The organism is Thioclava sp. DLFJ5-1, assembly GCF_002020115.1.
Lineage (GTDB): Bacteria > Pseudomonadota > Alphaproteobacteria > Rhodobacterales > Rhodobacteraceae > Thioclava > Thioclava sediminum.
Genome location: NZ_MPZU01000004.1, coordinates 393,689 through 439,625, shown reverse-complemented (window position 1 = coordinate 439,625; position 45,937 = coordinate 393,689). Strand labels below are relative to the sequence as shown.

37 protein-coding genes and 1 tRNA gene (1 of these 38 only partly in view) are annotated in these 45,937 nt (G+C 65.2%); 19 read left to right on the top strand and 19 right to left on the bottom strand.

The genetic code is table 11. The features are described from left to right. Positions 1-36 precede the first annotated feature (36 nt). The 4 genes from BMI86_RS14865 to BMI86_RS14850 form a co-directional block, all read right to left on the bottom strand. Complete coding sequence (locus BMI86_RS14865) at positions 37-1,701, bottom strand: monovalent cation:proton antiporter-2 (CPA2) family protein (protein WP_078542085.1); 1,665 nt, start codon at positions 1,699-1,701, stop codon at positions 37-39. Between the two features lie 120 nt (positions 1,702-1,821). Further along, positions 1,822-5,106 (bottom strand): hypothetical protein, encoded by a 3,285-nt coding sequence (locus BMI86_RS21285; RefSeq protein ID WP_078542084.1) that lies wholly within the window; start codon positions 5,104-5,106, stop codon positions 1,822-1,824. Between the two features lie 220 nt (positions 5,107-5,326). Further along, complete coding sequence (locus BMI86_RS14855) at positions 5,327-6,610, bottom strand: O-acetylhomoserine aminocarboxypropyltransferase/cysteine synthase family protein (RefSeq protein ID WP_078542083.1); 1,284 nt, start codon at positions 6,608-6,610, stop codon at positions 5,327-5,329. 88 nt (positions 6,611-6,698) lie between these two features. Further along, entirely contained in the window at positions 6,699-7,703 is a 1,005-nt protein-coding gene (locus tag BMI86_RS14850) for a hypothetical protein (RefSeq protein WP_078542082.1), read from the bottom strand. Positions 7,704-7,870: 167 nt separating this feature from the next. Here BMI86_RS14850 and BMI86_RS14845 point away from each other — a divergent pair, with 167 nt between their 5' ends. After that, positions 7,871-8,176: a hypothetical protein gene (locus tag BMI86_RS14845; protein WP_246831722.1), complete on the top strand. Its 306-nt coding sequence runs from the start codon at positions 7,871-7,873 to the stop codon at positions 8,174-8,176. Positions 8,177-8,255: 79 nt separating this feature from the next. Here the strand turns inward: BMI86_RS14845 and BMI86_RS14840 are convergent. After that, positions 8,256-8,339, bottom strand: a tRNA-Tyr gene (locus BMI86_RS14840). A 128-nt stretch (positions 8,340-8,467) separates the two neighbouring features. Here BMI86_RS14840 and rlmB point away from each other — a divergent pair. Then, positions 8,468-9,241, top strand: coding sequence for a 23S rRNA (guanosine(2251)-2'-O)-methyltransferase RlmB (gene rlmB / locus BMI86_RS14835; RefSeq protein WP_078542080.1), 774 nt, complete (start codon positions 8,468-8,470; stop codon positions 9,239-9,241). A 193-nt stretch (positions 9,242-9,434) separates the two neighbouring features. After that, entirely contained in the window at positions 9,435-9,854 is a 420-nt protein-coding gene (locus BMI86_RS14830) for a CoA-binding protein (RefSeq protein WP_078542079.1), read from the top strand. A gap of 76 nt (positions 9,855-9,930) precedes the next feature. Here BMI86_RS14830 and BMI86_RS14825 read toward each other — a convergent pair whose 3' ends face one another. The 5 genes from BMI86_RS14825 to trpS all read right to left on the bottom strand — a co-directional run bounded on the left by BMI86_RS14825 (position 9,931) and on the right by trpS (position 15,880). Then, positions 9,931-11,115 (bottom strand): aminotransferase class I/II-fold pyridoxal phosphate-dependent enzyme, encoded by a 1,185-nt coding sequence (locus BMI86_RS14825; protein ID WP_078542078.1) that lies wholly within the window; start codon positions 11,113-11,115, stop codon positions 9,931-9,933. Positions 11,116-11,217: 102 nt separating this feature from the next. Continuing rightward, a complete protein-coding gene (locus BMI86_RS14820) occupies positions 11,218-12,519 on the bottom strand; it encodes an FAD-binding oxidoreductase (protein ID WP_078542077.1) in 1,302 nt (433 codons plus the stop codon). A gap of 4 nt (positions 12,520-12,523) precedes the next feature. Next, entirely contained in the window at positions 12,524-13,879 is a 1,356-nt protein-coding gene (locus BMI86_RS14815) for a glutamine synthetase family protein (RefSeq protein ID WP_078542107.1), read from the bottom strand. Between the two features lie 12 nt (positions 13,880-13,891). Next, positions 13,892-14,590 (bottom strand): type 1 glutamine amidotransferase, encoded by a 699-nt coding sequence (locus tag BMI86_RS14810; RefSeq protein WP_078542076.1) that lies wholly within the window; start codon positions 14,588-14,590, stop codon positions 13,892-13,894. Between the two features lie 249 nt (positions 14,591-14,839). Further along, positions 14,840-15,880, bottom strand: a complete 1,041-nt coding sequence (gene trpS / locus BMI86_RS14805) for a tryptophan--tRNA ligase (RefSeq protein ID WP_078542075.1) — start codon at positions 15,878-15,880, stop codon at positions 14,840-14,842. A gap of 127 nt (positions 15,881-16,007) precedes the next feature. Between trpS and BMI86_RS14800 the strand changes: the two genes are divergently transcribed. Continuing rightward, entirely contained in the window at positions 16,008-16,694 is a 687-nt protein-coding gene (locus tag BMI86_RS14800; RefSeq protein WP_078520509.1) for a rhomboid family intramembrane serine protease, read from the top strand. 163 nt (positions 16,695-16,857) lie between these two features. Here the strand turns inward: BMI86_RS14800 and murJ are convergent, their stop codons facing one another. The 3 genes from murJ to BMI86_RS14785 are packed head-to-tail and all read right to left on the bottom strand — an operon-like array spanning position 16,858 to position 22,409. Then, positions 16,858-18,411, bottom strand: coding sequence for a murein biosynthesis integral membrane protein MurJ (gene murJ / locus BMI86_RS14795; protein ID WP_078542074.1), 1,554 nt, complete (start codon positions 18,409-18,411; stop codon positions 16,858-16,860). Between the two features lies 1 nt (position 18,412). Then, positions 18,413-21,175, bottom strand: a complete 2,763-nt coding sequence (locus BMI86_RS14790) for a [protein-PII] uridylyltransferase (RefSeq protein ID WP_078542073.1) — start codon at positions 21,173-21,175, stop codon at positions 18,413-18,415. A 58-nt stretch (positions 21,176-21,233) separates the two neighbouring features. Next, complete coding sequence (locus BMI86_RS14785) at positions 21,234-22,409, bottom strand: penicillin-binding protein activator (protein WP_078542072.1); 1,176 nt, start codon at positions 22,407-22,409, stop codon at positions 21,234-21,236. Between the two features lie 221 nt (positions 22,410-22,630). Between BMI86_RS14785 and rsmI the strand changes: the two genes are divergently transcribed. From rsmI to BMI86_RS14765, 4 genes are all read left to right on the top strand, one after another. Continuing rightward, entirely contained in the window at positions 22,631-23,449 is an 819-nt protein-coding gene (gene rsmI / locus BMI86_RS14780) for a 16S rRNA (cytidine(1402)-2'-O)-methyltransferase (RefSeq protein WP_246831726.1), read from the top strand. Then, positions 23,446-23,811, top strand: coding sequence for a YraN family protein (locus tag BMI86_RS14775; RefSeq protein WP_078542070.1), 366 nt, complete (start codon positions 23,446-23,448; stop codon positions 23,809-23,811). Before rsmI ends, BMI86_RS14775 begins: the two co-directional genes overlap by 4 nt. Positions 23,812-23,884: 73 nt before the next feature. Next, positions 23,885-24,826 carry a glutathione synthase gene (gene gshB, locus BMI86_RS14770; RefSeq protein WP_078542069.1) on the top strand — a complete coding sequence of 314 codons (942 nt, stop codon included), beginning with the start codon at positions 23,885-23,887 and terminating at the stop codon, positions 24,824-24,826. A 1-nt stretch (position 24,827) separates the two neighbouring features. Continuing rightward, the gene (locus BMI86_RS14765; protein ID WP_078542068.1) at positions 24,828-25,736 is read left to right on the top strand and encodes an alpha/beta hydrolase; all 909 of its coding nucleotides are present in this window, start codon (positions 24,828-24,830) and stop codon (positions 25,734-25,736) included. Here BMI86_RS14765 and BMI86_RS14760 read toward each other — a convergent pair. After that, positions 25,717-27,228 carry a YifB family Mg chelatase-like AAA ATPase gene (locus tag BMI86_RS14760; RefSeq protein WP_078542067.1) on the bottom strand — a complete coding sequence of 504 codons (1,512 nt, stop codon included), beginning with the start codon at positions 27,226-27,228 and terminating at the stop codon, positions 25,717-25,719. The genes BMI86_RS14765 and BMI86_RS14760 overlap by 20 nt on opposite strands. A 468-nt stretch (positions 27,229-27,696) precedes the next feature. Here BMI86_RS14760 and BMI86_RS14755 point away from each other — a divergent pair, with 468 nt between their 5' ends. The 6 genes from BMI86_RS14755 to BMI86_RS14730 all read left to right on the top strand — a co-directional run bounded on the left by BMI86_RS14755 (position 27,697) and on the right by BMI86_RS14730 (position 34,377). Beyond that, entirely contained in the window at positions 27,697-28,575 is an 879-nt protein-coding gene (locus BMI86_RS14755; protein ID WP_078520502.1) for an RNA polymerase factor sigma-32, read from the top strand. Further along, positions 28,572-29,384 (top strand): ChaN family lipoprotein, encoded by an 813-nt coding sequence (locus BMI86_RS14750; protein WP_078542066.1) that lies wholly within the window; start codon positions 28,572-28,574, stop codon positions 29,382-29,384. The genes BMI86_RS14755 and BMI86_RS14750 overlap by 4 nt, the downstream gene beginning before the upstream one ends. Positions 29,385-29,443: 59 nt before the next feature. Beyond that, positions 29,444-30,652 (top strand): bifunctional phosphopantothenoylcysteine decarboxylase/phosphopantothenate--cysteine ligase CoaBC, encoded by a 1,209-nt coding sequence (coaBC, locus tag BMI86_RS14745; protein ID WP_078542065.1) that lies wholly within the window; start codon positions 29,444-29,446, stop codon positions 30,650-30,652. Between the two features lie 127 nt (positions 30,653-30,779). Further along, on the top strand, positions 30,780-31,250 hold the full coding sequence (gene dut / locus BMI86_RS14740; protein ID WP_246831721.1) for a dUTP diphosphatase: 471 nt from the start codon (positions 30,780-30,782) through the stop codon (positions 31,248-31,250). 3 nt (positions 31,251-31,253) lie between these two features. Next, positions 31,254-32,318, top strand: a complete 1,065-nt coding sequence (locus BMI86_RS14735; RefSeq protein WP_078542063.1) for a HesA/MoeB/ThiF family protein — start codon at positions 31,254-31,256, stop codon at positions 32,316-32,318. A gap of 37 nt (positions 32,319-32,355) precedes the next feature. Further along, positions 32,356-34,377: a M3 family metallopeptidase gene (locus tag BMI86_RS14730; protein ID WP_078542062.1), complete on the top strand. Its 2,022-nt coding sequence runs from the start codon at positions 32,356-32,358 to the stop codon at positions 34,375-34,377. A 128-nt stretch (positions 34,378-34,505) separates the two neighbouring features. On the opposite strand, the gene BMI86_RS14725 is transcribed toward BMI86_RS14730, so the two are convergent. After that, on the bottom strand, positions 34,506-35,390 hold the full coding sequence (locus tag BMI86_RS14725; protein ID WP_078520496.1) for a cation diffusion facilitator family transporter: 885 nt from the start codon (positions 35,388-35,390) through the stop codon (positions 34,506-34,508). Positions 35,391-35,438: 48 nt separating this feature from the next. Further along, a complete protein-coding gene (locus BMI86_RS14720; RefSeq protein ID WP_246831720.1) occupies positions 35,439-36,074 on the bottom strand; it encodes an SH3 domain-containing protein in 636 nt (211 codons plus the stop codon). 184 nt (positions 36,075-36,258) lie between these two features. Between BMI86_RS14720 and BMI86_RS14715 the strand changes: the two genes are divergently transcribed. Then, positions 36,259-37,245 carry a D-glycerate dehydrogenase gene (locus BMI86_RS14715; protein ID WP_078542061.1) on the top strand — a complete coding sequence of 329 codons (987 nt, stop codon included), beginning with the start codon at positions 36,259-36,261 and terminating at the stop codon, positions 37,243-37,245. Between the two features lie 159 nt (positions 37,246-37,404). Here the strand turns inward: BMI86_RS14715 and BMI86_RS14710 are convergent, their stop codons facing one another. After that, a complete protein-coding gene (locus BMI86_RS14710) occupies positions 37,405-38,652 on the bottom strand; it encodes a PRC-barrel domain-containing protein (protein ID WP_078542060.1) in 1,248 nt (415 codons plus the stop codon). 369 nt (positions 38,653-39,021) lie between these two features. Between BMI86_RS14710 and BMI86_RS14705 the strand changes: the two genes are divergently transcribed. The 4 genes from BMI86_RS14705 (at position 39,022) to BMI86_RS14690 (ending at position 43,696) form a co-directional block, all read left to right on the top strand. Then, a complete protein-coding gene (locus BMI86_RS14705) occupies positions 39,022-41,523 on the top strand; it encodes an FAD-dependent oxidoreductase (RefSeq protein WP_078542059.1) in 2,502 nt (833 codons plus the stop codon). A gap of 279 nt (positions 41,524-41,802) precedes the next feature. Further along, on the top strand, positions 41,803-42,147 hold the full coding sequence (locus BMI86_RS14700) for a carboxymuconolactone decarboxylase family protein (protein ID WP_078520492.1): 345 nt from the start codon (positions 41,803-41,805) through the stop codon (positions 42,145-42,147). A 93-nt stretch (positions 42,148-42,240) separates the two neighbouring features. After that, a complete protein-coding gene (locus BMI86_RS14695) occupies positions 42,241-42,756 on the top strand; it encodes an EF-hand domain-containing protein (RefSeq protein WP_168173865.1) in 516 nt (171 codons plus the stop codon). Between the two features lie 199 nt (positions 42,757-42,955). After that, on the top strand, positions 42,956-43,696 hold the full coding sequence (locus BMI86_RS14690; RefSeq protein WP_143594822.1) for a GH25 family lysozyme: 741 nt from the start codon (positions 42,956-42,958) through the stop codon (positions 43,694-43,696). Positions 43,697-43,750: 54 nt separating this feature from the next. On the opposite strand, the gene BMI86_RS14685 is transcribed toward BMI86_RS14690, so the two are convergent. Both BMI86_RS14685 and carB read right to left on the bottom strand, forming a co-directional pair. Then, positions 43,751-44,446, bottom strand: a complete 696-nt coding sequence (locus tag BMI86_RS14685; RefSeq protein ID WP_078542056.1) for a porin — start codon at positions 44,444-44,446, stop codon at positions 43,751-43,753. A gap of 140 nt (positions 44,447-44,586) precedes the next feature. After that, positions 44,587-45,937, bottom strand: partial view of a carbamoyl-phosphate synthase large subunit gene (gene carB / locus BMI86_RS14680; protein ID WP_078542055.1) — the end only. The gene runs 1,979 nt beyond the window's last position; 1,351 of the gene's 3,330 nt are visible here — the last part of the coding sequence; the start codon falls outside the window, past its right edge; its stop codon occupies positions 44,587-44,589.

The following is a 45,937-nucleotide window of genomic DNA, read 5'->3' as shown; positions in this document are numbered from 1 at the left end:
CCGCCGCCGGTTGGGTGGGTTCAAGTCACCCGGAGATTACGCCGCCAAACAATTTCCACCACCCGCGCGACACGACCAGCGCCCGGCGCGCAGCGAGCTGTCGAACATCTCGCGCACGATGTCATTCGCGCCCGCCCGATACAGGTCGAACACATGCGTCCGGTCGCGGGCGCGCGCGACGATATGCAGATCGGGCCGGATCCGGCGCGCATAGGCGACTAGTTTCGTGGTGTTCTCGCGCCCGTCCAGCGCGACCACCAGCACCCGCGCCTGATTGATCCCGGCAGCGGCAAGCAGATCGGGTCGCGTCGGGTCCCCGAAATAGCCTTTGAAGCCGAAGGTCCGCATCAGCTGGATCGTCTTGAGGTCGGAGTCGAGAACCGTCGTGCGCATCCCCGACATCGTCACCAGGCGGTTCACCACCTGACCGAAGCGGCCCACGCCCGCGATGATGATCGGCTGCTGCTCGTCGATCGCGTCCGGGTCCGGGCCGGGAGGCTTGCGCAGCCGCAACCCGATCTGCTCGTGCAGGATGAACAGCAAGGGCGTGATCAGCATCGACAGCGCAATCACCACCAGCAACTTCTCGGCCAAAGCGTTGGGCAGGATGCGTTGCCCCACCGCGAAGGAGACCAGCACGAAGCCGAATTCCCCCGCCTGTGCGAGGCTCAGCGTGAACAGCGAGCGATCCGGCCCGCGGATCTTGAACAGCACCGACAGGCCGTAGAGCACCGCCGATTTCAGCGCGACCAGCAGGAAAACCAGCGCGAAAATATTGGCGGGCTGCGCGATGATGACGTCGAAATTGATGCCCGCGCCCACGGTGATGAAGAACAGCCCCATCAGCAGCCCTTTGAAGGGCTCGATGTCGGATTCCATCTCGTGCTTGAACTCGCTATCGGCGAGAACCACGCCTGCAAGGAAAGTGCCAAGCGCGGGCGAGAGGCCCACGAGGTTCATCAGGCTCGCAATGCCCACCACGATCAGCAGGGCCATCGCGGTGTTCACCTCGCGCAGCCGCGCCCCTTGCACGAAGCGGAACAGCGGGCGCACGAGATAGTGGCCGATCAGGACGGTGAAGGCGACGGCGGCCAGCGTGATCACCGTGACACCCCAGGCGGGCAGCGAGTCGATCAGCCGGGCCACGACATGATCGCCATGCCCCGCCTTGGCCACCGCGCGCGCGCCGGGCAGCGCCAGAAGCGGCATCAGCGCCAGCATCGGGATCACCGCGATATCCTGCGTCAGCAGCACCGCAAACGATGACCGCCCGCCCGCTGTCTGCATCAACCGCTTTTCATTCAGCGTCTGCAGCACGATCGCGGTCGAGGACAGCGACAGCGTCATCCCGATCGCCAGCGAGACGCGGAAATCCTCGCCCATCGCCATGACGATCGCCGTCACCAGCACCATGGTGACCAGCACCTGCAATCCGCCAAGGCCGATCAGCTTGTCGCGCATCGCCCAAAGCGCGCGCGGCTCCAGTTCCAGCCCGATCAGGAACAGCATCATCACCACGCCGAACTCCGCGAAATGCTGGAGGTCGGTCATTTCCGCGCCCGAGAGGCCCGTGGCGGGGCCGATCAGGATGCCCGCGATCAGGTAGCCCAGCACCGAGCCGAGGCCCGCACGCGTGGCGAGCGGCACCGCGATGACCATCGCGAGCAGGTAGAACGTGGCTTGGAAGAGAAAGCTTTCCATCGGCGGCTTACATCCTTGAGCGATGCGCGGGGAAGGCGCGCGACGCGGCTATTCCCCAGCGTAGTCCGGCGCGGGCGGTGCGCAAGGGCGCAGGGGAAAGAATGGTTGCGCCGGGCGCGGTTAGCCTCCTTGCAGCAGCTTCAGCGTCAGGTTGCGCGACCCTTTCTTGTAGGTCAGCGCGTTGGAGCCGATCTGCGTCACGCGCCCGCCATCCAGCCGGTCACCCACCCCCACTTTCACGAAGCGCCCATTCGAGAGCCGCACCAGAGCGCGCCGGTTCGACGACGAGCCATAAAGCCCGATCAGGTTAATCTTGCGCAGGTTGATCACGTTCTCCTCGGTCGCCTGCCGGGCGACGGAGGCCGAGGTCGGCAGGCGCGGCGGTGCCGCGGTGGGCTCGGGCTCGTCGAGATCGGCGGGCCTCGGGTCGGGCACAGGTGTCGCGACCGGGGCGCGCGCGGCGGCCGCGGCGACCGACGGGGCGGGTTCGGCAGCAATCGCGGCGGCCAGCGCCTTCTCGACCGAGCGCGAGAAATTGCGCGGTTTGGTCGGCGGGGTGGCCGAGCGCGCCACGGCCAGAGCGGTCGCGCCCGCGAAGGGATCGGTGTTCTCGGCGACGGCGTCGTCTTGCGCCTGCACCGCTGCGGCGACCGCGTCCTGGATCGAGGTCGGGCGACGCTCGGGGCGCAGCGCGGCGAGGTCGGGGTTCGCGACGGCGGCGGATTCCGAAGCGGGGGCCTGCGTCGCGGCGAGCTCGGTCACGGCGTCGGGCCGGGCCGTCGGGCGCGTGGTCTGGAGCTCGGGATTGGGCTGCAGCGCGGGGTCGAGCGCGCCCTGATCGTTCGGATCGGCCTGAGCGGCGGGATCGGTCTGCTCCGGCGCGGGCGCGGCACCGGTGAGGTCCTCGGGGCGGCTGGCTGGGCGGAAGCCCGAGAGCGAAGGGATCGCGCCCAGCGTGCCTTCCGGCGTGATCGGCTGCGTCTGCGCATAGGCCTGCGCGACCGCTTCGGGGCGAGCGCCCGGCGTAACGTCGGGTTCGCCCGCGAAAAGCGTGAAGCCGCCCGGCATCTCGACCCCGTCCTCCGTCGGTGTAACGGGCGGGGTGTCCGGCGTCAGCGTCTCGGCGCTTGGCGGATCGAGCGGCGTCGCGGTGAAGGCCGGCAGGTCGGACGGCTGCGTCTCGGTCGTCGCGGTTTGCGCGTCGGTCGCCGAGGGCTCGGTCGCGTCGCTCTGCGGGGCGTCGCTGGTTGCCGTTTCGCTGATAGCGGCGTCCGCTTGGGTGTCCACGGTGCTGTCCGCCGCCTCTGCCTGCGTATTCGGTGCGGTGTCAGCGGCCGTGTCTGCTGCGGTGTCGGGAGTGTCCGGCTGCGTACCTGCGGGTTGGTCTGCCATGCCCGTGTCGGCTGGCTGCGCATCGGTAGGCTGCTCATTGGCGGCAGTCTCAGTGTCCGTCTCGGCGGGCGTCGTCGCGGTGTCGTCGGTCGCGGACGTGGAGCCTTCGTCGCTTTGTGCCGCCGGAGCGGGCTGCTCATCGGCAGGGGCGAGGGCTGCGACCTGATCGCTCTCGGGGGCAGGCTCTTCTGCCCCAGCGTCGGCTGGCCCCTGCGAGTCCGGCTCCGCGGCTTCGGGAGCTGCGGTCGTGTCGGGCGCGGCCGGTGCGAGTGCGGTCTGCTCGGGTGCGTCATTCGCATCCGGGGCAGGCGCTTCGGCGATGGCGCCCGCCGGTGCATCGACGGGAGCGGGGTCATCGAGCAGGGTGGTCCAGAGCGCGATGATCGCCAGAACCAGCACCAGCGCACCGGTGAGCATCAGCCCGAGATGGCGCGGCTTGCCGCCGGTCGTGGGGCGCTTGGTGCCGCCGAAAACCGTCTTGTCCTGCGAGGTCTCGACGATGGGTGCCGGGGTCGCGGTGCTCGGATCCGGCCCGTCCTTTGCCTCCTTGCGCAACAGCGAGGTCGAAGGTTTCGCGCCAAGCGCGCCCGCGCCGCCGGTGCCCTTGCGTGCGGCGGTGCCCACAGCTTTGGTCCCTTTCGCTCCGGTTTTCGGAGCCGTTTTCGGCTCAAAACGCGGATCGGGCTCGTCGAAATCGAGGGTCGGTGCCGTGATCTTGGCGCTGCCCGAGGCGATCTCGCTGCGATCGGGCTGAGGGTGGAGCCGGGTGGCTCCGCCGAGCCGGGGGGGCGTCTCGTTCACGGTCACGGTGGTCGTGTGATCCCGGCGCGAGGCGAAAGCGGCGGCGATTACGCTCGCATCGGATTTCGGCAGATCGTCGTCGTCATCCTCGGCCGTATCGTGGCCTTCGTCCTCCGTGCTGGAGCTCGCTTCCTTGGGCGTTGCGTCGGGCTCTGCGGCGTCGGGCACGGCAGGGGTGGCGGCAAGGCCTGCGGCGGTCAGCGATGCGTCCGAGGGCTCAACGCCATCCTCGGCGTCATCAATGGCCGTATCATTCGGCTCGGTCGCGGCGAATTCGACCGCCTCCGTCGCTTCGGTTTCCTCGGGGGCGACTTCTCCAGCCGCGACCGCTTCGGCTGCCTTGGCGGCGGGGCTTTCCGCGCCGGGCGTGTCGTCACTCAGGGCCTCGGGCGCATCCGTATCTTGCGTATCCGTTTCAGCCTCAGAGGCTGCGAGCAGATCGGAGAATTCGCCCGGCTCTTCCGGCAGGGTGGGCTCGGGTTCCTCCGCCGAAGCCACCTCCGTCGGTTGGTCCAAGGCACTCAATTCAGCCAGTTCGGTTTCCGAGACCGCGCTATCGTCGGCAAGCTCGGTGATGTCGCTTTGAGCGTCGGCTGCGTCCGCCTCAGCAGGAGAGGTCTCCGGCATCACGGTTTCCGCCGACGCCTCGGTCGCCTCCTCGGACAGGTCGACGGCCACGATCAGCGCGGATTTGTCGGGCTCGACATGCGCGCCTTCGGGGATGTGCTGCGCGACCGAAGAGGTCAGGCCAAAATGCGGCTCCCCGGGAAAATCGCCGGGCTCGGGGGCGGCCACGAAGCTGACCGGGTTGAAACCGTTCTCCTGCGCGAAGCTTTCGGCTTCCTTCAGCGTCTCGCGCGCGATCACGGCGACCTGCACAGTCTGGCCGGGGCCTGCGAAATCATAGACCAGCTCGCTGACCGGGTAGGGCGTCATGCCCTCCAGCGCCGCCTCGATCTGGGTCTTGCGCTGCGCGGGGCTCGGTCCGGGCGCATAGATCGCGGTGTAGAGGATCTGCGAATCCGGCAGCACGAGCTTCGAGGTGAAGCCGCGCGGCGCCTGCGCCCGTGCCTTGTCGCGGAGGGCCGCGACCTCGGCCATCGGATCATCGCCTTCGAGCGCGGCCTCGCCCAGAAGCGTCCAGCCCTCTTTCGCGCGGTGCACCAGAGCGATGCCATCATGCGAGAGGATCAATGCAAAATCGGGTTTCATGGGTGCTGCGCGCGCCTCGGGGCGGTTCGGTCCAACTCTTCACATCTTCGTAAAGGAGATTCGATCTTCTGAAAAGCGTCGCGACCGGGGCGGAGCGGGCAATTGCCGGTTTTCCACTGTTTCGACGGCGCAGCCGCAGCGAGCGCCGGAAGAAATGTTCGAAATGCAATGAGAAGTGGTTTGAATGGCGCGCCGGTATCGCGGCGCGCCATGTTTGTTATCAGCTGGTTGCGGCGCTCAGCGCCTGATCGAGATCGGCGATCAGGTCGTCGACATTCTCGATGCCGATCGACAGGCGCACCACGTTCGGCGCGGCCCCTGCGGCGATTTGCTGCGCTTCGGTCAGCTGGCGGTGCGTGGTCGAGGCCGAGTGGATGATCAGCGAGCGCGCATCGCCCAGGTTCGCGACATGGCTGAACAGCTTGAGATTGTTCACCAGCTTCACGCAGGCGTCGTAGCCGCCCTTCACCGCGACGGTGAACAGCCCGCCTGCACCTTTCGGCGAGATGGTCTTCATCCGCTCGTGCCAGGGCGAGCTTTCCAGCCCGGCATAGGTCACATAGTCGATGCGCGGGTCCTTCTCGAGCCATTCGGCCACGGCCTTGGCATTGGCGTTATGCTTGTCCATCCGCAGGCTCAGCGTCTCGATCCCCATCAGCGTGTAATGCGCGCCTTGCGGGTTCATCGTCATGCCGAGATCGCGCAGGCCGACCGCGATCGAGTGGAAGGTGAAGGCCATCGGGCCGAGCGCCTCGTGGAATTTCAGCCCGTGATAGGCGGGTTCGGGTTCGCTCAGCGAGGGGAACTTGCCCGACGCCGACCAGTCGAACTTGCCGCTATCGACGACGCAGCCGCCGGTGACGGTGCCGTTGCCGGTCATGTATTTCGTCAGCGAGTGGACGACGAGCGTCGCGCCATGTTCGATCGGACGGCACAGGTACGGGGTGGCCAGCGTGTTGTCGACGATCAGCGGCAGGCCGACCTTGTCGGCGACTTTCGCCACAGCCGGAAGGTCGGTGATGTAGCCGCCCGGGTTCGAGATCGACTCGCAGAAGATCGCGCGGGTGTTCTCGTCCACCGCCGCTTCCAGCGCTTCGAGATCGTCGAAATCGACGAAGGTGCAGGACCAGCCGAAGCGTTTGATCGTGTGGCTGAACTGGGTGATCGAGCCGCCATAGAGCCGCGTCGAGGCCACGATATTCAGCCCCGGCCCCATCAGCGGGAAGAGCGCCATGATCTGCGCCGCGTGCCCCGAGGAACAGGTGACCCCGCCCGCAGCACCTTCCAGCGCCGCGACACGTTCGGCCAGTTTCATCACTGTGGGGTTGGTCAGGCGCGAATAGATGAAGCCCACTTCTTCGAGGTTGAACAGCCGCGCCGCGTGGTCGGCGTCTTTGAAGGCATAAGATGTGGTCTGGTAAATCGGCACCTGCACCGCGCCGGTCGCGGGATCGGGCTCGGCCGCGGCGTGGATTTGCAGGGTGTCGAAAGCGTATTCGGACATGGTCTGGGGCTCCTCTTTTCTTGCCGAGACGTTAGCTGCGCGAAAGAGAGCCGACAAACACATTCGTTTTCGGTAATGAGAGCGCGGCTCAGCGCATCCAGAGCTTCGCGCGCTTGATCCGGTTGCGCAGCGCCTTCTCGTGGCGGGGCATTCCTTCTTCGGCGATGATCGCGCGCAGTTTGCGGCCTTTGCCCTGATAGATCAGCTTCTTCGCAGGCTCGTAGGCCTTCAGGACTTTCTTGACCTTGTTCGGGGCGGTCAGCTCTTCGACCGTGTCGATCACGGCCTCGCTTTCGCGCGCATACATCAGCGGCAGGGCGCGGTAATGGCAGGTGATCTCGCCGTCGAGCCCGTCGAGCACAGGCCCCGGACGCCCGCCGCCGAAGGAATGGATCACCAGCGGCAGGGCCACCTGATCGAGCCACGGGTCGAGCGACTGGCAGGCCAGTTCATCGGGGGCATCGTCGCGGATCGCGCTTGCATAGCGCAGGAAGCGCGCGCCGAATTCCGCCGGGTCGGCGCCGAAGAACCAGCCCGCGTTGAAATACATGTAGCGTTGCCAGTACTCGTCCGGCTGGCTCAGATCGAGCGTCTCCTCGAACCCGTCCAGCCCGAACTTGTCGTAGAGCGATTTCCAGATGCCCGCGTAGCCGGGACCGTAAAGCGGCGGCTCGGGCCATGTGCCGGTGCGCCGCATCGACGCCGAGGGGCGGTCGAAATCGAATCCCACCTGCGACAGCGGTCCGGTGAAGACCGTATCGGTGTCGAAAAAGACGAAGGGCACCCCTTCGGGCAAGGCGGCGAGCGCTTCGATCTTGTTGCCATAGGGATAGGACTGACCGAAGACCTTCGACTCGAAGGGCACGATCTCGGCGCCCGCGTCTTCCAGCAGCGCGCGCACCGGACCGGAAATCCGCGTCTCGTCGGACCAGCGCGGCCCGGGCTGCGGCTCGGCTATCAGAAGGCGCCCTTTGAACTCCGGATTGGCCGCGCGAAAGCTCAGCGCGAAAAGAATTGCCTCGAATTCCAGCCGTCCCGCCTGTGCAACACAGAAGATGTTATAGGGTTGTGAAGTCCGGGGGGTCGCCGCCATACTGCCGCCTGTCGGAGGGTTTGGTGCAGTATAGCGAGAAAGTTCAGGGGTAAAAGGTGATACGGATAAGCAAGTTAACTGCGTTGGCGCTGTGTGGCCTCGTGTTGAGCGGCCCGGCGAGCGCGCAGAATTTCACCACCGCCGCCGAAGTGCGCCCGATTCTCGGTATGACCCGCGATTCCTGGGTCGCGATCCGTGAATATGGCGGGAAGGATCTGGTCTATTTCACCCATCTTCTGGCGTGGCGCTGCGGGCTGAGCGAGATTCGCTATGGTTTCAACGGTGCTCCGCCGAGCAAGTCGTTCAAGATGGAGAAGTGCCACGAGGGCACGGCTCAGCCCAACGCAATCTCGGGCGATAATGTCTATGTCAGCCAGCCGCAGGGCTCGGTCTCCGAGGTGCGGGTGAAGCTGATCTATGACGACGGCAGCTCGGAAGAGGCGCGGTTCAACCGCAAGGCGGTGCTGCAGTAAACGGCGCAGCGAATGCGCGTTATTCAACGCAGCGGCCCCCGTAGGAGTCGCGAGTCACCAGTTCCTTAAGAGGGGGAAGTGGTGGGTGACCCTGGAATCGAACCAGGCGTGGGTCGCCCCGGCGGAGTTACAGTCCGCTGCCGCACCTTGCAGCACGTCACCCGACGCTGGGCGGGAGATACAAAAGGGGGCGGGAGGCGTCAAGAGAGAGTTTGCCGAAAAATTGCCCTCCGGATCAGAGCTTGCCAAACGAGGCCATTCCGCGCAGGTAGGGGCCAAAGGAGACCCGCGATGAAAAAGCCAGTCTGGGTGATCGAAAAGGAACGTGCCAAGCGCGCTGCGGCCGCCGAGACCGTGTGGCTCTTCGGCCTTCATGCGGTGCGCGACGCGCTGCAAAACCCGATGCGCGAGCGGCTGCGGCTGGTTTGCTCCAAGAACGCCGCCGACAAGCTGGCCGAGGCGATCGCGGTGTCCGGCATGGAGCCCGAGATCGTCGATGTGCGCAAGTTCGACAAATTCGTGCCGATCTCGACCGATTCCGTCCACCAGGGCGCGGCGCTCGAGGTGAAGCCGCTCGATTGGGGCGCGCTGAAGGATGTCTGCTACGATGCGCGCCGCGTGGTGCTGCTCGACCGGGTGACCGATCCCCATAACGTGGGCGCGATCCTGCGCTCGGCGGAGGTCTTCGGCGCGGCGGCCGTGATCGCGCCGCATCGCCATTCCGCGCCCGAGACCGGTGCGCTGGCGAAAACCGCCTCCGGTGCGCTGGAGCGTCAGCCCTATCTGCGGGTGAAGAACCTCTCCGACGCGATGGAGGAGCTGCGCGGTATGGGCTTCCGGCTGATCGGCCTTGCGGGTGAAGCCAAGATGTCGCTCGAAGACGGGCTGTCCGAGGCGGGAATGGAGCCGGTTGCGCTGGTTCTGGGTGCCGAAGGGCCGGGGCTGCGCGAGAAAACCCGTGAAACCTGCGACCGTCTGGTGCGAATCCCCTTCGCGGGCGAATTCGGGTCGCTCAACGTGTCGAACGCCGCCGCAGTGTCTCTTTACGCATCCGCAAGCCGCTGACGGTCACAAAATCGCGATTATGAGGGTATGGACCTTAAAAGCGGTGAGATGCGTTCCTATCTCACTGTCAGAGGCGCAGCTTCGGAACCGCCGCGCCTCTAGTTCACTGTCCCTCGTTCCGCCACTATTGCGCCCAGCCTTTAAGGCTTGGGCGCATTTTTCTTAGAGGGCTGCGACAAAATAGAGGTTTCAGATGCAAGACGAGATTCGCGACATTCTGGGCAATGCGAAGGTGATCGCCGTGGTCGGCATGTCCCACAAGCCGGAACGCCCCTCCTATGGGGTCGCGCAGTTCCTGCAGTCCAAAGGCTACCGCGTGATTCCGGTCAATCCCGGCCTCGCCGGGCAGGAACTGCTGGGCGAGACGGTCTATGCCGATCTCAGCGCGATTCCCGACGAGATTGCTGTGGACATGGTCGACGTGTTTCGCCGTTCTGAGGCGGTGCCGGAGGTCGTGGATGAGGCCTTGGCACATCTGCCGCATCTCAAGACCATCTGGATGCAGCTTGGCGTGTCTCATGACGCAGCGGCCGAGAAAGCCCGCGGGCAGGGCGTGAACGTCGTGATGAACCGCTGCCCGAAGATCGACTATCCGCGCGTGATGGCGGGCTGAGAAGGGGGCTCTGCCCCCTCGGCCCGATGGCCCACCCCCGGGATATTTTTCCAAGAGCGAAGAGAGGCTGTGCGCCTTAACCCTTCACCGCCATGACCCCTTCAAGGATCGCATCGGCGATGTAATCCAGATCGGGCTGCTTGAGGCGTGCGGGCAGGCGGGTATCGCAGGCGCGCATCAGCATGGCGCGGGTCTTCGGCAGCTCCGGTACGTCACCGAGGAACTGCCAGTTCCAGAAGGCGCGCGCGTTGTCTTGGCTGAGGCCAAAGACCTGCACGCTGACACCGCGGGCCTTGGCCTCCGATTGCAGCTTGCGAGCCTCGTCATCGGACCAATCGCCTGCGAGGTTGAATTGCAGCGAATCCGGGGCGCGGGTTTCGGGCCCGAGAGGCGGCGGCACGTCGAGCCAATCGCTCGTGTTCAGGCGCTCGGCGACATAGTCGTGGTTCGCGCGACCGTCGTTCACGCGGCGCTCCACTTCCGCGATCTGCGGGCGGATGACGGCAGCGGAGAGGTTTTGCATCCGGCAATTGTACAGCGGCAGCTTGTTTTGCCAGTGATGGAAGCTGTTCTGCAGGCCGGGATGCTTCTTCCAGTTATGCTCGTAGGCGCCCGACATGATCACCGCGCGCGCGGCGAGTTCCGGATCGTCGGTCAGCAGGATGCCACCTTCGCCCGCGTTGATCAGCTTGTAGGACTGGAAGGAGAGGCAGCCGATCTTGCCGATCGTACCGATCTTCTTGCCGTTCCAGAGCGTGCCGAGCGAATGCGCTGCGTCTTCGATCACCGGCACGCCCTTCTCGGCGGCCAGTTCCATGATCGCATCCATGTCGGAGGTGTGGCCGCGCATGTGGCTGATCATCACCGCGTCGATGCTGTCGTCGAATTTCGCGCGGAAATCGTCGAGGTCGATGCGGAAATTGGAGCCGACTTCGACCAACACCGGGACGCAATCGGCATGGACGATGGCGGAGGGGACGGCGGCGAAGGTGAAGGCCGGGACCAGCACGCGTGCCCCGCGCGGCAGGTCAAGCGCCTTCATCGACAGGAACAACGCCTGCGAGCAGGAGGACACGGCGACCGCGTATTTCACGCCCATGAATTCGGCGAATTCGGCTTCCAGCTTGGCGACCGGCGCGTCCGCGGAGGTGTAGCGGAACAGGTCCCCGCTGGTCAGGAGACGTTCGATCTCGGCGCGGGCGGCCTCGGGGATGGCCTCGGCGTCATAACAATTCGGGGCGGTCTGTCCGTCACGCGGCATGGCAAGAATTCCTGAAACTGACTTTCAGGTTTTCTTTACACGAATGCCGCTTTTCGCGCCAATGAAGAATTCATGACCAAATTTGAGGCGGCGGCGGCTTGCCTAGATCCCCAGCTTGTCGCGCATCGAGAACCACGTCATCGCGGCGACCAGAAGCGGGCTGCGCAGGAGTGAGCCGCCCGGGAAGCCCGGCACTTTCAGCCCGGCCATCAGGTCGAAGCGCTCGGCTTGGCCAGCCACCGCCTCGGCCATGATCTTGCCCGCCATCGTGCCCATCGCGACCCCATGGCCGGAAAACCCGCTGGCCGAAAGCGCGTTTTTCAAAGGCCTTGCGAAATAGGGCATCCGGGTGCGGGTGATGGCGAGCGTGCCGCCCCACGCGTAGTCGATCTTCACATCCGCAAGGGAAGGGTAGACCTCCAGCATCGGCTTGCGCACGGTCTGCACGATATCGGGGAACTTGTAGCCATAGCTTTCGCCGCCTCCGAAGAGCAGGCGATTGTCGTCAGAGAGCCGCCAGTAATTCACCACGAATTTCGTATCCGCCACGGCGACGTTCTCGCGCAGCACTTCGGCCACGCGCGGCCCCAGCGGCTCTGTCGCGACGATGAAATTGTTGATCGGCATCACATGCGAGGCCACGCGCGGCGCGAGGTTTCCCAGATAGCCATTGGCCGCGAGTATCAGGTGATCGGCGTCGATATGGCCATGCTCGGTCTGCACGCGCACCGGCTCGCCGGGGCGGATATGGTGGACGAGCGAGCCCTCATGGATCGTCACGCCCGCCTTCTCGCAGGCGAGCGCCAAGGCTTGCGCGAAGTTCAGCGGATGCAGGTGCCCCGCGCCCCGGTCGATATCACCGCCCAGATAGGCCTCAGAGGGCAGGATCGCGTGCAACGCGTCGCGCGAGAGCGGCTCCACCTGATCGTAGCCGTAATCGCGGGCCAGTTTCTCTGCCATGTGATGCGAATGCGCGACCTCGGATTGCGTCCGGCAGGCATGGGCGATGCCGGGATAGAAGGTGACCGGAATCTCGTGCCGCGCGATCAGGTCGCGGATCAGCGCCTTCGCGTCTTCGCCGATATCCCAAAGCCTGCGTGCCATTTCGGGGCCGTGGGCTTTTTCAAGATCGTCCTGCTCCAGCCGCTGGCCCGAGCCGACCTGTCCGCCATTGCGCCCTGAGGCGCCGAAGCCCACGCGATGGGCCTCCAGCAGCCGCACCGAGTAACCCTTCTCCGCCAGATGCAGCGCCGCCGAGAGGCCGGTGAAGCCGCCGCCCACGACGCAGACATCCGCCCGGTGGCGGCCCTTCAACTCGGGCCAGCGCCGGTCGGTCAGCGCGGTCGCTGCGTAATAGCTCGGAGCGTGCTCGCCCTTGCGGTCATTGGCGAAGAGCAGGTTCATCGCATCACACGTTCATCAGCAGATGCTCGCGCTCCCATGGCGAGATTACCTGCAGGAATTCCTTGTATTCGTTTCGCTTGACCGCCTCGTAGACCGCGCAGAATTCCGGCCCCAGCACGTCGCGGATCGGCGCGCTCTCCGAGAAGAGATCGAGCGCATCGCCCAAATTCACCGGCACGTCCTCGGCCGACATATAGGCGTCGCCGAGACATTCGGGCTTCGGCATCTGCTTTTCCTTGAGGCCCAGATAGGCACAAGCGAGCGAGGCGGCGAGCCCGAGATAGGGGTTGCAATCCATCCCCGCCAGACGGTTCTCGATCCGTCGCGCGGCGGGGCCGGAGATCGGCACCCGCAGGCCCGTCGTGCGGTTGTCGCGCCCCCATTCGAGATTTATGGGCGCTGCGAAATCCGGCACATAGCGGCGATAGCTGTTCACGTAAGGCGCCAGCAGCGCGATCACCGCGGGCAGGTGCGTCTGAAGCCCTGCGATGCAATGCAGGAAGGCCTCCGTCTCGCCGCCATTCTCGTCCGAGAAGATGTTCTGGCCGGTCTTGGTGTCGATCACCGACTGGTGGATATGCATGGCCGAGCCCGGCTCGCCCTCGATCGGTTTCGCCATGAAGGTGGCGAAGCAATCCTGACGCAGGGCGGCCTCGCGGATCAGCCGCTTGAAGTAGAAAATCTGGTCGGCCAGTTCGACCGGGTCGCCATGGGCGAGGTTGATCTCGATCTGACCGGCGCCGCCCTCTTGCAAGATGCCGTCGATCTCGAAGCCCTGAAGTTCGGCGAAATCGTAGATGTCGTCGATGACCTTGCCGTATTCATCGACCGCCGACATCGAATAGGCCTGCTTCGCCGCCGCCCGACGGCCCGAGCGCCCCATCGGCGGGATGATCGGCTGGTTCGGGTCCACGTTGCGCGCGACGAGGAAGAATTCCATCTCGGGGGCGACGACCGGCACCCAGCCCTCTGCCTCATAGAGCGCGAGCACGCGTTTGAGGACGTTGCGCGGTGCGATCGGCACCGGATTGCCCTGCTGATCCTCGACGTCATGGATGATCTGCAAGGTCCAGTCCGCCGTCCACGGCGCGGCCGTCGCGGTCGAGAAATCGGGCGTCAGGATCATGTCTGGCTCGGTGAAAGCGCCCGAGGGGTTGTCGGTCCACTCGCCGGTGATCGTCTGCAGGAAGATCGAGTTCGGCAGGAAGAAGCGATCCTGAAACTTGAATTTAGACGCGGGCATCGCCTTGCCGCGTGCGACCCCTGCGATATCGGCGACAATGCACTCCACCTCGTCGAGACGCCGGCCCTCGATGTAATCGCGTGCGGCCTGCGGGATACGGTCGGTCCAGTCCTTCATGTCGCTCATCGGTCAGCTTTCCGGGTGCGCGGGCACCCTTGTCTTGAGGAAGAAATCGGCGATGCGCTCGGCAATGCGGGACGCGCCGTTGGGCTGGCCCAGCCGCGTGCGGGCGGCCTGCATCAGGTCATCGGGCACGACACCGCGCCCGCGTGTGTCCATCAGCCCTTCCACGAATGCGTCGGGAAATTCGGGGTGGGGCTGGACGGTGAAGATCGTGTCGCCATAGGCAAGCGCGGGGTAGGCGCAGAAATCATTGCCCGCGATCGGGGTCGCGCCCGGCGGCAGCTCGGTCACCTGATCCTGATGCCACGCGTTGAGCGCGATCACCTCGCCGCCGAAATCGTAATCCTGCGGGCCCACGGCCCAGCCGCCGGAGAATTTCTCGACCTTTCCGCCAAGCGCCTGGGCGATGATCTGGTGGCCGAAGCAGATACCCACCATCGGGACATTCTCGGCATGGGCGTCGCGAATGAACGTCTCAAGCGGCTTGATAAAGGGATGATCCTCATAGGCGCCGTGGCGCGAGCCGGTGATCAGCCAGCCGTCGCAGTCATGCACGCTTTCGGGGAAGTGCATATGCTCGACGTCGTAGCGTTTGAATTCGAGACCGCGCCCGGCGAGCAGCGCTTCGAACATGTCAGGATAGTCGCCCGCCTTGTCGCGCAGAACGTCGGGGGATTGGCCGGTTTGGAGGATGCCGATACGCATGGGAGGTCCGCTCGTAAGCTCTTGTTGCCGAAGCGTAGTGCGGGCCGTGGGCGGCGGCAAGGGGGCTCCGCCCCCGGCGCGTGCCGCGCCTCCCCCGGGATATTTCTGCCAAGAGGAAGATGCGTTTCGGCTTGGTTGAAATATCCCGGGGGAGGGCGAAAGCCCGAGGGGGCAGAGCCCCCTCGCCCTTAAGTCTTGTCGCCCTACGGCGACGGGGGGGCAGAGCCCCTTGCTCTGGTTTTGTCGCGCTTAGCGCGAGCGGATCATCCCCATGATCTCGAGCGTCTTGCCCAGGATCGGCTGCGCGATCTCGTCGGCGCGGTTCGCGCCGTCGCCCAGGATATTGTCGATCTCGGAGGGGTCGTTCATCAGCCGGGTCATCTCGTCCGAGATCGGCGCGAGCTTTGCGACCGCCAGTTCCGCCAGTGCCGGTTTGAACTTGCCGAAGCCCTCGCCGCCATATTCGCCCAGCACCTGCGTCGGCGTCATGTCGGCCAGCGCCGCGTAGATGTTCACGAGGTTGCGCGCCTCGGCCCGGTCCTTGAGGCCGTCGAGGTCCGAGGGCAGGGGCTCGGGATCGGTCACGGCCTTGCGGATCTTCTTGGCGATCGTGTCGGCATCATCGGTCAGGTTGATGCGGCTTGCATCCGACGGGTCGGACTTAGACATCTTCTTGGTGCCGTCGCGCAGGGACATCACGCGGGTCGCGGCGCCTTCGATCAGCGGCTCGGGTGCGGGGAAGAACTCGGTTTCGTAGTCGTGGTTGAATTTGGCCGCGATGTCGCGGGTCAGCTCCACATGCTGCTTTTGATCCTCGCCCACCGGGACCATCGTCGCATGATAGAGCAGGATATCCGCGGCCATCAGCGCGGGGTAGGCGTAGAGGCCGAGGCTGGCCTTCTCGGCATTCTTGCCCGCCTTGTCCTTGAACTGGGTCATCCGGTTCATCCAGCCCAGACGCGCGACGCAATTGAACGCCCAGGCCAGTTCGGCATGGGCCGAGACCTGGCTCTGGTTGAACAGGATCGAGCGTTTCGGATCGACGCCCGAGGCGATGAAGGCGGCCGCCGCCTCGCGGGTGTTGCGGCGCAGCGCGTCGGGCTCCTGCCAGACCGTGATCGCGTGCAGGTCGACGAGGCAGTAGATCGTCTCGATCCCTTCGTCCTGCTTCTGGGCAAAGCGCTTGAGCGCGCCCAGATAGTTGCCCAGCGTCAGCCCGCCAGAGGGCTGGATGCCGGAGAAGATCCGCGGTTTGAAATTGGCGTTGAGGGGTTGCGCTTGCTCGCTCATCTTATGCTCCTGATCTGCGGGGGGTGGAAGCCCGCCATTGAGGATCTCCCGGGGTGGAAATCCGCTCTCCGCTCGCTTATCGCTAAAGCGCAAGGGGCGCAACTGAGCCCGCGAGCAGGAGACCAATATGCGCGACGGCTATGACGAACACCCGATGAACCCGCTGCCGCCCGTGGTCTGGCTGCTGGCGCTGCCGATCATCGCGACGGAGCTGTTCTTCGCGATGGGCCAGTCGGGGCTGATCGGCGGGGCGCAGGCGGCGGGCTGGCGGCTCGACGCGCTGCAGAAATTCGCCTTCTCGCCGCAGGTGATGCGCGCAATGTTCGAAACCGGTCAATATCCGCCCGAGCAGATGATGCGCATTCTGACCTATCCTTTCGTGAACGCCTCGGTGACGCAGGCGATCTTCGTGCTCGTGTTCCTCTTGGCGCTGGGCAAGATGGTGGGGGAGATCTTCTCGGGGCTCGCCGTGGCGATCGTGTTCTTCGGCGCGACGATCCTTGGCGCGCTGGTCTATGCGGCGCTGCCGTTTACGCAGATCGGGCTCTATGGCGGCTATCCGGGCGATTACGGGCTGATCGGGGCCTTCACGTGGATTCTGTGGACGCGGCTGGGGCAGGAGAATGCGAACCAGCTGCGGGCGTTTTCGTTGATCGGGGCGCTGATGGGCATCCAGCTGATCTTCGCGATGATCTTCGGCGCGCGCCCCGACTGGATCGCCGATATCGTCGGGTTCGTCGCGGGTTTCGTGCTGAGCTTCTTCGTGGCGCCCGGCGGGATGCAGCGGACATTGCAGCGGTTGCGGCGGCGGTGAACCTTCCTGGCTCGGGGCGACCAGCCCCGGGCCGCGCCCGACCCTCCCGACGGGAGGGCGCATTGGCAATGTCGGTGCAGGCACGGATGACACGCGGGCTCGAGAGATAAAGTGCCTGGCCACCAGCGGTTCGGCGCGCCCACCCGAGGGTTGGGCGCTGCCCTCACGCCCCGCCCGGACCGCGGCGCATCGCACCTTTCAGATCGGCCATATGCATCGCTCCGATAGCGATAGCCGTGCCGAAATAGACGACCATGCCGAACAGCACGAGCCCCAGCAGCGCCAGCGCACGCAGGCCCGGCACGGCGAACACGCCCGGCACCGCCCAGGTCACTGCCCAGATCGCAGCGCCCATCACCAGCGCCGCGATCACGATGCGGGGCAGGCGGCGGTAGAAACGGTAATCGAAGCTCGCGGCCTCGCCCATCGGGCGCGCGCCGAGCCAGAGCTGCGCAACCATCGCCCATGCGGCGAGCGTCGTGCCGACAGCCGCCGCGAGATAGCCGATCACGAAGGACAGCCCGATCGCCAGTGCCGCGTTCACCACCATCGCGACCAGCGCGTAGTTGAACGGCGTGCGGGTATTCTCGCGCGCGAAATACAAGGGCTGCAGGACTTTCTGCAGCACGAAAGCGGGCAGGCCGAGCCCGTAGATCGCGGTGGCCCAGGCGGTGGCGATCGTGTCCTCGTGGGTGAACTGGCCGCGCTCGAACAGGACCGAGACGATGGGCTGGGCCGCCACCAGAAGCGCTACGGCGGGGCCGACGGTGAAGAGGAGCGCGAATTCGCCTGCGCGCGAGAAGGAATAGCGGCTGCCAGCCGTGTCACCGCCGCGCAACCGGCGCGAGAGGTCTGGCAGTAGCACCACGCCAATCGCGATGCCCACCACACCCAGCGGCAGCTGATAAAGCCGGTCGGCATAGTTCAGCCACGCGATCGCGCCGTCGAAATGCGAGGCGACCTGACGGCCCACCAGCAGGTTGATCTGAACCACGCCACCCGCCAGCATTGCCGGGATCGCGATGCGGACAAGGCGTTTCATGTCGGGCGACAGGCGCGGGCGCTTCGGGACGATCTTGAAACCCGCGCGCCATGCGGCGACCCAGACGAGCGCAAGCTGCGCCACGCCCGCGACCGGCACCGCCCAGGCCAGCGCATCGCCCACCGGCCAGCCCGCCTGATCGGCCATCAGCATCGCGATCACGAACGTGATGTTCAGCAGCACCGGCGCAGCGGCAGCGGCTGCGAAGTGACCGGCAGCGTTCAGCACCCCCGACAGAAGCGCGCTGAGCGAGATGAAAAGGATATAGGGAAACGCGATCCGGCCATAGGTTGTGGCGATCGTGAACCGATCATCGCCCGCGAAACCCGAGGCCATCGCCAGCACCAGCCACGGCATCGCCGCCGAGGCCACCAGCGTCAGCAAGATCAGCACAGAGGCCAAGCCGCCCATCGCCTCGCGTGCGAAGCCCTGCGCGTTCTCGCCGCCCTCCAGCTTCTTCGAGAAGATCGGGATGAAGGCGGTGTTGAACGCGCCCTCCGCGAAGAAGCGGCGGAACAGGTTGGGCAGCGAGAAGGCCACGAGGAAGGCCTCGGCTACCGGACCCGCACCCAGGTAGGCTGCGATCATCATGTCGCGCGCAAAACCGAGGATGCGACTCGCCATGGTCCAGCCGCCCACCGTGAGGAAGCCGCGCACCAGCCGGATTGGTTTCATATTAGTTGCCCGCCCGTTTCGCGCCCGACGCGATGGCGTCCATCAACTTCTTCTCGAGCGCCTCTTGGCGGGGTTTGGAATGCAGTTTCAGGCCGAACATGTCTTTCACATAGAAGCTGTCCACGACCTGCGCGCCATAGGTGGCGATCACCGCCGAGGAGATCGAGATATTGTTCGACGCCAGCGCCCGGGTCAGGTCGTAGAGAAGGCCGGGCCGGTCGCGGGTATCGACTTCGATGATCGTGTAGATATCCGATCCTTCGTTGTCGATGGTGATATGGGTCGGGAACTTGAACTCGCGCTCACGCTTCTTGAGCTTGTCGCGATCCTTGAGCGCCTCGCGGGCGACGACCTCGCCTTTCAGCGTCTTCTCGATCATGCCGCGCAGCCGGGTCAGCTTCGACGCCTCATAGGGGTGGCCTTCGGCATCCTGCACCCAGAAGACGGCGGTCGCATAGCCGTCCTTCGAGGTATAGGTGCGCGCGTCGACCACATTCGCGCCGACCAGTGCCAGCGCGCCGGAGAGCCGCGAGAAGATGCCGGGGTGATCGGCCAGCGCGAAGCTCACGCGGGTCGCGTCGTGATCGTCGTCGGGATGCAGGTCGATACGGATTTCGTCATCGCCCAGATCGCGCAGGAGCCGCGCGAAGATCTCGTGATTGATGGTGGCGAGCGCCTGCCAATAGGGCGCGTAGTGCCGGGCCAGCTCGGCGCGGATTTGTGCCTTGTCCCAGTTGTCATCCGCCTCCAGCACCTCGCGCAAGGCACGCTTGGCCTCGTCGGTGCGCTGCTCGCGATTGACCGCTTCCAGCCCGTGCTCCAGCGCCATCGCGGTTTCGGAATGCAGCTTGCGCAGCAGGGTGGCTTTCCAGTTGTTCCAGACATTCGGGCCGACGCCGCGAATGTCGCAGACGGTCAGCACCGTCAGCAGGTCGAGCCGCTTGCGCGACTTCACGCGCTTGGCGAAATCGCGGATCGTGCGCGGGTCCGAGAGATCGCGTTTCTGCGCCACGTCGGACATCAGAAGGTGGTGGCGCACCAGCCATTCGACGGTCTCGGAATCCTCCTGGTTCAGGCCCAGCCGCGGCGCGACCTTGCGGGCGATCTTCGCACCGAGGATCGAGTGATCCTCGGGCCGCCCCTTGCCGATGTCATGCACCAGAAGCGCGACGTAGAGGACCTTGCGATTGATGCCTTCCTCGAGGATGTGCGACGACAGCGGCAGATCCTCGACCAGTTCGCCGCGCTCGATCTGCGCGAGCGTCGAGACGACCTGAATCGTGTGCTCGTCCACCGTGTAGCTGTGATACATGTTGAACTGCATCATCGCCACGATCGGCTCGAATTCCGGGATGAAGGCGGCCAGCACGCCCAGCTCGTTCATCCGCCGCAGCGCGCGCTCCGGGTTGCCATGCTTGAGCAGCAGATCGAGGAAGATGCGCTGCGCCTCGCGGTTGTTGCGCACCTTGTCGTCGATCAGGTCGAGATTGGCCGAGACGAGCCGCATCGCGTCGGGGTGGATCAGCATCCCCGAGCGCAGCCCTTCTTCGAACAGCCGCAGCAGGTTCACCGGATCGGAGAGGAACGCCTGCTCGTCGGCGACATTTATGCGGCCGTTCTCTTCGCAATAGGGGGCTTTCAGTTTGCGCCGCCTGCGGAAAATCCGCTGAAGCATCGGCGCGCTTTTCACATGCTGCGCTTCGAGCTTGGTCAGGAAGATGCGGGTCACGTCGCCCACGGCGGTCGCGTGGCGGAAGTAATCCTGCATGAAGACCTCGACCGCGCGGCGGCCCGCCAGATCGCGGTAGCCCATGCGCTCGGCCACCTCGACCTGCATGTCGAAGGTCAGCTGATCCGAGGCGCGGCCCGAGATCAGATGCAAGTGGCAGCGCACCGCCCAGAGGTAATTCTCCGCCTCGTGGAAGGTCTCGTATTCCTCGGGGGAGAAGGCGCCGATCTTCATCAATTCGCGGGCGCGACCCACGTGATGGATATATTTGCCGATCCAGTAGAGGGTCTGCAGGTCGCGCAACCCGCCCTTGCCCTCTTTCACATTGGGTTCGAGCACGTAACGCTGCCCGCCCTGACGGCGGTGGCGTTGCGAGCGTTCCTCCAGCTTGGCCTCGATGAACTCGGCCTCGCTGCCCTCGAAGAGATCGTGACGAAGCCGTAGCGACAGCGCCTCGGCCAGCTTCTCGTCGCCGCCCACGCAGCGATGTTCGAGAAGGGCAGTGCGGATCGTGATGTCCTCGCGCCCGAGCCGGATGCAATCGTCGAGCGTGCGGGACGAGTGCCCCACCTTCAGCTTCAGATCCCAAAGCATGTAGAGCATCGACTCGATGACGCTCTCGGCCCAGGGGGTCACCTTGTAGGGGGTGAGAAACAGCAGATCGACATCGGAATGCGGCGCCATCTCGGCCCGGCCATACCCGCCCACGGCGAGCACCGCGAAACGCTCCGCCTCGGTGCGGATGCCGCTCGGGTGCAGGCGCTCCGTCGCGATGCGCAGCACCGAGCGGACGATGCCGTCGGTCATCTGGGCATAGGCTTCGACCGTGTCGCGCGCGGCGCGCGGATGGGTCTCGAAATCGGCCTCGATCGCGGCGGCGGCGGCGCGGCGCTCCTCGGAGAGGAATGTCACCGTCGCGGCCCGGATGTCCTTCGGGTCGCGCATGTCAGAAGTCGCTGCGTCGAGCGCCTCGAACAAACGCTGTTGATTTAGAAGGAGGGGCGCCCCGGTCGATGCCGGGGCGGGGTCTGTCATGCTGGTCACTGCGCAGTCTTGTCCCTTGACGGGCCCTTTCGTTTGAAGGCGGTCCGGGTCAGAACCCGAAGCCGCCGAAGTTGCGCGGCGCCGGGTCGATCACGACCGCCTGGCCGTTACGGACCTGCGCCACGGCGAGCGCCCGTTCGTTGGTGCCGTCGGGCAGGAAGCGGAAGACGCCGTTGACGCCCACGAAGCCCGAACGCTGGGTCAGGCCCTGCTTGGTCAGCGCGCTCGGATTGCCGGACTTCACCAGGGCGCCGATGGCCGCGATCCCGTCATAGGCGAGGCCTGCGATCGGGTGGGGCGCTTGGCCGTAAGCGGCGCTGTAGCGCGACACGAACTGCTGTTGCAGCGCCGGATCGGGTTCGGCGAACCAGCCGCCCTGGGTGCCCGGCAGCGACAGCGTCGCCGGCGGAATGTCCCAGCGGGTCAGGCCGATATATTGCGTCATCTGCGGGGTCACGCCCTGCTCGCCCATCAGCTGCGTGAGCAGAGGGAGTGCGCCTGCGGTATCGGCTGTCAGGAACAGCGCATCGACGTCACCGGACTTCACGCGGCTTGCGATCTGCGGCGTCGCATCGACCACGCCCTGCTGCGAGAACGGGTAGGAGGCCACGCCTGCAAGCGAAGCGCCCGAGCGTGCGACCGCGGTCTGGATCGCCTGTGCGCCGATCTCGCCTGCGGTGGTCTGCTCATGCACGACCATGATCCGCTTCTTGCCCTGACGTGTGGCGAAGCTCACGAGGCGGTTGGCGGTGTTCTGGAAGGTCGGGCCGAGCACGAAGACGTTCCCGCCCGCGACATTGGTGTTGTTCGAGAACGCAAGCACGTTGATGTTGCGCGAGGCGACCGCGAGACCTGCAGCATTCGCCGATTGCGCATAGACCGGGCCGAGGATGATTTTGGCGCCCTCATCGGCGGCCTTGGTGGCCATCGCGGCAGCTTGCTGCGGATTGCCGGCGGTGTTGTAGACCTGCAGGTCGATCCGTGCGCCCTTCAGGTCCTGAATCGCGAGATTCGCCGCATTCTGCAGCGCCCGCGCGAGCGTCTCGTCGCCAGAGTTGCCGGACCCGGCCGGGACCAGAAGCGCGACCTTGACCGGTGCGCTGGTGTCGATCTTCTGGCCGGAATTGCCCATCGGCCCCGGCTGACAGGCCGCAAGCCAGACCAATGCGAGGAGGGCTGCGATTCGCGCGGCGAGGGCGCGGGGGTTACGGATGAGATTAAACATGATACGTCCTTTTGGGCGTTGGCGTCCGGTCCGGGCACTGAAGCAACGCCTGCGAACCGCGAGGAAATGACGCGGCTGAGACTACGCACAAGCAGGCGTGAAGTAAACGTTCCACACAAGTGATGAGGCGGGCGATGGGCGAGGGTGTTGTATCTGATGCAAACGCGGAAAATAAGGGAACCAAGAGTGTTCCGGCGCCGTTAAGCCCGGGGCTTCATTTCATTGCGACACCCATCGGAGCCGCCCGCGACATCACCCTGCGCGCCCTCGACATGCTGCGCGCAGCCGACGTGCTTGCGGCCGAAGATACGCGCAGCCTGCGGCACCTGATGGAGATTCACGGCGTGCCGTTGAACGGGCGTCAGGTGCTCGCCTATCACGACCATAACGGCGCCGCGATGCGCCCGAAAATCCTCGCAGCCCTGGAGGCGGGGAAGTCGGTGGTCTACGCCTCCGAGGCGGGGACGCCACTGGTCGCCGATCCGGGCTATCAGCTTGGCCGCGCGGTGATCGAAGCCGGGCTGCCGCTCTATAGCGCACCGGGCCCCTCGGCGGTGCTGACGGCGCTGACGCTCTCGGGCCTGCCGACGGATCGCTTCCTCTTCGCGGGATTTGCACCGAATAGTAAAGGCGCGCGGCGCAACTGGCTCGCGGAGTTCAAGGAAATTCCGGCGACGCTGGTTTTCTATGAAAGCCCCAAACGCATTAGGGAAATGTTAGCTGACGCGGCCCATAGTCTGGGAAAAGAGAGACAAGCGGCGCTGTGCCGGGAGTTGACGAAACGCTTCGAAGAGGTCCGCCGGGGAACGCTGGAAGAGCTTGCGGAAAGCGTGGCCGAGTCGTCGGTCAAGGGCGAAATCGTCGTCGTCGTCGACAGGCCGCATGCAGTCGAAATCGACGACGCGGAGCTGGAGCGGCGGTTGAGCGCCGCGCTCGATCGGGAGTCGCTGCGCGATGCGGTCGATGCTGTCGCCGGGGCGACCGGGTTGCCGCGGCGCAAGGTTTATCAGGCCGCTCTGGCTATGGAGAAGAAGAAATGAGTGGATCGCTGTCGTATTATTCGGGTCTCGCCGCCGAGGAGCAGGTGATGCTGCATTACGAGCGGGCAGGGCGCGCGGTCTCGGAACATCGCTGGCGGGGCAAATATGGCGGCGAGATCGATCTGATCGCACGAGAGGGCGACACCCTGATCTTCGTCGAGGTGAAGAAGTCGCGCAGTCATGCCCGCGCGGCCGAACGTCTTTCGCAGCGCCAGATGCGCCGGATATGCATTTCGGTCGAAGAATATCTGATGCGACATCCCGCTCCGGCAAACTGCAATCGCAAGGTCCGCTTCGATCTCGCCCTGGTCAATGAGATCGGGGAGATCAAGGTGCTGGAGAACGCCTATTTCGGATTGTGACCGGCCCGTGGGTTGAGGTTGCATCCAGACGCGCCACATTGCATCAAGATTGCAGTCTAAAGAGGGGGCGCGGATGGGATTGAAAGTTGCGATCCAGATGGATCCGATCGAAGCGGTCAATATCGAGGCTGACAGCACGTTTCGGATCGCCGAAGAGGCGCAGGCGCGTGGGCACGAGCTTTTCTACTACACGCCGGATCGCCTGATCTACCGCGAGGGGCACGTCTATGCACGTGGCTGGCCTCTGGTGGTGCGGCGTGAGAAGGGCAACCACTTCACGCTGGGCGAAGAGACCGAGGTCGATCTGGGCGACTGGGATGTGGTTTGGCTGCGACAAGACCCGCCCTTCGATATGGGCTATATCACGACGACCCATCTGCTGGAGCGGATCCATCCCGAGACGCTGGTCGTCAACGATCCGTTCTGGGTCCGGAACTCGCCCGAGAAGCTTCTCGTCCTGGATTTTCCTGACCTCACGCCGCCGACCTTGATCGCGCGCGATCTAGAGGCCATTCGGGCCTTCAAGGCGGAGCATGGGGATATCATTCTCAAGCCGCTCTACGGCAATGGCGGGGCGGGGGTCTTCCGGCTCGATCCGAACGATCGAAACCTGTCGTCGCTGCACGAGCTGTTCATCGGCATCAACAACGAGCCTCTGATCGCGCAGAAGTTCCTGCCTGCCGTTTCGAAGGGCGACAAGCGGATCATTCTCGTCGATGGCGAGCCCGTTGGCGCGATCAACCGGGTGCCGGCGGCGGGCGAGACGCGGTCCAACATGCATGTCGGCGGACGGCCCGAGAAAGTCGAGCTGACCGCGCGCGATCGCGAAATCTGCGAGCGGATCGGCCCGTATCTGCGTGAGAAGGGACAGATCTTCGTCGGCATCGACGTGATCGGCGACTGGCTGACCGAAATTAACGTCACCTCGCCGACGGGCATTCAGGAGCTTGAGCGGTTCGACGGCGTGAATATCACCGCCCGCATCTGGGAGGCGATCGAAGCGAAACGGAGCTGATATGTCGATCCGGCTGGTCTTTCTCAATCTTTGGCTGCGCAGCATCGCGAAACCGATGGTGCGACGGTTCCACGGGGCTGCGCAAACGCGGCGCGCGACGGAGAGATTGGCCAGTTGGGTCGTGCGCGAGCCGACCGGGCTCTGCCGTCTGCCGACCAAGCTGGCCGGGCGCAATGCGCTGTCGCTGCGCGCGGGGCGGTCCTCGGTCGGGCGCATCATTCTCTATCTTCATGGCGGCGGTTACGTCACCGGCTCCCCTTGGATGTATCGCGGTCTCGCGGGGCGTTTGGCGAAGCTGAGCGGTCTCGAGGTGGTCGTGCCGGATTACCGCCTCGCGCCGGAGGCGCCGGTCGGTGCGGCGCTCGAGGATGCGACCGCAGCTTTCGATGCGCTGTTGGAGATGGGGTACGACCCGAGAGCGATCGTTATCGCGGGCGACAGCGCGGGGGGCGGTCTGACATTGGCGCTTCTGAGCGTGCTGTGCCAGCGCGGCACGCCGCCTGCGGGGGCGATTACCTTCTGCCCATGGACGGATCTGACCTGTTCGGGCGAGAGCCTCCGCGTCAATGCCGCGAAGGATGCAATGCTGCCTGTGGAGCGGCTTGGCGATACCTGCGAGATGGTGCTGCGCGGGCATGACGCGCGCGATCCGCGCTTTTCGCCGCTTTTCGCGGAGTTCCCCGATCCGCCTCCGGTGCTGATCCAGCATTCGATGGGGGAGATTCTAAGCGACGATGCGCTGCGCATGGCAGAGCGGCTGCGCAGTTTCGACGCGGATGTCACGGTGCAAAGCTGGACCGACGCGCCGCATGTCTGGCAATTCTTCGACGGTCGGGTGCCCGAGGCGCGCGAGGCACTGGAGGATGCGGCGGCGGCGGCGCGCCGGATGCTCAACCTGCCACGGCGCTGAGCCGATAGCTCAACGCTTCGGCGATGTGGGGGTGGCGCACGTGCTCGGCATGGTCGAGATCGGCGATGGTGCGCGCAACCCGAAGAACCCGGTGGTAGCCTCGCGCCGACAGTCCGACCCGCTCCGCCATCCGGGCCAGTAAATCTCGCCCCTGAGCATCCGGCGTCGCGATGTCTTCCAGTAGCTGCCCTTCGGCTTCGGCATTGATGCGGATCGCGGGGTGATCCGCGAAGCGCTGGGCCTGCCGCTCGCGCGCTTCCGCGACGCGGGCCGCGACTTCGGCGGAGCTGTCGCCGGAGGCGGGCAGGTCGAGATCGGCATAGCGCACCGGGGGCACTTCGATGCGCAGGTCGAACCGATCCATCAGGGGCCCTGAAATCCGCCCCAGATAGTCGTCGCCGCAGCCGGGCGCGCGGGCGCAGGCGCGCTCCGCATCGCCGAGATATCCGCATTTGCACGGATTCGCCGCCGCGATCAGCAGGAAGCGGCAGGGATAGCGGGTATGGGCGTTGGCGCGCGAGACGACGACTTCGCCGGTCTCGATCGGCTGGCGCAGGGTCTCCAGCACGGCGCGGGGGAATTCGGGGAACTCGTCCATGAACAGCACGCCGTTGTGGGCGAGGCTGACCTCGCCGGGCCGGGCACCACGTCCGCCGCCGATCATCGCGGCCATCGACGCGGTGTGATGCGGCTCGCGGAAGGGTCGGGTGCGCGAGATGCCGCCTTCGGCCAGCAGCCCAGACAACGACTGGATCATCGAGGTTTCCAGCATCTCCTCGGGGCGCATCTCGGGCAGAATCGAGGGCAGGCGCGCGGCCAGCATGGATTTGCCCGAGCCGGGCGTGCCGATCATCATCAGGTGGTGGCGGCCGGCAGCGGCGATCTCCAGCGCGCGTTTGGCCCGTTCCTGACCCTTCACATCGCGCAGGTCGCGCGGATGCGGCGCGTCGCGGACGAGACCCGGACGGGCGGGCTCCAGCGGCAGGCGACCGCTGAGATGGTCGATGGCGGCGCCGAGCGTCTCCGGCGCCGTTACCTCGGCCGCGCCGACCCAGGCCGCCTCCGCCCCCGAGCCCTTCGGACAGATCAGCCCCTTGTCCTGCGCGGCGGCCGCCATCGCAGCGGGCAGGGCACCCGCGACAGGCAGGAGCCGTCCGTCGAGCGACAGCTCCCCCACGGCGACCAGCGCCTCGATCCGGTCGCGCGGCACGACCCCGATCGCGCCCAGCAGCGCCAGTGCGATCGGCAGGTCGAAATGCGAGCCCTCTTTCGGCAGGTCTGCAGGCGAGAGGTTCACGGTGATCTTCTGCATCGGCAGCGCGATCCCCAGCGCGCCGAGCGCCGCGCGCACCCGTTCGCGCGCCTCGGACACGGCCTTGTCGGGCAGGCCCACGACCGCGAAGCCGGGCATGCCTTCGGAGAGCGCGCATTGCACCTCCACGAGGCGGGCCTCCACCCCCTCGAACGCGACCGTGTAGCTCTGGCTGACCATCGGCTCTCCTGCGCCTCTTCCGAGAGGGGTAGCGCAGCCGTGGTTTAGGAATGGTTAACGGGTGTAGGGGCCGGCACCGCATCCTTCGCCCCTCGACTCGGAGACGGATGCGCCGCTCGAAACATCAGTGGAAATAGAGGGATAAAGGTGCAATTCCTGCATATCTGCACAGCCGTCGCTTCAGTTTCGCGCACAAGATCAACATGTTGCGTTACAGTCGCTCAAGTGTCCGTGAGCACGCTTATGATATGCGGTGCTCAAGAAGGAGTGATGGCCTTCCCGTAGCGGCATGAATTTCTTACATTTTTCTCTTGAAAACGTCGTCAAGTGCGCCACGCGCACAAAGTTTCAGGCAAAATTCAACATTTCCGTGAGGAACCAAAACATGTCATTCGCATTGGGTGGGCAAAGCAGCCACCCAATTCAAGGTTGCGCCGGTTTGGGCTGGACACCCCAGGGAGATTGTAAATGGCACTCGATGGTATGACCGATGAAACCCTGCCACGCCAAGCAATGCGGGCAGAGTTCCTGGATGCAGAAACCGAAGCGGAACTGGCGCGAGCGTGGCGCGACAATCGGGACGAGCAGGCGCTGCACCGGCTTGTGACGGCCTATATGCGCCTCGCGATTTCGATGGCCTCGAAGTTCCGCCGCTACGGCGCCCCCATGAACGATCTGATCCAGGAAGCGTCACTTGGTCTGATGAAAGCCGCTGACAAGTTCGATCCGGAACGCGGCGTGCGATTCTCGACCTATGCGGTGTGGTGGATAAAAGCCTCGATCCAGGAATTCGTGATGCGCAACTGGTCGATGGTGCGCACCGGGTCGACTTCCTCGCAAAAGGCGCTGTTCTTCAACATGCGCCGCGTTCAGGCTCAGCTGACCCGCGAAGCGCAGCAAGAGGGCGAGCAGCTCGACGCGATGCAGCTGCGTCAGCGCGTGGCCGAAGTGATCGGCGTGCCGCTCTCGGATGTCGAGATGATGGAAGGCCGCCTGTCCGGCTCCGACTTCTCGCTCAACGCAACGCAGTCCAGCGAAGACGAAGGCCGCGAATGGGTCGATACGCTGGAAGATGACGGCGCGAGCCCTGAGGAAACCGTGGCCGACAGCCATGACGGTCAGACGATGAAAGTCTGGCTGGGCGAGGCGATGGGCCGCCTGACAGACCGCGAAGCCTATATCGTCCGCGAGCGTCGTCTGATCGAAGATCCGCGCACTTTGGAAAGCCTCGGTGAAGAGTTGGGGCTTTCGAAAGAGCGTATTCGTCAGCTCGAAGCGCAGGCTTTCGGCAAGATGCGCAAATCGCTTGAAACCCATCAGGGCGAGGTGCAAAGCTTCTTCGTATGAAGAAGTTTCTTGCCGCGCTATGCCTGCTGTCTCTGACCGGTCCCGCCTTTGGCGCCGAAATATCGCCCGCCCAGCTCGATACGCTGTCGGGCGATATTGTCGTTCTGGGAGAGATTCACGACAACCCGACCCATCACCTCAATCAGGCGCGCGCGATCAAGGCGCTGAAGCCCGCCGCCGTGGTGTTCGAGCAATTGACGCCCGAGCAGGCGGCGAAGATCACGCCAGCGCTTTTGAAGGATGAGGGCGCGTTGGAAAAAGCGCTGGACTGGGACAATTCCGGCTGGCCTGATTTCGCGATCTATTATCCGATTTTCGCCGCTTTGGGCGATGCGAAGGTCTATGGCGCCGCGCAGCCGCGCGAGACCGTACGCGCCGCGATGACCAAGCCGCTGCCGGAGGCGTTCGGAAAGGACGCCGCACGCTACGGGCTCGATCAAGCCTATCCGGAAGACCTGCAGGCCAAGCTGGAAGCGGAGTCGCAGGAGGATCACTGCAACGCGCTGCCGCCCGATCTGCTGCCCGGCATGGTCGCGGCGCAACGCTTCCGCGATGCGGCCTTCGCGCGGGTCGCGCTCGAGGCGCTGAAGGAAACCGGCGGGCCAGTCGCAGTCATTACCGGATCTGGCCATGCGAAGACCGACCTCGCCGTGCCCGCGCTTCTGCGCAAGGCGGACCCGCAGGCGAAGGTCGTGGCGATCGGTCAGATCGAGGCGGAGCCGGGCACCGATCCCGGCAAGCAGCCCTTTGACGACTGGATTGTCACGCCCCCGACCGAACGCGCCGATCCCTGCGCCGCGTTCAAGTGATCCTTGCGCCAATGCGCCCCGGCGCTTAGACCATCTGAGAGAGTTTCACGGAGAGGCAAATGCTTGCGGGCAAACGCATCCTGTTGATCATCGGCGGCGGTATCGCGGCCTTCAAGGCGCCCGAGCTGATCCGGCTGCTGCGCGGGGCGGGGGCCTCGGTGAGCCCGGTCCTGACCAAGGCCGGGGCCGAGTTCGTGACGCCGCTGACAGTCTCCTCGCTCGCGGGCGAGGCGGTTCATTCCGACCTCTTCGATCTGACGCATGAATCCGAGATCGGTCATATCCAACTGTCGCGCGCGGCCGATCTGGTGGTCGTCGTGGCCGCCACCGCCGATCTGATGGCGAAGATGGCGAACGGTCTGGCCAATGACCTCGCCTCGACCTTGCTGCTGGCGACCGACAAGCGCGTGCTGATCGCGCCCGCGATGAATGTGCGAATGTGGGAGCACCCCGCAACGCAGCGCAATATCGCGACGCTCAAATCCGATGGCGTGATCTTTGCGGGCCCGACCGAGGGCGACATGGCCTGTGGCGAGTTCGGGGAGGGCCGGATGATCGAGCCCGAGGCGATCCTTGCTGCGATCGATACCGCGCTGTCGGACGGTCCACTGAAGGGCCGCCATATTCTCGTGACGTCGGGGCCCACCCATGAGCCGATCGACCCGGTGCGCTATATCGCGAACCGCTCCTCGGGCGCACAGGGCACGGCCCTTGCCGCGGCGCTGCGGGACCTCGGCGCGACTGTCACCTTCGTCACCGGCCCCGCGACGGTCGCGCCGCCTGCGGGTGTGCGGGTGATCAAGGTCGAGACCGCGCGCGAGATGCTGGACGCGGTGCAGACCGCGTTGCCCGCCGAAGCCGCGATCTTCGCGGCCGCCGTGGCCGATTGGCGCGTGGCGAACGCGGCTGAGCGGAAGATGAAGAAGGACGGCACCGGCGCGCCGCCCGCGCTCGAATTCGCCGAGAACCCCGACATCCTCGCCACCGTCTCGAAGATGGGCGAAGGGCGGCCGGGTCTCGTGGTGGGCTTCGCCGCCGAGACCCATGACGTCGCGCGGTTCGCGGCCGACAAACGCGCCCGCAAGGGCTGCGACTGGATCGTCGCCAATGACGTGAGCCCCGCGACCGGGATCATGGGCGGGACCGAGAACGCGGTGACGATCATCGATGAGACCGGCGCGGAAAGCTGGGACCGGATGGGCAAGGAAGAGGTCGCGCGGCGGTTGGCTGCGCGCATCGCAGAAAGCTTGGGCGCGGCTGGCTTCTGAGGGACGCTCCGCGGGGGATATTTATGCCAAGCCGAAACGAAGCGTGCCTCTTTCGGCTTGGTCCAAATATCCCCGCCGGAGGCATCCGCATTTGACCCCCGCGCGACATCGGGCAGGAGAGAGACACGTGAGCACACCGATCATCAAGGTTCTGCGCGAAGACTGGGCCGATCCCGAGATTGCGCTGCCGCGCTATGAGACCCACGGCGCCGCCGGGGCCGATCTGCGCGCCAATCTCGCCCCCGAGGATCGCGCGCGCGGGATCACGCTCGCGCCGATGCAGCGCGCGATCATCCCGACGGGGCTGCGCGTCGAGATCCCCGAAGGGTTCGAGATGCAGATCCGGCCGCGCTCGGGGCTGGCGCTGAAACACGGGATCAGCCTGCCCAACACGCCCGGCACGATCGACGCCGATTATCGCGGGCCGCTGGGGGTGCTGCTGATCAATCTCGGCCAAGAGCCCTATCTGATCGAGCATGGCGCCCGTATCGCGCAGGCGATCGTCGCCCCGGTGGTGCAGGCGCGCTTCGAGGTCGCCGATGCCTTGGGCGACACCGCACGGGGCGCAGGCGGGTTCGGCTCGACCGGGAAGGTCTGAGCGATGCTCGGGCTGGTTCTGATGGCGGCGATCGTGGGGCTCGGGCTGGTGCTCAAGGCCTCCGTGCGTGCGATCTTCGGGATGCTCGTGCTGATCTGGGCGGCCTTGGTGATCGCGCATCTGCCTATCCCCGGGTTTGGTCCGCTCGGGCGCGTTTTGGGCGGCTCGCTGGCGGGTTGGATCGGCCTCGGCGTCGTCGTCGCGCTCGTGCTGATCTATCGCCGGATGCTCGGGGCGATCCGCGCGAAGGCCGAGGCGAAGGAGCCCGAGGCGCCCGCGGCCAAACCGGGCAGCTTTTCCGAGGCCGAACTGGACCGCTATGCGCGCCACATCATGCTGCGCGAGATCGGCGGGCCGGGGCAGAAGCGCCTCAAGCAGGCTAAGGTTCTGGTGGTTGGGGCCGGGGGGCTGGGCTCGCCCGCGCTTTTGTATCTCGCCGCGGCCGGGGTGGGGCGGATCGGGGTCGTGGATGACGATATCGTCTCGAACTCCAACCTGCAGCGGCAGGTGATCCATCGCGATGCCGATCTCGGGATGCCCAAGGTCTTCTCCGCGCAAAAGGCGATGCTGGCGCTCAACCCGCATATCGAGGTTCTGCCCTATAACCGTCGCCTGAGCGCCGAGGATGCCGAAGGGCTGGTCGCCGAATATGACCTCGTTCTCGACGGGACTGACAATTTCGACACGCGCTATCTGGTGAACGCGGCCTGCGTGGCGACCGGCACGCCGTTGATTTCCGGCGCGATCACGCAATGGGAAGGGCAGCTGTCGCTCTACGATCCGGCGAAGGATGCGCCCTGCTATGCCTGCGTCTTCCCCGAGGCGCCTGCCGCCGGGCTTGCGCCGAGCTGTGCCGAGGCGGGCGTTGTCGGCGCGCTGCCCGGCGTGGTGGGCTCGATGATGGCGACCGAGGCGATCAAGGAGATCACCGGCGCGGGCCAATCCGCGCGCGGGCGGCTGATGATCTATGACGCGCTTTGGGGCGAGAGCCGTCAGTTCGGCGTGAAACGGCGTGCCGATTGCGCGGTTTGCGGAGAAGTTCACGGGGCGGGGGATGGTCAATCCTGAGCACGCGCCCTAGCTTGCGATGCAAAGGAGACCCGCCATGACAAACCCGCTTCTCGCCGACTGGACCGGCCCCTACGAACTGCCGCCCTTCACTGAGATTTCCGACGCCGATTTCGCGCCTGCTTTCGACGCGGCGCTGGCCGAGGCGCGTGCCAATATCGCGGCGATCGCAGATAGCGCCGATGCCCCGACATTCGCCAATACGATCGAGGCGATGGAGCTGGCGGAAGAGGCGCTCGAAAAGGTCGCAGGCGTGTTCTACAACCTCGCCGGTGCCGATGCGACGCCCGCGCGGCAGGAGCTTATGCGCGATCTGGCGCCGAAGCTCGCGGCGTTTTCCTCCGAGATTACGATGAACACTGCGCTGTTTGGGCGGATCGACCAGCTGTGGCAGAGCCGCGAGAGCCTTGGACTTGGCCCGGAGCAGGCGCGGCTTCTGGAGCAGTATTACCAGATGTTCACCCGATCGGGCGCGGCGCTGGAAGGGGATGCGGCCGAGCGGATGCGCGAGATCAAGCAGCGCTTCGCCTCTATCACCACGCAGTTCAGTCAGAACCTGCTGGCCGACGAGAGCGGCTGGTTCCGCCCGCTGGCCGAGGAAGACCTCGAAGGCCTGCCCGATTTCGTGATCGACACCGCGCGCGCTGCAGGCAAGGAGCGCGGGCAAGACGGCCCGGTGCTGACGCTCTCGCGCTCGCTGATCGTGCCCTTCCTGCAATTCTCGCCCAACCGCGAGCTGCGGCGGATCGCCTATGAAGCCTGGACGTCACGCGGGGCAAACGGGGGCGAGACCGACAATCGCGAGATCGCCGCCAAGGTGCTGAAGCTGCGCGAGGAGCGTGCGAAGCTTCTGGGGTACGAGAGCTTCGCCGCCTACAAGCTGGAGCCCGAGATGGCCAAGACGCCCGAAGCGGTGCGCGGTCTTCTGATGCGCGTCTGGGAGCCTGCGAAGGCTGCCGCCGAGGCGGATGCCGCGAAGCTGGCCGAGATGATGCATGCCGACGGAATCAACGGCGATCTCGAGCCGTGGGACTGGCGCTACTATGCCGAGAAGCGTCGCGTGGCCGAGCATGATTTCGACGAGGGGCAGATCAAACCCTATCTCTCGCTCGACGCGATGATCGGCGCGGCCTTCGATACGGCGAACCGCCTCTTCGGGCTGGAGTTCAAGGAGGTCGACGGGCCGTTCTATCACGCGGACGTGCGCGGCTGGGAAGTGTCGCGCGGCGGCGAAGTTTTGGCCATCTTCCTGGGCGATTATTTCGCGCGCGGCTCGAAACGCTCGGGCGCGTGGTGCTCGGCGATGCGCTCGCAGCGCAAGCTCGGCGGCGCACCGGTGCCGATCGTGGTCAACGTGTGCAACTTCGCCAAGGGTGATCCGGCGCTTCTGAGCCATGACGACGCGCGCACGCTGTTCCATGAATTCGGCCATGCGCTGCACCAGATGCTGTCGGATGTGACCTATCAGTTCTTGTCGGGCACCTCGGTCGCGCGCGATTTCGTGGAGCTGCCGAGCCAGCTTTACGAGCATTGGCTCGACGTGCCCGAGACGCTGGAAAAGCACGCGCGCCATTACAAGACGGGCGAGCCGATGCCGATGGAGCTGCGCGAGAAGCTGAAAGGGGCTGCCACCTTCGATCAGGGCTTCTCAACGGTGGAATATCTCGGTTCGGCCCTCGTCGATCTGGCCTTCCACGAGGGTGCGGCCCCGGAAGACCCGATGGCGAAACAAGCCGAGGTGCTGCGCGAGATCGGCATGCCGCATGCGATCCGGATGCGCCACGCGACGCCGCATTTCGCCCATGTCTTCTCGGGCGACGGCTACTCGTCGGGCTATTACAGCTACATGTGGTCCGAGGTGATGGATGCCGATGCGTTCGAGGCTTTCGAGGAGGCAGGCGACGTGTTCGATCCGGAAACGGCGGCGAAACTCGAACGCTTCGTGCTGTCCGCAGGCAATTCGCGGCCGCCCGAAGAACTCTACACCGAGTTCCGGGGCAAGATGCCCGGGGTGGAGCCACTTCTTAAGGGCCGCGGGCTGCTTGATCCGGCCGCCTGAGAGGCTGGTGATGCCGGAGCCTCCGGCGGGGATATTTAGGGCAGTTGGAAGCAGGACGATCTGCCTTCCTCTTGGCCAAAATATCCCGGGGGGCGGCGCAAGCCGTGGGGGCAGCGCCCCCTCCGCGCTCAGCCCCGATAGACATCCTTGTGGATGATGACGTCGGCTTGCGGATAGGCCTCGACGATGGCGCGTTTGAGCGCGGCGCCGATGTCGTGGGCCTCTTCCAGCGTCTGATCCCCGTCGAGTTCGATATGCAGGTTCACGAAGATCTGTGCCCCTGCGGTGCGGGTCTTGAGATCGTGGAAGCCGCGCACGCCGGGCCAGTCGCGGGCGATCTTGGCGATGCCTTCGATCACATCGTCAGGGGCCGCGCGGTCCATCAGGGCGTGCCATGCGCCAATGAAGATCTTCGCCGCGCCGGCTAGCATGATCGCGGCGGCGATCAGGGCGACGATGCTGTCCACGTCGCCCCAGCCGAAAGCATGCGAGAGCCAGAGCGCGAGGATCGCGCCCAGCGTCGGCAGCAGATCGCCCACATAGTGCAGCCGGTCGGCGGCGACGACTTTGTTGCCGGTCTTGCGCGCCACGCGGCCCTGCCACCAGATCAGGCCGAAGGTGATCCCTGCGGAGGCGACCATGACCGCGATCCCAATACCTTCGGCGGCAAGCGGGGGCGGGGTCGGGGCCAGCAGGCGCTGAACGCCGGTGATGCCGATCGTGATGCCCGCGCCCAGCACGATCAGCGCCTGACCGAGGGCTGCGAGGTCTTCGGCCGAGCTATGCCCGAAGGCGTGATCGTCATCTGCGGGTTTCGCTGCATAGAGAATCGCGAGCAGCCCCGCGCCCGAGATCAACAGGTCCACCGCGCTGTCGGCAAGCGAGGCGCCCACGGAGAGCGCGCCGGTCTGCCACAGCGCCCAGGCCTTGATAGCCACAAGTAGCGCGGCGGTGCCGACCGAGGCCAGACCCGCCGAGGTGTTCATCCGGTGTTCGTTTTCGCTATAGGCCATCGCTGCCGTCTCTACCTTTGCGCCGATCCTCTAGCGCAGGTGAGCGTCTCAGTCACGGGTCTCGTCGGGGTCGACACCCCAGATTTCGGTTTTCGGCAGCCAGCCATCCGCGCCCGAGCCCTCGATTTCGCACCAATCATGGGTGCAGGCGCCGAGGCCCGCGATCGCTCCGGCCTGCGCCTTGGCGGTGACTGCGGATTTCGGATCGGGACGGGCGTGGAGCGACACCATGTCCTGCATGACGATCACGTTGCGCACGCCCGAGATCAGCGTGTAGTGAATCCAGCCGCCCTGACCTTCGTTATCCTCGACGCGCCGCCAATGGCCGAATTCGGCGGTGACTTTCAGCGGCATGCCGGGATGGGTGAAGACCCAGTCGATCCGGTGCGACAGCGACGGGCCGCGGCGCACATTGCCCTTGGAGCCTTTGAGCGAGACATAGCGCGGGATCGGCAGATGAGTGACCGGGCCGCGGCGCAGGGGTTTCGACAGTTGCACGTCGGGACCGTCGGTCGCGGGCTTCGCCACAGGTTTCGCTTGGGGCTTGTTGGTCTGCGCGGATGGCGCAGGCTGGGAAGCGTTCGATTTCGACTGCGCGCCCGAGGCATTGCCCGACACGCTCCAGATTGCGCCGACCAGAATCGCAATTGAGGATACCGCCGCGAGGATTTTGCTGCCCGTCATCGTCCGCCTCATATCCCGGCCCGCCCGCTGGCTGATCCGCGGGTCTACAACATCCGGCGCGCAATAAAATTGCGCCCTCATGTCGATTTCGGCCATTACTGCTCTTGCCGGGCCTTGTGCCTGCCCGCTTTGAGGGGCAGTTTGCATCCAACCGCCCCGCGATGGAAGAGAGGAGAGGACCGAGATGCCTGCACCGCGCCTGAGTGTTGTCGTGACGCGACGCCTGCCCGAGGTCGTCGAGACCCGGATGAAGGAATTGTTCGAGGTCGAGCTCAATCACGACGATCGCAAGATGACCCGGGAGGAGCTGGTCGAGGCGATGAAACGCGCCGATGTCCTCGTGCCCTGCGTGACCGACCGGATCGACGCGTCGATGATCTCGCAGGCGGGCGAGCGGCTGAAATTGATCGCGAATTACGGTGCCGGGGTCGATCACATTGACGTTTCCTCGGCGCGTCAGCGTGGGGTGCTGGTGTCGAATACGCCCGGCGTCGTCACCGATGATACGGCCGATATGACCATAGCGCTGATGCTGGCGGTGACGCGGCGCATTCCCGAAGGGCTTGCGCATATGCAGGCGGGCAATTGGGAGGGCTGGGCGCCCACCGCTTTCATGGGCCATCGCATCGGCGGTAAGCGGCTGGGCATTCTCGGCATGGGCCGGATCGGTCAGGCGGTGGCGCGGCGCGCCAAGGCCTTCGGGATGCAGATCCACTATCACAACCGGACCAAGGTTCATCCCGATATCGAGGAGGAGCTGGAGGCGACCTACTGGGACAGTCTCGACCAGATGGTGAGCCGGATGGACGTGATCTCGGTGAACTGCCCGCACACGCCCTCGACCTTCCATCTGCTCAATGCGCGGCGGCTGAAGATGCTCAAGCCCGAGGCGGTGATCGTGAACACGTCGCGCGGCGAGGTGATCGACGAGAACGCGCTGACGCGGGCGTTGCGCGCGGGAGAGCTGGCCGGTGCCGGTCTCGACGTGTTCGAGCATGGCGCGGAGGTCAATCCGCGGTTGCGCGAGCTGTCGAACGTGGTGCTGCTGCCGCATATGGGCTCGGCCACGGTCGAGGGGCGCGTGGAGATGGGCGAGAAGGTTCTGGTCAACATCAAGACCTTCGCCGACGGGCACCGCCCGCCGGATCTGGTCGTGCCGTCGATGACCTGATCCGCGCAAAACTGTTTTGAGGCCCCGGTGAGATCCGGGGCCTTTTCATTTGGGCTTCGGTTGAGTCGGGCCAGCAATGACGAAAGGCCCCGGGATGGACCCGGGGCCTTCACTGGGAGCAGGGGCTGCCCCCCGGCTCTCCGTCACATCATCCGAAGATTACTTCGCTTCGTATTTCGGAAGCTTCTTCAGTTGCTCTTCGGTCAGACCGGTATGCACGGTGATCGAGGTGTCGTTTTGCAGAACGGTCAGCTCGCTCGCCTTGATTTCGACCGGCTTGGCGCCAATGCCGAGGAAGCCACCCACGTCGATCACGACGCCCGAGACTTTACCGTCATTGCCCTGAACCAGCTCGGACACGTCGCCGACCTTGTCGTCGTTCGGGCCATAGACGCCTTCACCACGCAGCGTGTCGGGAGCGACCGAAGCGATATCGACCTTCTGGCCGTCTTCCTGGTCAGCTTGACCCATGGTGCCCACGGCAGCGGCAGTGCTGTCGACAGCGTCGTCGATCGCGTTGCCGGTCTCGTTCGCGGCTTCCTTGGTCGCTTCGCCAGCGTTGTCAGCCGCGTTCTCGACGGCCTGGCCAGTCGCGTTTGCAGCTTCCTTGGTGTTCTGAGCGGCGTCTTTCGCCATCTCTTCGGTCTTGTCGCCAGCGTTGTTCATCGCCTGCTCGGTTTCCTGCGCGGCGTTCTGAGCAGCGTCGGCAGTGTTCTCGGCGGCGTTGTCCATCGCTTCGCCTGCGTTGTCGGCAGCCTGAGCGGTCTTGTCGGCAGCTTCGTTCGCAGCGGCGCCTGCAGCAGCGGCGGTCGCGGTGGCAGCGGCTTCGGCGTTGTCGCCAGCCTCATCCATCTTCTGCGACGCATCGGCGTTCTGCATGTCTTCGCCGTTGCCGTTCATGTCGCCATTGGCATCCGCGCTGAACGCAGTTTGCATTTCGGCGTCATATTTCGGCGCTTGGTCCAGCTGGTCCTTGCTGCCCTGAGCGACGACGAAATAGGAATTGTCGGTGTCGCCATCGGGGATCAGGTTGAGCGAATCCATCGAGATCGCGACGGTTTTCTCGCCAATGCCGAGGAAACCACCCACGTCCACGAGCACGGCATCGACTTCGCCGTTGGTGCCGATCACGACGTCGCTGACTTCGCCAACGTCATCCCAGTTGTCCTGCGCTTCGTTGATCGCGGTCTTCGCGTCGACCTTGTCCTTCGAGATGTAAACGCGCTTGCCCATGAGGCCCGAAGCGTTGAAGGAATCCGGAATCGACTTCATGAACATGTCGCCCGACATGTTGGCCGAAGCATTTGCGTTGGCTTCAGCCGTCGCGTTGGCGTTTGCTTTGTCTTCGGCATGTGCAGGCAGGGCAAGCATCAGGCCGATGGCGGTAGTGGTGATGAGCTTTTTCATATCTCGTCTCCCTTTCGTTTTACGTGAGGCGCGTCGGTCCCGGTTTCCGGTTTCCCCGGCCTCTGATGGTCTCAAAACTGGTGAAACCGCGCACAGTTCCTGTGCAAATGGGGAAAAAATTTTTGCAATTCGCGGGAACAAAACACGGATTCGCGACTCGCCTCACGGAAGCGTCATCGCGGGGTTTGCGTGCGTCCAATGGGGCTTGAGCTTTCATAATCGGGTCCCGCCGGGCAGGCGCCGCGCCACCAAAGCGCCGCACGTGCGCTTTTGTCGTTTTTGTCGCGCGAATGTCGCCCGGATCGGATTGCGTTTGCGAATATGAGGGTCAATCTGCCCCTACGTCCGTATCGGCAAGGAGGCCCCGCGATGAAATCCCATGTGAAAGCTTTGGTCGTCGGTGGCGGCGCAGTCGGGTGCGGTGTCGCCTACCATCTTGCCAAGGCGGGCTGGGACACGCTGCTCATCGAGCGCGACGAGCTGACCTCGGGCTCGACCTGGCACGCGGCGGGTCTGCTGCCGCTGTTCAACATGAGCTACGCGACGACCCACATCCACAAATACTCGGTCGATTTCTACAAGACGCTGGAAGCCGAGACCGGGCTGAATGCGGGCTTCGCGATCGTGGGCAACCTGCGCATGGCGCAGACGCAAGAGCGGATGGACGAGTACAAGCTCTATTCCTCGGTGGCCGAGACCGCGGATGTCTATCACGAGTTTCTCACGCCCGCGCAGATGAAGGAACGTTGGCCGCTTCTGAATACCGAAGACCTCAAGGGCGCGCTGTTCCACCCGCAGGACGGCTATATCAACCCCGCCGATGTGACGCAGGCGATGGCCAAGGGCGCGCGTCAGCACGGCGCCGAGATCGCGCGCAAGCTGCAGGTCAACGCCTATCGCTGGACCGGCTCGGAATGGGTCGTCACGCTCGAGAAGATGGTCGAGAAGGGCGGCAACCTCGTCGGCTCCGGCGAAGAGATCGAGATCCGCGCCGAGCATGTCGTGACCTGCACCGGCAACCACGCGCAGCGCACCGCGCGCCTGCTGGGCATCAAGATCCCCGCGATCCCGGTCGAGCACCAGTTCATCGTCACCGATGCCGACCCGGCGCTGGTCAAATGGCGCGCCGAGGGCAATCCCGAGCACCCGGTGCTGCGCGATGCCGATGCGAAATGGTATGTCCGCGAAGAGCGCGGCGGCTGGATCCTCGGCCCCTACGAGCGCAACGCGCCCGCGCGCTTCCTCTATGACGTGCCGGAGACCTTCCGCGCCGATTTGTTCCAGCTCGATCTGGAGCGCATCGAAGAAGAATACATGTCGATGATCCATCGTCTCCCGACCTCCGAGGAAGTCGGCCTGAAGGACGATTTCAACGGCCCGATCTGCTACACCCCCGACGGCAACCCGCTGGTCGGCCCCGCGCCGGGCCTGCGCAACATGTGGCTGGCGGAAGGCTTCTCCTTCGGCATCACGGCTGCGGGCGGCACCGGCTATTACCTCGCGCAGATGATGGTCGAAGGCGAGGCCGAGATCGACATGGCTTCGCTCGATCCCAAGCGCTACGGCAGCTGGATGACCACCGAATACGCGGCGCGCAAGAACGAAGAGGCCTATGAGCACGTCTTCATCCTGCACCATCCCGATGAGGAGCGCGAAGCCTGCCGTCCGCTGCGCACCGCCCCCGCCTATGATCGCCAGATCGCGGCAGGCGCGCAGATGGGCCAGACCAACGGCTGGGAACGCCCGAACTATTACGGCCCCAAGGATGCGCCCTCGAGCTTCGACCACGACAGCCGATCGTTCCGGCGCGGCGAATGGTGGCAATATGCCAAGGCCGAGGCCGAGGCATTGCGCGACACGGCCGGTCTGATCGACGCCTCCGCCTTCACCAAACATTTGGTGCGTGGCCCCGGCGCGACCGCTTTCCTCGATGCCTTCACCTGCAACAAGCTGCCGAAAGTGGGACGGATCAACCTGACCTACGCGCTGACCGAAGCCGGCACGACCCGCACCGAATATACGATCGTGCGTCTGGCCGAGGACGAGTACTACCTGATCTCTGCCGGTGCCTGGACCGATTACGACGGTGACTTCCTGCGTAAATCGATCGAGGATTTCCGCGCCGCGGGCGGCGACTATGTCGATTGCCACGACGTGACCACGCAATGGGGCGTCTTCGCGCTGGCAGGCCCCAATGCGCGCAAGATCCTGCAGGAGGTGGTCAAGGACGCCTATCCGGAGACGGTTCTGTCGAACAAACGCTTCCCGTGGCTGTCGATGCGCAATATCGAGCTGGGCATGTGCCCGGTCCGTGCCGTGCGCGTGGCCTATACGGGCGAGCTGGGCTGGGAGCTGCATCACCCGGTCGAATTCGGCCGCTACCTCTGGGACCTGCTGGGCGAGGCGGGCGAGAAGCACGGGATGAAGCTCGTCGGCGCGCGCGCGCAGAACTGGCTGCGTCAGGAGAAGAGCTATCGCGCCTTCGGCAACGAGCTGGGCCGCGACGCGACCCCGCAGGAAGCCGGTCTCGACCGCTTCATCGACCTCGAGAAGGAGTTCACCGGCAAGCAGGCGATGCTCGACACCGGCATCCGCTCGAAATGCGTGACGCTTCTGATCGACGGGCCGGACGATGCCGATCCCTGGGGCAAGGAAGTCATCAAACAGGATGGCGAGCGCGTCGGGCGTCTGACCTCGGGCGGCTGGTCGGTGGCCTTCGGCAAGCAGATCGGCATGGGCTATGTGCGCCCCGATCTGGCGGAGCCGGGCACCAAGCTGAGCGTGCGTATCCTCGGCGCCGATTACCCGGCGGAAGTGACCGAGGACAGCCCGCACGATCCAAGCAACGCGCGCATCCGCGTCGACGGCTGAGCCTGTCTAGCGATTGAGACCGGAGAAGGGGGGCGCTGCCCCCCTTTTCGCTGCGCGAATTCACCCCCCGGGATATTCGCGCCAAGGCGAAGGGGTAAACTCTGCGGTCTTCGCCTTGGTGAAAATATCCCGGGGGAGGCGCGCGTTCCGCGCCGGGGGCGGAGCCCCCTCAACTTTGGTCACATCACGCAGCGCCATCCCTTTGGGTTGACGCAGGTCAAGGATTTCGCCCGCGCCCCGTGTCACGCCGCGAGGGACGAAATGCGAAGGAGACCTGCGATGAGCTACAAGGCGAAAATCGACGAGATGCGCAACGAGCTGCGCGTAATGAACAAGACGATCCCCGACGCTGTCGGCGGTTTTGGCGTGCTGTCGAAAGCGGTGAAGGAGAACGGGCCGCTCGATGTGAAGACCAAGGAATTCATCGCGCTCGGCATGGCGGTCGTGCTGCGTTGCGAGCCCTGCATCATGTTCCATGTCGAGGCGCTGATGAAGGCGGGCGGCACGCGTGAGGAGCTGGGCGACGTGCTCGCCATGGCGATCCAGATGGGCGGTGGCCCGGGTGTGATGTATGCCGGTCACGCGCTGGGCTGCTGGGACGAGTTGGCCGCTGCGAAAGGCTGAGCGGCCCCGCTCTGCGACATGTTGTCAGGCCCGCGCCGGAAAGGCGCGGGCCGTTTCGTTTCATTAGCGACATATCTGATGAAGGATAGACAGATGAAACGCTTTGCTCCTCTCGCCGCGCCGCTTGCCGCGGCACTGCTGCTCGGTGCGGCTCCAGTCTTCGCGCAAACTACCCCTGCGCCGGGGCAGGAATTCCTCCTGCAATGGGATCTCGATGGCGATGGCGGCGTCACGCTGTCCGAAGCCCGCGAGCGGCGCGGCGACATCTTCACGATGTTCGACGCGAACGAGGATGACACTTACTCCGTCGCGGAAATCGCGATGATCGACGAGCATAAGGAAATGGAACGCGAGGCTGGCAAAGGTCCGGGGCATCAGATGCCCGAAGGCATGGGACAGGGGCCCGGCAAACGACAGGGTCTGGGCCGCAACGCGATGCGCGCGGGGCACGATATCCCGACCGCCGAGGGGCTGCGAGCCTTCGATGCGAATGGCGACGGGGTGATCTCGCGCGCGGAATTCTTGGGTGGCACCGATCAGTGGTTCGCGATGCGCGATCGCAACGGTGATGGCGTGCTGACCAAGGCTGATTTCGGCCCCCGGAGCTGAGCGACCCCTCTTAGGCGAAGCCTCGCCGATGTCAAAAGACGCCCGCCTGTCAGCGATGACAGGCGGGCGTTTGCATGAGAGGCTGGGAAAAAATCACGGGGGAGTGAGCATGGGGATTTCGCGCAGGTTCTTCGTCTCGGGCGCAGCCTTGGCCTTGGCGGGCTGCGGCGGCGCGCCCAGCGGCAAGCAGGCCAAACTGATGCGTCCGGCAGTGTTGTCGGCCTCGAACTACCGGGCGAGCGGCATCCCTGCGCGCTTCGGCGATACCGACCCGCATGATTGGGAAGGTCTGGCGCCGGCGCGGTTGCCGGTGCACGGGATCGACGCGGCGCGCTATCAGGGCGAGATCGACTGGCGCCGGGCGCGCGCGGCGGGCGTGTCCTTTGCGTGGCTCAAGGCGACCGAGGGCGGCGATCATTCCGATCCCGGTTTCCACATCAACGCGACCCGCGCGCGGGCGGCGGGCGTGCCGGTCGGGGCCTATCACTTCTATTATTTCTGCCGCTCTCCCGAAGAGCAGGCCGATTGGTATATCCGCAACGTGCCGCGCCGCCGGGGGGATCTGCCGCCGGTGCTGGATATCGAGTGGAACCACACCTCGCGCACCTGCCAGCGTCGTCCTGCGGCCCATGTCACCCGCGCCGAGATGCACCGCTTCCTCGCGGCCCTGACGCGGCATTACGGCACGCGCCCGGTGATCTACACGACGATCGATTTCTGGCGGGACAACGACCTGTCGCGCTTCTCCGGCTATGAGATGTGGCTGCGCTCGGTCACCGCGCACCCGATGGAGCGCTACCCCGGCGCCGATTGGAGCTTCTGGCAATATAGCGGCACGGGTGTCGTGCCGGGCGTGCCGGGGAAAGTGGACATGAACGCCTTCGCGGGCTCTCCGGCCGCGTGGCAAAGCTGGCTCGCGCGGCGGGCGCAGCGGGCGTGAGGCACAAGAAAGGCGGCCCCGAAAGGCCGCCTTTCCCCTGCAAGCGCGTCGCGGTCAGAGACCGGGGATGACGCGGATCAGATCACGCTGCTTGAACGTGGTGCGCCGCTGCGGACCGAAGGCGAAGGTCGCACCGACCGAGACGTAGTTGCTCGACCCCAGATCGTCGCCATCGGCATGGCCGAAATCGCCGCTCAGCGTCACATTGCCCAGCTTGTAGTCGACGCCGATCTGCGTGCGGTTCGCGTCGAAGCTCTCGACGTCGATATGGTCATAGCCCGCAGTCACGCCGAACACGTCATTGACGGCATAGCGCCCCGACAGGCCGAACAGGTTGCCGCTGACGCCGTCTTCCTTGGCGTGCGAGACATAGGCTTCGCCGCCGAATTGGCCGTAGGAATGGCCCGCTTCGAGGCCGTAGTAATCCAGCCCTGCGCCTTCAGCGTGGTCGTGGCCCGCAAAGGCGCCGAAGGAGGTGGCTGGACCGGCGTGGTAGATCGCGTGAAGTGCGACGTTGTTGGCGTCGGTGTCGCTTGCGCCGAAACTCGCGAAGGCCAGATCGCCTTGCAGCGAGAATTGCCGGTTGAACCCGACTTCGAGCGAGCCGGTGGCCGAGGTCTTGTCGAGATCGCCGTCATCGGTGAATTGCGAAAAGCCGATGCCGACGGTGCCGCCGGTGATTTCAGCCGCGCTGGAAATCTGGGGGAGTGCCGCGAAAAGGACCGCGGCTGCGAAAACGCATTTGTTCATAACTTGCCTCATGAAATTGTTTTTAGGCTTTAGCCATGCGTGAGCCACCGAGGCGCAGCAAGATCACCCCCGGGTTGAAAAAGAAACTCGCGGAAACCGTGTTCCGCGAGTCACATCATTTCTCTAATTGTATCCGTCGCTTATTGCAGCGAACGCACGCTCACTTCGCCCTCTTTGCGGCTCTTGATCGCCGAGACGGCGGCGATGGAGGCGGCGGCGGTGGTGAAGTAGGGGATCTTGTCATAGAGCGCGACCGCGCGGATGTCGCGGCTGTCCGAGATCGCCTGGCTGCCGTCGGTAGTGTTGAAGACGAGGTCGATCTCGTCGTTCTTCAGCCGGTCGACGATGTTCGGGCGGCCCTCATAGACCTTCAGAACCTTCTCGCTTTCCACGCCATGCTCGGCGAGCCATGCGGCGGTGCCGCCGGTGGCGACGATGGTGAAGCCCATCGAGACCAGCGAGGCGGCGGCTTCGGCCAGATCGTCGGACTTGTTCGAGTCCTTGATCGAGAAGAACACGCGGCCGCTTTCGGGCAACACGGTGCCGGCGCCAAGCTGGGCTTTCCAGAAGGCCGACGGGAAGTCGCGATCCCAGCCCATCACCTCGCCGGTGGAGCGCATTTCCGGGCCGAGCAGCGTATCGACGCCCGGGAAGCGGGCGAAGGGCAGCACGGCTTCCTTGACCGAGAACCACGGCGTTTGCGGATCGGCCAGCGTCAGCGGATCGGCGAAGGGCAGCGGCGTGTCGGGGCCGACGCCTTCGGGGTAGGGCGGGCGCGCCGGGAAGGCCGACAGCTTCTCGCCCGCCATCAGGCGCGCTGCGATCGACGCGATGGCCGAGTCGGTGGCTTTCGCGACGAAGGGCACGGTGCGCGAGGCGCGCGGGTTGACCTCAAGGACGTAGATATCGCCGTCCTTGATCGCGAATTGCACGTTCATCAGGCCGACCACGTTGAGGCCCTTGGCCATCTTCTCGGTCTGAACCTTCAGCTCGGCCACGATTTCGGGGCTTAGCGAGTAGGGCGGTAGCGAGCAGGCCGAGTCGCCCGAGTGGACGCCGGCTTCCTCGATATGCTGCATGATGCCCGCGACATGGACGCTTTCGCCGTCGCAGAGCGCATCCACGTCGACCTCGATCGCTCCCGCCAGATAGCTGTCGAGCAGCACCGGGTTATCGCCCGAGACCACCACGGCCTCTTTGATGTAGCGCTTGAGGTGGTCGAGGTCGCGCACGATCTCCATCGCGCGGCCGCCTAGCACGTAGGAGGGGCGGATCACCAGCGGGTAACCGACGCGGCCCGCGATCTCGAAGGCCTGCTCGTCCGAGCTGGCAATGCCGTTGACGGGCTGCTTCAGGTCAAGACGGTTGAGCAGGTCCTGGAACCGCTCGCGGTCTTCGGCGAGGTCGATCGCGTCGGGCGTGGTGCCGAGGATCGGGATGCCTTCGGCTTCCAGCGCGTTTGCGAGTTTCAGCGGGGTCTGGCCGCCGAAC

Excerpts from the sequence above, each read along its gene's own strand:
- BMI86_RS14685 (WP_078542056.1), bottom strand. The coding sequence starts at position 44,446 with ATGAACAAATGCGTTTTCGCAGCCGCGGTCCTTTTCGCGGCACTCCCC.
- BMI86_RS14845 (WP_246831722.1), top strand. The coding sequence starts at position 7,871 with ATGACCCGCGATTCCTGGGTCGCGATCCGTGAATATGGCGGGAAGGAT.
- rlmB (WP_078542080.1), top strand. The coding sequence starts at position 8,468 with ATGAAAAAGCCAGTCTGGGTGATCGAAAAGGAACGTGCCAAGCGCGCT.
- coaBC (WP_078542065.1), top strand. The coding sequence starts at position 29,444 with ATGCTTGCGGGCAAACGCATCCTGTTGATCATCGGCGGCGGTATCGCG.
- BMI86_RS14855 (WP_078542083.1), bottom strand. The coding sequence starts at position 6,610 with ATGTCCGAATACGCTTTCGACACCCTGCAAATCCACGCCGCGGCCGAG.
- BMI86_RS14690 (WP_143594822.1), top strand. The coding sequence starts at position 42,956 with ATGCGTCCGGCAGTGTTGTCGGCCTCGAACTACCGGGCGAGCGGCATC.
- BMI86_RS14760 (WP_078542067.1), bottom strand. The coding sequence starts at position 27,228 with ATGGTCAGCCAGAGCTACACGGTCGCGTTCGAGGGGGTGGAGGCCCGC.
- BMI86_RS14750 (WP_078542066.1), top strand. The coding sequence starts at position 28,572 with ATGAAGAAGTTTCTTGCCGCGCTATGCCTGCTGTCTCTGACCGGTCCC.
- BMI86_RS14815 (WP_078542107.1), bottom strand. The coding sequence starts at position 13,879 with ATGAAGGACTGGACCGACCGTATCCCGCAGGCCGCACGCGATTACATC.
- BMI86_RS14695 (WP_168173865.1), top strand. The coding sequence starts at position 42,241 with ATGAAACGCTTTGCTCCTCTCGCCGCGCCGCTTGCCGCGGCACTGCTG.
- murJ (WP_078542074.1), bottom strand. The coding sequence starts at position 18,411 with ATGAAACCAATCCGGCTGGTGCGCGGCTTCCTCACGGTGGGCGGCTGG.
- BMI86_RS14790 (WP_078542073.1), bottom strand. The coding sequence starts at position 21,175 with ATGACAGACCCCGCCCCGGCATCGACCGGGGCGCCCCTCCTTCTAAAT.
- BMI86_RS14810 (WP_078542076.1), bottom strand. The coding sequence starts at position 14,590 with ATGCGTATCGGCATCCTCCAAACCGGCCAATCCCCCGACGTTCTGCGC.
- BMI86_RS14720 (WP_246831720.1), bottom strand. The coding sequence starts at position 36,074 with ATGACGGGCAGCAAAATCCTCGCGGCGGTATCCTCAATTGCGATTCTG.
- BMI86_RS14800 (WP_078520509.1), top strand. The coding sequence starts at position 16,008 with ATGCGCGACGGCTATGACGAACACCCGATGAACCCGCTGCCGCCCGTG.
- BMI86_RS14830 (WP_078542079.1), top strand. The coding sequence starts at position 9,435 with ATGCAAGACGAGATTCGCGACATTCTGGGCAATGCGAAGGTGATCGCC.
- BMI86_RS14735 (WP_078542063.1), top strand. The coding sequence starts at position 31,254 with ATGCTCGGGCTGGTTCTGATGGCGGCGATCGTGGGGCTCGGGCTGGTG.
- BMI86_RS14775 (WP_078542070.1), top strand. The coding sequence starts at position 23,446 with ATGAGTGGATCGCTGTCGTATTATTCGGGTCTCGCCGCCGAGGAGCAG.
- BMI86_RS14825 (WP_078542078.1), bottom strand. The coding sequence starts at position 11,115 with ATGCCGCGTGACGGACAGACCGCCCCGAATTGTTATGACGCCGAGGCC.
- BMI86_RS14865 (WP_078542085.1), bottom strand. The coding sequence starts at position 1,701 with ATGGAAAGCTTTCTCTTCCAAGCCACGTTCTACCTGCTCGCGATGGTC.
- trpS (WP_078542075.1), bottom strand. The coding sequence starts at position 15,880 with ATGAGCGAGCAAGCGCAACCCCTCAACGCCAATTTCAAACCGCGGATC.
- BMI86_RS21285 (WP_078542084.1), bottom strand. The coding sequence starts at position 5,106 with ATGAAACCCGATTTTGCATTGATCCTCTCGCATGATGGCATCGCTCTG.
- BMI86_RS14755 (WP_078520502.1), top strand. The coding sequence starts at position 27,697 with ATGGCACTCGATGGTATGACCGATGAAACCCTGCCACGCCAAGCAATG.
- BMI86_RS14710 (WP_078542060.1), bottom strand. The coding sequence starts at position 38,652 with ATGAAAAAGCTCATCACCACTACCGCCATCGGCCTGATGCTTGCCCTG.
- BMI86_RS14715 (WP_078542061.1), top strand. The coding sequence starts at position 36,259 with ATGCCTGCACCGCGCCTGAGTGTTGTCGTGACGCGACGCCTGCCCGAG.
- gshB (WP_078542069.1), top strand. The coding sequence starts at position 23,885 with ATGGGATTGAAAGTTGCGATCCAGATGGATCCGATCGAAGCGGTCAAT.
- BMI86_RS14725 (WP_078520496.1), bottom strand. The coding sequence starts at position 35,390 with ATGGCCTATAGCGAAAACGAACACCGGATGAACACCTCGGCGGGTCTG.
- BMI86_RS14785 (WP_078542072.1), bottom strand. The coding sequence starts at position 22,409 with ATGTTTAATCTCATCCGTAACCCCCGCGCCCTCGCCGCGCGAATCGCA.
- BMI86_RS14700 (WP_078520492.1), top strand. The coding sequence starts at position 41,803 with ATGAGCTACAAGGCGAAAATCGACGAGATGCGCAACGAGCTGCGCGTA.
- BMI86_RS14730 (WP_078542062.1), top strand. The coding sequence starts at position 32,356 with ATGACAAACCCGCTTCTCGCCGACTGGACCGGCCCCTACGAACTGCCG.
- BMI86_RS14850 (WP_078542082.1), bottom strand. The coding sequence starts at position 7,703 with ATGGCGGCGACCCCCCGGACTTCACAACCCTATAACATCTTCTGTGTT.
- BMI86_RS14765 (WP_078542068.1), top strand. The coding sequence starts at position 24,828 with ATGTCGATCCGGCTGGTCTTTCTCAATCTTTGGCTGCGCAGCATCGCG.
- BMI86_RS14705 (WP_078542059.1), top strand. The coding sequence starts at position 39,022 with ATGAAATCCCATGTGAAAGCTTTGGTCGTCGGTGGCGGCGCAGTCGGG.
- BMI86_RS14820 (WP_078542077.1), bottom strand. The coding sequence starts at position 12,519 with ATGAACCTGCTCTTCGCCAATGACCGCAAGGGCGAGCACGCTCCGAGC.